Source organism: Steroidobacter cummioxidans, assembly GCF_003104955.1.
Genome location: NZ_LSRW01000005.1, coordinates 1 through 57054 on the forward strand (window position 1 = coordinate 1; position 57054 = coordinate 57054).

General features: G+C 62.6%; 54 protein-coding genes and 1 pseudogene (1 of these 55 only partly in view). 32 read left to right on the plus strand and 23 right to left on the minus strand.

The window, feature by feature from the left end; all coding sequences use genetic code 11:
* The 5 genes from D0550_RS36750 to D0550_RS03755 form a co-directional block, all read right to left on the minus strand.
* Window positions 1-99, minus strand: a 99-nt coding sequence (locus D0550_RS36750) for a DUF4342 domain-containing protein (protein ID WP_116807897.1), incomplete at its 3' end; no start/stop codon positions are given.
* 98 nt (window positions 100-197) lie between these two features.
* Window positions 198-938 carry a LytR/AlgR family response regulator transcription factor gene (locus D0550_RS03740; RefSeq protein ID WP_116807771.1) on the minus strand — a complete coding sequence of 247 codons (741 nt, stop codon included), beginning with the start codon at window positions 936-938 and terminating at the stop codon, window positions 198-200.
* 12 nt (window positions 939-950) lie between these two features.
* Window positions 951-2015, minus strand: coding sequence for a sensor histidine kinase (locus D0550_RS03745; protein ID WP_116807772.1), 1065 nt, complete (start codon window positions 2013-2015; stop codon window positions 951-953).
* Complete coding sequence (locus D0550_RS03750) at window positions 2015-2911, minus strand: LiaF transmembrane domain-containing protein (RefSeq protein ID WP_116807773.1); 897 nt, start codon at window positions 2909-2911, stop codon at window positions 2015-2017. Before D0550_RS03750 ends, D0550_RS03745 begins: the two co-directional genes overlap by 1 nt.
* A complete protein-coding gene (locus tag D0550_RS03755; RefSeq protein ID WP_153067021.1) occupies window positions 2908-3294 on the minus strand; it encodes a LiaF transmembrane domain-containing protein in 387 nt (128 codons plus the stop codon). The genes D0550_RS03750 and D0550_RS03755 overlap by 4 nt, the downstream gene beginning before the upstream one ends.
* A 181-nt stretch (window positions 3295-3475) precedes the next feature.
* Here D0550_RS03755 and D0550_RS03760 point away from each other — a divergent pair, with 181 nt between their 5' ends.
* Entirely contained in the window at window positions 3476-4420 is a 945-nt protein-coding gene (locus D0550_RS03760) for a hypothetical protein (RefSeq protein WP_116807775.1), read from the plus strand.
* Between the two features lie 12 nt (window positions 4421-4432).
* On the opposite strand, the gene D0550_RS03765 is transcribed toward D0550_RS03760, so the two are convergent.
* The 3 genes from D0550_RS03765 to D0550_RS03775 form a co-directional block, all read right to left on the minus strand.
* Window positions 4433-5350 carry a recombination-associated protein RdgC gene (locus D0550_RS03765; protein WP_116807776.1) on the minus strand — a complete coding sequence of 306 codons (918 nt, stop codon included), beginning with the start codon at window positions 5348-5350 and terminating at the stop codon, window positions 4433-4435.
* A 132-nt stretch (window positions 5351-5482) separates the two neighbouring features.
* Entirely contained in the window at window positions 5483-6502 is a 1020-nt protein-coding gene (locus D0550_RS03770) for an S-adenosylmethionine:tRNA ribosyltransferase-isomerase (protein ID WP_206606074.1), read from the minus strand.
* A complete protein-coding gene (locus D0550_RS03775) occupies window positions 6499-7233 on the minus strand; it encodes an SDR family oxidoreductase (protein ID WP_116807777.1) in 735 nt (244 codons plus the stop codon). The genes D0550_RS03770 and D0550_RS03775 overlap by 4 nt, the downstream gene beginning before the upstream one ends.
* 330 nt (window positions 7234-7563) lie before the next feature.
* Here D0550_RS03775 and D0550_RS03780 point away from each other — a divergent pair, with 330 nt between their 5' ends.
* On the plus strand, window positions 7564-8133 hold the full coding sequence (locus tag D0550_RS03780) for a helix-turn-helix domain-containing protein (protein ID WP_116807778.1): 570 nt from the start codon (window positions 7564-7566) through the stop codon (window positions 8131-8133).
* 94 nt (window positions 8134-8227) lie between these two features.
* Here the strand turns inward: D0550_RS03780 and D0550_RS03785 are convergent, their stop codons facing one another.
* Window positions 8228-9238 carry an NADP-dependent oxidoreductase gene (locus tag D0550_RS03785; protein WP_116807779.1) on the minus strand — a complete coding sequence of 337 codons (1011 nt, stop codon included), beginning with the start codon at window positions 9236-9238 and terminating at the stop codon, window positions 8228-8230.
* Window positions 9239-9322: 84 nt separating this feature from the next.
* Window positions 9323-9889: a DUF3617 domain-containing protein gene (locus D0550_RS03790; protein ID WP_116807780.1), complete on the minus strand. Its 567-nt coding sequence runs from the start codon at window positions 9887-9889 to the stop codon at window positions 9323-9325.
* A gap of 115 nt (window positions 9890-10004) precedes the next feature.
* Here D0550_RS03790 and ligD point away from each other — a divergent pair, with 115 nt between their 5' ends.
* Genes ligD through D0550_RS36755 form a run of 3 tightly spaced genes read left to right on the plus strand, consistent with a single transcriptional unit; the run spans window position 10005 to window position 13837 of the window.
* On the plus strand, window positions 10005-12797 hold the full coding sequence (ligD, locus tag D0550_RS03795; RefSeq protein ID WP_116807781.1) for a DNA ligase D: 2793 nt from the start codon (window positions 10005-10007) through the stop codon (window positions 12795-12797).
* Between the two features lie 9 nt (window positions 12798-12806).
* Window positions 12807-13640 carry a CAP domain-containing protein gene (locus tag D0550_RS03800; RefSeq protein WP_116807782.1) on the plus strand — a complete coding sequence of 278 codons (834 nt, stop codon included), beginning with the start codon at window positions 12807-12809 and terminating at the stop codon, window positions 13638-13640.
* Window positions 13637-13837 (plus strand): DUF3565 domain-containing protein, encoded by a 201-nt coding sequence (locus D0550_RS36755; protein WP_116807783.1) that lies wholly within the window; start codon window positions 13637-13639, stop codon window positions 13835-13837. The genes D0550_RS03800 and D0550_RS36755 overlap by 4 nt, the downstream gene beginning before the upstream one ends.
* 37 nt (window positions 13838-13874) lie before the next feature.
* On the opposite strand, the gene D0550_RS03810 is transcribed toward D0550_RS36755, so the two are convergent.
* Together D0550_RS03810 and D0550_RS03815 are read right to left on the minus strand one after the other, a co-directional pair.
* Window positions 13875-14516: a hypothetical protein gene (locus D0550_RS03810; RefSeq protein ID WP_116807784.1), complete on the minus strand. Its 642-nt coding sequence runs from the start codon at window positions 14514-14516 to the stop codon at window positions 13875-13877.
* Window positions 14517-14633: 117 nt separating this feature from the next.
* The gene (locus D0550_RS03815; RefSeq protein ID WP_116807785.1) at window positions 14634-15941 is read right to left on the minus strand and encodes a S8 family serine peptidase; all 1308 of its coding nucleotides are present in this window, start codon (window positions 15939-15941) and stop codon (window positions 14634-14636) included.
* A 129-nt stretch (window positions 15942-16070) separates the two neighbouring features.
* Between D0550_RS03815 and D0550_RS03820 the strand changes: the two genes are divergently transcribed.
* The 3 genes from D0550_RS03820 (at window position 16071) to D0550_RS03830 (ending at window position 18929) form a co-directional block, all read left to right on the plus strand.
* The gene (locus D0550_RS03820; protein ID WP_116807898.1) at window positions 16071-16577 is read left to right on the plus strand and encodes an RNA polymerase sigma factor; all 507 of its coding nucleotides are present in this window, start codon (window positions 16071-16073) and stop codon (window positions 16575-16577) included.
* A 9-nt stretch (window positions 16578-16586) separates the two neighbouring features.
* A complete protein-coding gene (locus D0550_RS03825; protein ID WP_116807786.1) occupies window positions 16587-17330 on the plus strand; it encodes an anti-sigma factor family protein in 744 nt (247 codons plus the stop codon).
* A gap of 93 nt (window positions 17331-17423) precedes the next feature.
* Window positions 17424-18929 (plus strand): phospholipase D-like domain-containing protein, encoded by a 1506-nt coding sequence (locus D0550_RS03830; RefSeq protein ID WP_116807787.1) that lies wholly within the window; start codon window positions 17424-17426, stop codon window positions 18927-18929.
* Between the two features lie 90 nt (window positions 18930-19019).
* Here the strand turns inward: D0550_RS03830 and D0550_RS35825 are convergent.
* The 5 genes and pseudogenes from D0550_RS35825 to D0550_RS03855 form a co-directional block, all read right to left on the minus strand.
* Window positions 19020-19454: pseudogene (locus tag D0550_RS35825) on the minus strand (thermonuclease family protein); the annotation flags it as partial.
* Window positions 19455-19490: 36 nt separating this feature from the next.
* Window positions 19491-20153 carry an ABC-type transport auxiliary lipoprotein family protein gene (locus D0550_RS03840; RefSeq protein WP_161965624.1) on the minus strand — a complete coding sequence of 221 codons (663 nt, stop codon included), beginning with the start codon at window positions 20151-20153 and terminating at the stop codon, window positions 19491-19493.
* Window positions 20154-20161: 8 nt separating this feature from the next.
* Window positions 20162-21097 carry an MlaD family protein gene (locus tag D0550_RS03845; RefSeq protein WP_116807790.1) on the minus strand — a complete coding sequence of 312 codons (936 nt, stop codon included), beginning with the start codon at window positions 21095-21097 and terminating at the stop codon, window positions 20162-20164.
* A gap of 6 nt (window positions 21098-21103) precedes the next feature.
* Window positions 21104-21877: an ABC transporter ATP-binding protein gene (locus D0550_RS03850; RefSeq protein ID WP_116807791.1), complete on the minus strand. Its 774-nt coding sequence runs from the start codon at window positions 21875-21877 to the stop codon at window positions 21104-21106.
* On the minus strand, window positions 21877-23079 hold the full coding sequence (locus tag D0550_RS03855; protein WP_116807792.1) for an ABC transporter permease: 1203 nt from the start codon (window positions 23077-23079) through the stop codon (window positions 21877-21879). Before D0550_RS03855 ends, D0550_RS03850 begins: the two co-directional genes overlap by 1 nt.
* A gap of 177 nt (window positions 23080-23256) precedes the next feature.
* Between D0550_RS03855 and D0550_RS03860 the strand changes: the two genes are divergently transcribed.
* Window positions 23257-24300, plus strand: coding sequence for a mechanosensitive ion channel family protein (locus tag D0550_RS03860; RefSeq protein WP_161965625.1), 1044 nt, complete (start codon window positions 23257-23259; stop codon window positions 24298-24300).
* A 1-nt stretch (window position 24301) separates the two neighbouring features.
* On the opposite strand, the gene otsA is transcribed toward D0550_RS03860, so the two are convergent.
* Window positions 24302-25714 (minus strand): alpha,alpha-trehalose-phosphate synthase (UDP-forming), encoded by a 1413-nt coding sequence (gene otsA / locus D0550_RS03865; protein WP_116807794.1) that lies wholly within the window; start codon window positions 25712-25714, stop codon window positions 24302-24304.
* A 335-nt stretch (window positions 25715-26049) separates the two neighbouring features.
* On the opposite strand from otsA, the gene D0550_RS03870 reads away from it, so the two are divergent.
* The 4 genes from D0550_RS03870 to D0550_RS03885 all read left to right on the plus strand — a co-directional run bounded on the left by D0550_RS03870 (window position 26050) and on the right by D0550_RS03885 (window position 31535).
* The gene (locus D0550_RS03870; protein ID WP_116807795.1) at window positions 26050-27027 is read left to right on the plus strand and encodes a malate dehydrogenase; all 978 of its coding nucleotides are present in this window, start codon (window positions 26050-26052) and stop codon (window positions 27025-27027) included.
* 249 nt (window positions 27028-27276) lie between these two features.
* The gene (locus tag D0550_RS03875; protein ID WP_116807796.1) at window positions 27277-29754 is read left to right on the plus strand and encodes an acyl-CoA dehydrogenase; all 2478 of its coding nucleotides are present in this window, start codon (window positions 27277-27279) and stop codon (window positions 29752-29754) included.
* A 168-nt stretch (window positions 29755-29922) separates the two neighbouring features.
* Window positions 29923-30366: a DUF4399 domain-containing protein gene (locus D0550_RS03880; RefSeq protein ID WP_116807797.1), complete on the plus strand. Its 444-nt coding sequence runs from the start codon at window positions 29923-29925 to the stop codon at window positions 30364-30366.
* The gene (locus D0550_RS03885; RefSeq protein ID WP_153067022.1) at window positions 30363-31535 is read left to right on the plus strand and encodes a DNA polymerase IV; all 1173 of its coding nucleotides are present in this window, start codon (window positions 30363-30365) and stop codon (window positions 31533-31535) included. The genes D0550_RS03880 and D0550_RS03885 overlap by 4 nt, the downstream gene beginning before the upstream one ends.
* Window positions 31536-31560: 25 nt before the next feature.
* Here D0550_RS03885 and D0550_RS03890 read toward each other — a convergent pair whose 3' ends face one another.
* The 3 genes from D0550_RS03890 to D0550_RS03900 all read right to left on the minus strand — a co-directional run bounded on the left by D0550_RS03890 (window position 31561) and on the right by D0550_RS03900 (window position 33244).
* The gene (locus D0550_RS03890; protein ID WP_116807799.1) at window positions 31561-31884 is read right to left on the minus strand and encodes a helix-turn-helix domain-containing protein; all 324 of its coding nucleotides are present in this window, start codon (window positions 31882-31884) and stop codon (window positions 31561-31563) included.
* Window positions 31881-32246 (minus strand): type II toxin-antitoxin system RelE/ParE family toxin, encoded by a 366-nt coding sequence (locus D0550_RS03895; RefSeq protein WP_116807800.1) that lies wholly within the window; start codon window positions 32244-32246, stop codon window positions 31881-31883. Before D0550_RS03895 ends, D0550_RS03890 begins: the two co-directional genes overlap by 4 nt.
* Window positions 32247-32413: 167 nt before the next feature.
* Window positions 32414-33244, minus strand: coding sequence for a hypothetical protein (locus D0550_RS03900; protein ID WP_116807801.1), 831 nt, complete (start codon window positions 33242-33244; stop codon window positions 32414-32416).
* A gap of 167 nt (window positions 33245-33411) precedes the next feature.
* On the opposite strand from D0550_RS03900, the gene D0550_RS03905 reads away from it, so the two are divergent.
* The 5 genes from D0550_RS03905 (at window position 33412) to D0550_RS03925 (ending at window position 41452) form a co-directional block, all read left to right on the plus strand.
* The gene (locus tag D0550_RS03905; protein WP_116807802.1) at window positions 33412-34032 is read left to right on the plus strand and encodes a FlhC family transcriptional regulator; all 621 of its coding nucleotides are present in this window, start codon (window positions 33412-33414) and stop codon (window positions 34030-34032) included.
* A 12-nt stretch (window positions 34033-34044) separates the two neighbouring features.
* Entirely contained in the window at window positions 34045-34998 is a 954-nt protein-coding gene (gene nudC, locus D0550_RS03910; RefSeq protein WP_116807803.1) for an NAD(+) diphosphatase, read from the plus strand.
* A 73-nt stretch (window positions 34999-35071) separates the two neighbouring features.
* On the plus strand, window positions 35072-35917 hold the full coding sequence (locus D0550_RS03915; RefSeq protein ID WP_116807899.1) for an NRDE family protein: 846 nt from the start codon (window positions 35072-35074) through the stop codon (window positions 35915-35917).
* Between the two features lie 31 nt (window positions 35918-35948).
* Window positions 35949-37682, plus strand: a complete 1734-nt coding sequence (locus D0550_RS03920) for an autotransporter assembly complex protein TamA (RefSeq protein ID WP_206606075.1) — start codon at window positions 35949-35951, stop codon at window positions 37680-37682.
* Complete coding sequence (locus tag D0550_RS03925) at window positions 37682-41452, plus strand: translocation/assembly module TamB domain-containing protein (protein ID WP_116807805.1); 3771 nt, start codon at window positions 37682-37684, stop codon at window positions 41450-41452. The genes D0550_RS03920 and D0550_RS03925 overlap by 1 nt, the downstream gene beginning before the upstream one ends.
* A 3-nt stretch (window positions 41453-41455) precedes the next feature.
* On the opposite strand, the gene D0550_RS03930 is transcribed toward D0550_RS03925, so the two are convergent.
* A complete protein-coding gene (locus D0550_RS03930; RefSeq protein WP_206606076.1) occupies window positions 41456-42145 on the minus strand; it encodes an NUDIX hydrolase in 690 nt (229 codons plus the stop codon).
* 53 nt (window positions 42146-42198) lie between these two features.
* Here D0550_RS03930 and rarD point away from each other — a divergent pair, with 53 nt between their 5' ends.
* The 14 genes from rarD to D0550_RS04000 all read left to right on the plus strand — a co-directional run bounded on the left by rarD (window position 42199) and on the right by D0550_RS04000 (window position 56412).
* Window positions 42199-43119 carry an EamA family transporter RarD gene (rarD, locus tag D0550_RS03935; RefSeq protein ID WP_116807806.1) on the plus strand — a complete coding sequence of 307 codons (921 nt, stop codon included), beginning with the start codon at window positions 42199-42201 and terminating at the stop codon, window positions 43117-43119.
* Window positions 43120-43224: 105 nt separating this feature from the next.
* Complete coding sequence (locus D0550_RS03940) at window positions 43225-43680, plus strand: arginine repressor (RefSeq protein WP_153067023.1); 456 nt, start codon at window positions 43225-43227, stop codon at window positions 43678-43680.
* A gap of 63 nt (window positions 43681-43743) precedes the next feature.
* Window positions 43744-44967, plus strand: coding sequence for an argininosuccinate synthase (argG, locus tag D0550_RS03945; RefSeq protein WP_116807808.1), 1224 nt, complete (start codon window positions 43744-43746; stop codon window positions 44965-44967).
* A 41-nt stretch (window positions 44968-45008) separates the two neighbouring features.
* On the plus strand, window positions 45009-46091 hold the full coding sequence (locus D0550_RS03950) for a hypothetical protein (RefSeq protein ID WP_116807809.1): 1083 nt from the start codon (window positions 45009-45011) through the stop codon (window positions 46089-46091).
* The gene (gene argC / locus D0550_RS03955) at window positions 46088-47152 is read left to right on the plus strand and encodes an N-acetyl-gamma-glutamyl-phosphate reductase (RefSeq protein ID WP_116807810.1); all 1065 of its coding nucleotides are present in this window, start codon (window positions 46088-46090) and stop codon (window positions 47150-47152) included. The genes D0550_RS03950 and argC overlap by 4 nt, the downstream gene beginning before the upstream one ends.
* A 22-nt stretch (window positions 47153-47174) precedes the next feature.
* The gene (locus D0550_RS03960) at window positions 47175-48344 is read left to right on the plus strand and encodes an aspartate aminotransferase family protein (protein WP_116807811.1); all 1170 of its coding nucleotides are present in this window, start codon (window positions 47175-47177) and stop codon (window positions 48342-48344) included.
* Between the two features lie 37 nt (window positions 48345-48381).
* Window positions 48382-49380: an N-acetylornithine carbamoyltransferase gene (locus tag D0550_RS03965; RefSeq protein WP_116807812.1), complete on the plus strand. Its 999-nt coding sequence runs from the start codon at window positions 48382-48384 to the stop codon at window positions 49378-49380.
* A 57-nt stretch (window positions 49381-49437) separates the two neighbouring features.
* Window positions 49438-50358, plus strand: coding sequence for an acetylglutamate kinase (gene argB, locus D0550_RS03970; protein ID WP_116807813.1), 921 nt, complete (start codon window positions 49438-49440; stop codon window positions 50356-50358).
* Window positions 50355-51542 (plus strand): argininosuccinate lyase, encoded by a 1188-nt coding sequence (argH, locus tag D0550_RS03975; protein WP_116807814.1) that lies wholly within the window; start codon window positions 50355-50357, stop codon window positions 51540-51542. Before argB ends, argH begins: the two co-directional genes overlap by 4 nt.
* A gap of 23 nt (window positions 51543-51565) precedes the next feature.
* Window positions 51566-51994: a hotdog fold thioesterase gene (locus tag D0550_RS03980; protein WP_116807815.1), complete on the plus strand. Its 429-nt coding sequence runs from the start codon at window positions 51566-51568 to the stop codon at window positions 51992-51994.
* Between the two features lie 31 nt (window positions 51995-52025).
* The gene (gene lptM / locus D0550_RS03985) at window positions 52026-52343 is read left to right on the plus strand and encodes an LPS translocon maturation chaperone LptM (protein ID WP_116807816.1); all 318 of its coding nucleotides are present in this window, start codon (window positions 52026-52028) and stop codon (window positions 52341-52343) included.
* Window positions 52343-55087: a DNA polymerase I gene (polA, locus tag D0550_RS03990; RefSeq protein WP_116807817.1), complete on the plus strand. Its 2745-nt coding sequence runs from the start codon at window positions 52343-52345 to the stop codon at window positions 55085-55087. Before lptM ends, polA begins: the two co-directional genes overlap by 1 nt.
* A 146-nt stretch (window positions 55088-55233) precedes the next feature.
* Entirely contained in the window at window positions 55234-55752 is a 519-nt protein-coding gene (locus D0550_RS03995) for an outer membrane beta-barrel protein (RefSeq protein WP_116807818.1), read from the plus strand.
* 39 nt (window positions 55753-55791) lie between these two features.
* The gene (locus D0550_RS04000) at window positions 55792-56412 is read left to right on the plus strand and encodes an outer membrane beta-barrel protein (protein WP_116807819.1); all 621 of its coding nucleotides are present in this window, start codon (window positions 55792-55794) and stop codon (window positions 56410-56412) included.
* 375 nt (window positions 56413-56787) lie between these two features.
* On the opposite strand, the gene yihA is transcribed toward D0550_RS04000, so the two are convergent.
* On the minus strand, window positions 56788-57054 hold the end of the coding sequence (yihA, locus tag D0550_RS04005) for a ribosome biogenesis GTP-binding protein YihA/YsxC (RefSeq protein ID WP_116807820.1). The gene runs 327 nt beyond the window's last position; only the last 267 of its 594 coding nucleotides appear in the window; the start codon falls outside the window, past its right edge — the gene reads right to left on this strand; the stop codon is at window positions 56788-56790.

Below are 57054 nucleotides of genomic sequence, written 5' to 3' on the forward strand. Positions count from 1 at the left end.
GGTCAGGGGGATGTCGATCAATACGCGCCCCTCCTCGTTCTTGATGATCACGCGGCGGACGTTGCCGGCGCGGATGATCTCATTGATCTTGCTGAGCAGCGTATCGCCGCTTGAAACTTGAAAAAATTTCTTTCTGAACGTGGCGGCTCGTTACGGGTGGAAATGCGTTTCGGTCATGGCAGTGCCTCCGGGTGAGTTCATCCGATCAGCTCCTTCAACTTGGTATGCCCGGTACGCGACATGGGCAGCTTGGTGCCGTCCGACAGGATGGCCAGCCAGCTGTCCTTGCCGTACAGGTCGATACGCGCCAGGCGCTCCACGTTCAGGATGAACGAGCGGTGGATACGCACGAAACGCGTGGGGTCCAACTGAGTTTCCAGGTCGCTCATGGTCTGCTGTTTGCGCAGCCGCTTACCGGCGGCGGCGAACGACAGGTAATCGTCCTGAGCTTCGATGAAGTCGATCCGTTCCAGGGGCAACACGTGCACGCGCCCCTCGTGACGAATCAGAATGCGCTCCAACGTGCGCCCGGGCGGTCGAGCCGATGCTGACAGCTCCTCCGGCGACGGCGCGGGAGTCTTGTTTCGCAACCGCTCCGCGGCACGTTCCACGGCAGCGGCCAAACGCGGCGGCTCCACGGGCTTCAACAAATAATCCACGGCGTGCACTTCGAAGGCGCGCAGCGCGAACTCATCGAATGCCGTTGTAAATATGACCGCCGGCGCCCGCTCGCCCAACAATTCCAGCACTTCGAAGCCGGACAGCTTCGGCATCTGGATATCCAGAAACATCAGATCGGGAGCGAGCTCCTCGGCCAGCTTCACCGCCTCGAAGCCGTTTGCCGCCTGACCGACGATCTCGATCTCCGACAGCGTGCTCAGATGTTCGGCCAGGATGGAGCGGGCCAGCGTTTCATCGTCGACGATCAGGACACGCACAAGACTCTTCCTTTAAGACGTTGCATGACTGCTGACAGCTGGCAGCAGGATCGAAACTCGGAACGCGGTTTCGCTGGCATCGACATCGACGCTGGCACGATGACCGCACAATGTTTCCACGCGCGTGCGCACGTTGACCAGACCGACGCCGGTACTGCGCGAAGGCGGCCGGTCGGGATCGCAAGGGTTCGCGACCACCAGCTCCAGGAACCCCTCCCGCCGCCGTGCCTGCACGCACACTTCGCCACCTTCGAGCATATGCGCCACGCCGTGATGGACTGCGTTCTCCACCAGAGGTTGCAACATCAGCGGCGGCACGGCTACCTCCTTCACGTCATCGGCGATATCGAAACTGGCGCGCAATCGATCGCCGAAACGCACCTTCTCGATGGCAAGAAAAGTTTCGGCCAGCGACACCTCCTCGGCCAGCGGAATCGCCTGCTGTCTGGCCAAGGTCAGGCTCTTGCGAAAAAACGTCGCCATCAGAAAACACATTTGCCGCGCGGCCTGAGTGTCATTGCCGATCAGCGCGGCCACTGAATTCAAGCTGTTGAACAGGAAATGCGGATCGAGCTGCGCGCGTAGCGATTTCAACTCCGCCTCGCGCGCCAGCACCTGCAACTCGAGTGCACGACGCTCTGCATTGCGCGAACGTTGAAACGCGCCGACAAGGTAATGACCGAGCACCGCGAGTGACATCCCAATCGCGCCCGCGAACACCAGCAACGGCAGCAACCCGGCCGCCGATTCTGGGTACACCTCGCCTTCGGGCACCAACCACATCGCCCATGCATATGCGATCGCGATCCACACGATCAGCGACACCAGCCCCGCGATCGACCATGTCGTGACCAGGCGTGGCAGCGGCGTGTCGTCGGGCGGCATGGCCTGCACGACGTACCAGAACGACAACGATTGCAGGCCGAGCACGATCGCCACCGGCACCGCGAACTCCAGCGACCAGGCCACCGGCGCGTTGCCGCCGAACACGAACACGACGGTCAGCAGCAGACCAAACACCACCCACACGCCGAGATACGTCAGCAGGCGGCCGCGGTGTTTGAAGATCGGATGCATTAATTTTTGATCTCGACGCCGGCCATCACGACCATGCCCTTGATGACCAGATGCTTGGTCGGCACGACGCTGGTGGGACGCCGCTTGTCGATGAAGCCCGCCAGCAGCGTCGTGACTTCGCTGGTCACGGTCCAGTCCGGCGGCACATAGATCTCCACGCCGCCCCAGAATGCAAACACTTCGATGACGGCGTTGTCGCCTTCCATGCGCGCACTGGTCAGATCCAGTTTGATACCGCCCATGATGGCATTCAGATCGGCGCCCCGAAACGGCCGCGACACCGGCCGCAACTCGTGACCTGAAAGCATCGCGAACGAGCGCACGAACTCAGCCGTGTCGCCCGACTGCGTGCTACCGAAGCTGGTGAAGCCCTGACTCGTGCCGTTGGTCTGAGTGCTGCCGTTGGCGTTGGTGTGAGGTGTGCTCGTTGCCGAAGTCGTGGTGCCGCTCGGTGGGCCGCTCAGCGAACGGAACACCAGCACGCCGCCGACGAACAACAGGATGCCCGGCAAGATCAGCTGGCCGAGACTCACATGAATCCAGCCGATCTTGTCGGCAAAAATCCAGAAGCCCACCGTGACTAAAACCCAGCCCCACGCGCGACCGCGCTTGTGCTGAGGATGGCGGATCATCGCTACGCCGACGGCGACCAGCGCCAGCGGCCACAGACTGCGCAATACATGACGCGCTTCGATCCAGCCGAGGTTGTCGGCGAGCAGCGTGCCGCCGAGCAGGATGATGAGCAACCCGACGATCAGCCGGGTCGAGAACATGTCGTGACGGCCGTGCTGAGCAGGGCCCGGGCGCGAATGTAACGGCCAATCGTGATCCCGGTTACGGTTCGGATCCAGATTGGGATCGAACCCGTGATCGTCTCCCGGCGGCATCTGGCTCATGACGCACCATTGCCCGTCGGCCCCTGATCGGGGGGAGGCAGCCGATCGTCATGCCGATGCAGAATGAACCCCAGGCCCGCGGCGATCACGAAGATCGGCCACGCGCCGACCCAGCCCAGTCCCCACCAGTTGTTGAAGCCGATCAGCAAATACAGGCCGAGGGTCAGCATCCAGACGCCGCCGACGCGATCCATGTGGCGGGTCGGCAGGATCAGACCCAGCACGCCCACCGCAACCAATGCCCACGGCAGGAATTGCCACCAGCCGACCGGTAGCCCGTAGCCCAGGTTGACTGCCAGCAGCAGCCCGCCCAGTACGAGCAGGAAAATGCCCACCACCAGCCGGGAACGGCGCGGCCGGTGCTGTGCGGATTCAGCGTTCATCAAAAGACTCCAGCCGCCAGTTGCGTGCTGAGCGGCCCGGGAACGGGCGCGAGCACAAGGGACTGACGGACTAACGACCATGGGCTGTGAAGCTAAGGGCTGCCGGACAGCCTTACCAGCAACTACCGGTAAACGGCGGATTCGTGCCGGCGAGCTGCCGGCATTGATAAAATCCGCGCCCATGAAACGCACCTCATGGAATGGTTGGACCCGCTCGTGGCCCCTGCTGATGGTGTTGCTGCTGTCGGCATGCGCCAGTTCGCCGCCCAAACCGGGCGCCCCCAGCGTCAAACCCGCCCCTGAAAGCGCGGACGTGGACGAGATGGCTGCGGCGGCGCTGGCGCTCTGGGGCACGAACTCCGCCACCAACGGCTCACGCGCGCTGACGCAGATTCAGAAAGCGGCGCAGGCTGCTCCGCAGCGGCCGGAGATCCTGTGGTTGCATTTACGACTGTGCATGGAAGTGCAGGGATGCGAGCCCGAACCGATCGAAGCCCGCTTGCGCAAGCTCGACCCGGACAACGGCGCCGCCTGGCTCGGAGCGCTGGCGCGGGCCCAGGCGCGGCGGGATGCTCGGGCCTCGGCGCAGATCGTGGAAATGATGAGCAAGGCGGCCAACTTCAATGTTTATTGGACGACGCTGGTCGCGAAGCTCGCGCCGCCCATCAGCCGGATGCCGGTTGCGACGTCCGTGCCCCAGCCCGTGCCGACGCCGTTGACCAATGCGATGAATTCAACCGTCAACTGGTTGTCCATGCTGGTTGCACCCGCATTTCGCCCCGTCAGCGCGGCTTGCGACGATCAACAGATTCGCGACCCGGAAACTCGCGTGCGCTGCGGGCAAGTGGCGCAGGCGTTACAGAACAGCGATACGACGCTGGTCGAAGGCCTGGGCCTGGGCATTGCACAACGCCTCGCCCCAGCCAACTCGGCGGCGTTGATGCAAATCACGGAAAAGATCCAGACGCTGCGCCATCAGAGCCAGGCCGCCGGCGCCATCGTCACGGCGCAAGTGGAGAAAGAAAGGTTCTCCCAGCAGATGCTCAAGCTGATGCAACAGCTGAAGAAGGAACAGGACGTCTCGCGGGCGATCTTGCGGTGGGCAGGTAAGTCGCTGACGCCGTGAGCCGGGGGCCGCTCAGGCGGCCGCCGCTTGTTTCTGTTCCGGCTCGCCGAGCGCTTTGGCCAGATCGCTCAACAGTGCCGCGAGCTCGCCAGTCATCAGCGTGAAGTCGATGTCGAACTGCTCGCCCGGGTTGGCCGATTCGCCTTCGGCGGGCTGGTCCTTGTCCATCAGCAGGAACTCCACCTTCTTCACGTGCAGCTTCTCGTTCAGCACGAACGAGATGCGATCCTTCCACGTGAGTCCGAGGCGCGTTGCGAACATGCCGCCAGTGATCTGCGCGCGGATTTCTTTGCCGTCGAGCGGGTGGCGCACGTAGCGAACCACCGGCTTGCTCTGATCCGCCGCCTGCAATTCGCAATCGTCATCGATGGTGAACGTGACCGGCGCATCGCCCAGCGCCAGCCAGGCAGTCATCGAGGAGGACGGCGAGCGCTCGGTCTCGAGCAGCGTGACCTGCAAGCTGCCCAGCGTATCTCGCAACGTCTCGACCAGCTCTTCGGCCTTGCCTTCGCTGGACGCATTGACGACCAGCCAACCGTGCTCCGGATCGATCCACGCATGCGTGATGCGTTTGCGAGTCAACGCGCGGCCGCGCAGCTCCTCGGTGACGCGCATCTTCAGCTCGCGCATCTGACGGCGACCGACGGGATAGCCCTGTTCCTTGGCGATCTCCTTGGCGCGATCGGTGGCCACCTGGCGGATGATCGAGCCGGGCAATAACTTCTGATCCACGCCGAGCGCGATCAGCTGCTGGCCGTTAACCGTGTGGACGTAGCGCTCCAGGTCGCTGGAGAACACCCAACCCTTGCTCTGCATGTCGAAGCTGCCGCACGGCATGAGCGAGCGCGCAGCCAGCTTCTCCTCCAGCTCAGTCGCGGAGACAGAGTAGTCGTCGGGCAGGCGATAGACGATGAGATTCTTGAACCACATGGGCGGACGCCGGCGCAAAACGGCGGAGTATACGTGGCGCGCGCCGTCCCACCAGTCCTTGCATTTCCGGAAAATCTTCGACCTCGATCCGGGGTCCGGTGGCTCGCGAATAGCGGCGGCTATCGCGTTCAATCAACACGGAATCGCCGAATTCGTGGGTCCGATAGCCGGCGCTCTGCAGGGCGTCATCCGCGCGGCGCAGTGTGGGTTTGTCGGCGAACGCATGCAGCAGCTCGTAATGGCTGGCGCGGGCTCGTGCGTACCGGACAGAATTACATCGACCACCTGCAACTGGGTGTCCGCCCCGATCCGGTTGGTCGCGACGCCCTCGCCGGCAGCTACCGAGCCGAACGTCGCAGCGCTGTGCTCCAGCGCCCGCACGACGGTGGTCCCGATCGCAACGATTCGCCGCCCGTCGCACAGCGCGGCCGCGATCGCCGCTTCGGTCGCGACCGGAATCCGGTATGGCTCGTCGAGCGGCAGCATGCGATCCAGCTCCGGATCGCCGGTGGAGGAAATGCCCGCGGCATGCGTGAGTGTCGCGAACTCGATGCCTCGCGCCTCGAAGTCCGCGAGCATCTGCCAATCCAGCGCGAAGCCAGCGGACGGCGGCTCATACGCCGCCGGTGTTCCCGCAATCGAAGTCCAGACATCCCACAACGCGAGCGGCTCCTTCATGTGCGCGTATTGAATGGGTCGACCGTGCGTCGCCAGCCCGCGCCACAGCTCATCGAGCTCGGCTTCAAAACGCAGCGCTAGCAAGCGCGGATGATCGAGCACGCGCTCGACCCGTGCGACCAATGAGCCCAGCTCGAGCTCGTCGCCTGCCTCGAATGCAGGTGGCAACGGTCGATCTTCCGTGCGGGTGAGATAGTCGCCCGGCCCGAACGCCACCGCGATGAAGCGCTGCGCATCGCGATGAGAGAGCGACGGTTTGCCCGCAAGCCGCACTTCGATGCTTCGCCCGGTGCGCGCATGCACGCCCTGCAAGCTCGCCGGCAGCGTTGCGGCATCGTTCGCAATCACCAGATCGCCAGGACGCAAAAGCTCCACCAGCTGCGAGCGCGATGCGTGACGGATCGCGCCGTGCTCGTCGATATATAACAAACGCGCAGTAGCTGGACGTTGAGCGGGACGATCGGCTGGAATCATGAGGCATGTCTCAGCGCCGGGCGCGCCGGCAGCAAGTCACAAATGGTTTCTGCAAGCTCGTACGCAGACTGCGCCGGTGGCTTGAGCGTTGACGGATCTGCATCGGGCAGCGCAGCCGCGTGCATGGGCGTATCCATATCGCCCGGATCCAGCGCGATGAATCGCACCCCTTGCGAGGACAGCTCTTCGTTCCAGACCCTTGTCATGTGAGCGAGCGCCGCTTTGCTGGCGCCGTACGCGCCCCACTGCGGATACGCATTGACCGCCGCGTCGCTGGAAATGTTCAGCACCAGCGAGCCCTTGCCTTCACGCGCCGACGCCGCCAGCGAACCAAGCAGCGCTTTGGTCAAGCGAAACGGCCCGAGCACATTCGTTACGAGCGCGCGCTCGAAGTCCTCGCATTGCGTGTCACCGAGCAATGCCAGCGGCACGGGACCGAGATCGGACGCGTTGTTGACGAGCACATCGAGCCCGCCGAGCCGACCGGTGATTTGTAACGCGATGCGGTGAATGTCGTGCTTGTTCGAAACATCGCCGACGATGCCCTGTGCGGATTCTTCCGCGGCCACCGCAGAGACGCGTGCTTGAGTGCGAGCGATCAGAGCAACCTGCGCTCCACGTTGCGTCAGCTCTCTCACCAGCGCGAGGCCAAGCCCCGATGTGCCGCCAGTGATCGCCACTCGCACGCCATGCAAATGGCGCGGAGTTTCGGACTGTCGTTGAGTTTGCATAAGGTCTCCTTCGATGACAGCATCTTAGAGACCCACCGCGAACAGCCAATGGCAGTGTCCAATATATTGGCAAACAGTCGCGAGGTCGGACACGCGCTGCGATTTTGTAGGTGCCACCCGGGTATAGGGACGTACCCCGCCGCTGCAGGCGGCGGCGAGGCGGCAAAAGTCGCGCCTTTTGCCAAACTCGCACGAGGGTCGTGGCAGGGCTCGGCGGTGCATTTCAGCGAAGCACTGCTTCGCTCCGCCGAGCGGGTGGCCAAGGATGGACACCCTGGGCTTACGCGCAGCAGGATAGCGCAGCGTAATGCCCGATCCCGAGTAATAGATATGCATAAACCAGAACTCGTTGCCGAGCATCTTGCTCGCAACCTCGTTGCCTTTCGTCAGGTGCGCAATCTCACGCAGGGCGCGCTCGCGAAGAGTGCCGATGTGCCCCGCTCGACGATCGCCAACCTGGAATCGAGCAATGGCAACCCCTCGCTCACCGTGTTGGTCAAAGTTGCCAATGCGTTGGACGTGCCGCTCGATGAGCTGCTCGCCTCGCCGCGAGCGAAAGTTCGGAAATGGTCGCGTGATGAGTTGGCATCGCAAAGTGCCGGACGCGGCATCACGATTCGCTCACTGATTCCCGAGCGCGTGCCGGAGGAAGTGCTCAACGTGATGGATTTCGCGCCCGGCGGGTCGATGCGCGGCTCGCCGCACTTACCGGGGACGCGCGAGTTCTTCACATGCCTGTCGGGCCACGTGACCATCTTCGTTGCCGGCGATCGCTTCGATCTCGCGGCCGGCGATGTATTGGCGTTTCCGGGCAATGTGCCGCATTCGTATCGGAACACGGACTCGAACAAGACCGCGCAAGGCGTGTCGGCTGTGCTGCTAGCAAGAGCAGATCTGTAACAGTGGCGTGGCGCCGCAGCCTGATTGCGCGGCGCGCTCAATCAGAGCGAATGTTCATGCTTCCGCAGCGTTGAGCACGCGCACGATCTCGTGCTCAAGCGTCCGCGACTTTCAGCACCAGTTTGCCGAAGTTCTCACCGCTGAACAGTTTCAGCAGCGTCTCCGGGAATGTTTCCAAGCCGTGGACGATGTCCTCGCGGGTCTTGAGCTGGCCGCTCTTCAGCCAGCCCGCCATCTCACGCCCTGCTTCGCCATAACGATCGGCGTAGTCGAACACGACCATGCCCGTCATGCTGGCGCGATTCACCAGCAGCGACATGTAGTTCGACGGTCCTTTCATCGCGGTGGTGTTGTTGTACTGTGAGATCGCGCCGCAGATGATGATGCGCGCTTTGCGCGCCAGCTGGGTGAGCACGGTGTCGATGATGTCGCCGCCGACATTGTCGAAATAGACATCGACGCCCTTGGGACAATGCTGCCGCAACGCCTTCTTCACGTCCTCGGACTTGTAATCGATAGCCGCATCGAAGCCGAGCGTCTGCGTGAGGTAATCGCACTTCTGCTTGCCGCCTGCAATACCCACCACGCGACACCCTTTGATCTTCGCGATCTGCCCGACGACCGTGCCGACCGCGCCCGCTGCGCCTGAAACGACGACCGTCTCGCCGGGCTGCGGCTTGCCGATCTCGAGCAGGCCGAAATACGCGGTCATACCCGGCATGCCGAGCGTGCCCAGATAAACCGGCAGCGGTGCAATCGCAGGATCGACTTTGCTGAGCGCCTTGCCATCGAGCGTCGCGTATTCCTGCACGCCGAGCGTGCCGTACACGAACTCGCCGGGACTGAACTTGGGATGGTTGGACTCGATGACTTTGCCGACACCGCCGGCGCGCATGACCTCGCCGAGCGCCACCGGTGCGATGTATGACTTGCCCTCGTTCATCCAGCCACGCATGGCCGGATCGAGCGACAGATACAACGTCTTCACCAGCACTTCATTGTCGCCGGGGGCACGTGCCGGCTCTTCTATGTAGTTGAAGTCGGTGCGCTTGACTGCGCCCACCGGGCGAACTGCCAGACGGAACTGATGATTGTTAAGCGTCATGCTCGTCTCCAGGCGTCATTGCTGGCGACAAGCATACGGGATGCGGCCGCTAAAAATCGCGGCCGCCGCCCAGATCGTTAGCGATTATTGATCCGCGTTGTCCTCATCCTCGTCATTGTTGTCGTCATTATCCTCATCGCCGCAATCCGCGCCGAGCCAGCGACCTTTGATCGTGCCCTTGATGACGAATGCATCGGGCCCGTCGCCCGCCTTCAGATCCAGCGTGCCGTTCATGGTTTCCGGCGTCGGCGTGTTCACCTTGAACGTGCCCGAGCCCTTGGTCTTGCCGGTGCACACCATGCGGATCTCCTGCGTGGTGCGCGTGGTGCGGACGATGGTCGAGGTGCAGTCCTCGGAGTTCGAGGACTTGAAGGGGTTATCCAGATCCGCCTGCGTGACGCACTCGCTGCTGGTTTCCGGTTCCGGCTCTTCCGCGGCGGCGGCCTTGAGATCCGCAATCATTTTGGCGCGCTGCTGCGGTGTCATCTTGTCCAGCACTTCTTTGGGCAGCGGCGGCACGCCGCTGAAGCGCATGGTGGAAGTCATTTCCCACAAGCCAAGCTTGACGTTGAGCCGCTCGGGCGCGGCGGCGGCCACGCTCAGTGCTGTCAGTGTCAGCGCCGCCATCGCGGTGATTTTCAGGATTTTCATGGCTATCTCAGGTTAAGGAACGTGGTCCGCTCTCACAGCGTTTGCGCTTACCACCGACGGCAAATGCGAAAGGTACCCCGTCGGGCTGCGCGATTTTTCACCGCAGAGGTGTGATGTGGCAACTCGCAAACTTTCACGTTATCGCTCCATGCGCGATTTCACCCAAACCGCCGAGCCCAGCGGCCGGCAACGGGTCGACAAGTCGCCGGAATTGCGTTTCGTGATCCAGAAGCATGCGGCTACCCGCTTGCACTTCGATCTGCGGCTGGAACTCGACGGCGTCTTCAAGTCCTGGGCCGTTACCCGCGGCCCATCCCTCGATCCCAAGGACAAACGCCTCGCCGTGGAAGTGGAAGATCATCCGCTCGACTACGGCGACTTTGAAGGCACCATCCCGAAAGGCCAATACGGCGGAGGTACAGTACAACTTTGGGATCGCGGCTTCTGGCGGCCCGAAGGCAAGCTGTCCGCGCAAGCGCAGTTGCAAAAGGGCGAGTTGAAATTTCAAGTCGCCGGCGAGCGCCTGAAGGGTAGCTTCGTACTGGTTCGGATGAAGGGCGATCGCTACGGCGGCAAGCGCACCAATTGGCTGCTGATCAAACATCGCGATGCCTATGCGAAGGACGCCAAGGGTGTCGATGCCATGATGAGCGAGGATCGCTCGGTCGCGTCGGGTCGACCGATGGCTTCGATCGCTGCGGGCAAGGGACGCGCGCCCAAACCGTTCATGATGAGCGGCAAGGCCTCGGCGGCGAATGCAGTGTGGAACTCCAATCGCGACTCGGTCGAAGCGGCGCCCGGCACGACGGCCGTGGCTCGCAAGACAGCTCGCCCGGGCAAACGCGCACGTCTTCCCGCATTCATCGAGCCCGAGCTATGTAAACCTCTCGACCGTCCACCCAGCGGCGCGGGCTGGGGCCACGAAGTGAAGTTCGACGGCTATCGTCTGCAATTGCGCATCGCGAACGGCGAGGTCACGTTGAAGACTCGCAAAGGGCTCGACTGGACACCCAAGTTTCGAGCCATCGCCGACGCCGCAGCGGATTTCCCCAATGCCATCATCGATGGCGAAGTCGCCGCGCTCGACGACAATGGCTCACCGGACTTCGCGGCTCTGCAAGCCGCACTGTCCGAGGAGCGCACCGACAATTTGATCTTTTTCGCTTTCGATCTCATGTACAGCGACGACGGCGATCTGCGGTCGCAGTCATTGCGGAAGCGCAAGGCCGCGCTCAAGGACTATCTGGACCAGCAAGGACAGGATTCGAGCTCGCTGATCCGCTACGTCGATCATTTCGAGACCGCCGGCGATGCGGTGTTGCAGTCCGCCTGTCGCATGAATCTCGAAGGCATCATTTCCAAGCGCCTCGACGCGCCCTATCGCGCTGGCCGCGGCGGCGACTGGACCAAATCGAAGTGTCGCGCCGGCCAGGAAGTCGTGATCGGTGGCTGGACGCAAACCGGTGCGAACTTCCGCTCGCTGCTGGTCGGTGTGAATCGCGACGGTCATCTCGTCCATGTCGGCCGGGTGGGCACCGGCTTCGGCGGCGACAAAGTTAGCCAGCTATGGCCCAAGTTGAAGAAGTTGGCAACGGACGAAAATCCCTTCGGCGGCAAGACCGCGCCCCGCAAAAAGCCCGAGGTGCATTGGGTGAAACCCAAACTCGTCGCGGAGATCGAATTCGCCGGGTGGACCGGTGGCGGCAATATTCGTCAAGCCGCTTTCAAAGGTCTGCGCACGGACAAGCCAGCGAGCGAGATCGTCGCGGAGCGGGCGGCAGAGCCCCAGGAGGTCGATGTGGCCGAGCCCGCACCGAAGGCGGCGCGCGGCAAGACCAAAGTTGCAGCGAAGACGGCCACTCGCAGCAAAGCGGCGAAGAAACATTCGGCAACCGCGAAGTCTCGCAAGTCAGCGAGCGGCGCCGGCTCGAATGTCGTCATGGGCGTGCCGATCTCCAGTCCCGACAAGGTGCTGTGGCCGCATCCGCACGACAGCAAGCCCATCACCAAACTGGATCTCGCCCGCTACTACGAAAGCATGGGCGAATGGATTCTGCCGCACATCAAAGGCCGGCCTTGCTCCTTGATCCGCGCGCCGGACGGCATCGGCAAGGAGCAATTCTTCCAGCGCCACGCCATGCAGGGTACGTCGAGCCTGTTGTCGCTGGTGAAGGTCTTCGGCGATCACAAACCGTATCTGCAAATCGATCGGGTCGAAGCGCTGGCGGCGATCGCGCAAATCGCCGGCATCGAGTTGCATCCCTGGAACTGTCAGCCGGACAAGCCGGAAACACCCGGCCGGTTGGTGTTCGATCTGGATCCCGGGCCGGACCTCGACTTCGGCGACGTCATCGCCGCGGCCAAAGAGATCAAAGAGCGACTGGAAGCCCTGGGCCTGGTGGCCTTCTGCAAGACCACCGGCGGCAAAGGTCTGCATGTCGTCACGCCGCTGGCCGACTCGAAGAACAATCGCTTGAAGTGGCCGGAGGCGAAGGCGTTCGCGCAGGGCGTGTGCACGCGCATGGCGCAGGACAATCCCGATCGTTACCTGGTGAACATGTCGAAGAAGCTGCGCGGCGGCAAGATCTTCCTCGACTATCTACGCAACGATCGCATGTCGACGGCCGTCGCTCCCTATTCGCCACGCGTTCGCGAAGCCGCGACGGTGTCCATGCCGTTGAACTGGTCGCAGGTGAAGGCTGGCCTCGATCCAACGCGCTACACACTGCGGACTGCGGCGAACTACGCCGCTAAAGCCACCGAGTGGCAGAACTACTGTGACGCCGAGCGGCCTTTGGAAGACGCCATCCGGAAGTTCGTTCAGGAGGGTCGCTCCAAGGTCACGGCAGCGAGCAAGCCGACGACCGGTCGTCGGCGCCACTCGAACCATGCGCACGCCATGACGTAACATCTGTACATGAGAAAGCTTGCGGGCACCTTGTTAGTACTATGCGGTGCGTGGACTGCACTGCCTGCACTCGCAAGCATCAGCGACGATGTGAATCAGATTCGACGCCAGGGGTGCGCCAATCGGCCCGGCGTTTCGCAGCCACTGCGCGCCAGTAAAGATCTCGATGTGGTCGCGCGCGAATGGTCCAAGGGCGGTCGCTTGAGCACTGCAATAGCCCGCAGCGCTTATCGAGCCACGAACTCCGCGTCCATACAGGCGGAAGGATCGAGCGATCGAAAAGCCCTGCTCGATGTCCTGCAAGCCAACTACTGCGACACCATCACCAACGCGGCGTTCAAAGAGATTGGCGTTTATCAAAAGCGCGATGGCATCTGGATCGTCGTAGCAACGCCGTTTGCCGCGCCTGCCGTGAAAGACACGGCGCAAGTCAGTCGCAAGGTTTTGTCGCTCGTGAATGCGGCTCGCGCCACAGCCCGCAAATGCGGTCCGAGACAACTTGAGGCCGCACCGCCATTGACGTTGTCCGCGACCTTGAGTCGAGCCGCGTTGAATCACAGCCAGGACATGGCGAACAAAAATTTCTTCGAGCACCAGGGGTCGGACGGCAGCACGGTTGGCGTCCGCACGGCGCGCGCCGGTTACAAGTGGCGCACCGTCGGAGAGAACATTGCCGTCGGCGTCGAGACGCCCGAAGCCGTCGTGCAAGGGTGGCTCAACAGTCCGGGTCATTGCGTGAACATCATGACACCAGGATTCACCGAGATGGGCATTGCCTTCGTGGTCGATCGCAAGAGCGAGGCGGGCATCTACTGGACCCAGGTGTTCGCCGCGCCCCGATGAATCGCAGGATCGTCTCGTTTCATCAGGACCTCGAGCAGCACTGGGTCGCGCGCCTGGACTGCGGGCACAACCAACACGTTCGCCACAATCCACCCTGGACCAACCGGCCCTGGGTTGTTACCCCCGAAGGGCGTCAAGCGGCACTGGGAATGGAGTTGGATTGCAAGAAGTGCGATGAGGGACGGCCACCAGATTGAGAGGCGCCGAGGATTCCCGACGCCTCTCTGATCATCGTTACTTACGTGACGCGCTCGCCGAGCCGTCGCCCTGCGCAGAGACACCACTGCGCGATGCAGTGGCCGAGCCGTTCGCATCGCCGGCGATATTGAGCGCACTCGTCGGCTGCGATGGTTCAGCGGCATCGCTCGCCGGGGCGGCGACCCGTTGCCCCTCGTTAGAAATGATGCTCGCCCCTTCAGCGGCACCAGCAAAGTTCACACCATCGCGGCTTACGGTTGAGGTCGCGGAGCCTGCCATATCCGCCGTGCCGTCGATCTGCACATCTTTGACGGCACCGACGGTAGCCGCTGCGGCCGAGCTCGTGGCTGCAGTCGCTTGCCGCGTCTCGGCCACCTTCTCTCGCGTCTGATCGACCTTTGCACTCGTGCGATCACGCACAGCGCCGGTCGTGTTGCGTGCACGGTTTGTCGCACGCTCAGCGGTGTTGCGAGTCGTCTGGCGCAGTGCGCTCGAATCCATCTCGGCCCCAAGCGATCCATTCAGCGTGCCCCGTGCAGTCATGGTCGTATCACGCAGCCCACCCGAGAGCCCGCCGCCCAAGCCACCGCCCAGTCCGCCCAGCGCCTGAGCACTCACAGAAGTGCAATTCAACGCGGCAGCCATCGCAACACCGATCAGCATGGAACGAGTTTTCATCTGTCTCTCCTCCGGCCCGCAGCCAATCTGCAGCCTTTGATAGGAGTACGAGGGGGATGAGCGATTTCTTCCGTCGGTCCGAGATTTTTTTGATTTGACGTAACGATGGGATTGGGATCAGCGCGTGGTCGAGGACAATTGCTCCGACGGGCGCAGCTCGTCGCCTACCAACCCGTGGCCATAGATCTTGTCGACGCCAGGTGCACCCAGGTCCGTTGCTTGAGCGACAAGATTCGCGAGCGCCGCATCCGCTTGCTTCTTGTCGATGGCACTCAGCTGTCGTGCCAACAAGCCTGCAACGATTGGCGCCGCGAACGACGTCCCCCGCACAATGCCGAAGGGCGCGTCGATACCTGCGGCCGACATGTTTGCTCCCGGCGCGGAGAAATCGACGTGCTTGCCTCGACAAGCTTCGACGAGCACGCGCTGTTTCGCATCGACACCCGTTACAGCGACGACCTCCGGATACGCAGCAGGAAACAAAGGCGGCGCGCTTGGACCGTCGTTACCCACAGCCGCCACGACGATGTGTCCCCGTGTCGTGACTACGCGAACGATCTGTTCGAGCAGCGCATTTGCCGGCCCCACCAGGCTTATATTGATGACGGGGACCCGTTCGCGCGACATCCAGGCGAACGCTTCGGCCAGTGAATCGAGAGCGCCGCCAGTGGCCAGGCCGCAATAAACATCGGCCGCAAACAATTCCGCGCCCGGCGCGGCGCCACGAAACACATTGCCCTGGCCGACCAACAACGAAGCGACGGCCGTGCCATGCGCGCTCGGAATCGCACCACCAGTGCAGCCGTGTTCATGCACGGTGACGCCATTGAAAACAGGATGTGAGCGCTGCACGCCGCCGTCGATCAAGCCGACCTTGGTTGCAATCGCAGTCGTCCCCACAGGCGCTGTGCCCAACCCTTCCGGCGCGCCAACGCCAACCTCTCCGCTATCCAAATAGACATGGTTGTAATCGTACGTTCCCTCTGGATCTGCTCTGCGCAGACGCTCCAGCGCGCGACGCGTCGACATTCCGGGCGGTGCTTGCAGGACAACGATAGAAACATCGAGCCCTTCCAAGCTCCGCGTGCGTCCAATCCCAAATCCCGCCGCACGCGCGCGATCCAGCGCAGTTTCTGTCGGCGACAACGCCACGATCTGCGCTCGGACAATGGGCGCGCCACGGGGATCCGCTTCCAGAACTGCCCGATTCGTCCGCAGCAGATTACGAATCCGCACCTGCCGCAGCTCGCGCAGCTGCTGCGGATCGGCCCGGTCGAGCACGCCGTTGACGGTCCGGTTCAGCGGCTCTGTCGGCAACCTGCGCAGATCGGGCACTTGTACCTGAGGCAGCGCGACCTGCGCACGCGCCCACCCGCTGGCTGCGAGCAACAGGATAGCGAAAGCGATGGATTTAGTCGGGAACATGAGTACTCTCGGCCATATTGAGAATATACGCGCCACCCCCCGAAATCCTTCCCCAGTCGCTCACCGGCGTCAGCTGAGGCACAATTATTTTGACCGTTCGGGAATAAACCCAGCCTCGGACTCGTATTGATGAGCGAGACATCGGCAAGTACGGAGCCTTCCTTGCAGCAAGTGCGCGAGCAGATCGTGGCGCTGTTGCCCAGGCTGCGGCGTTTTGGCCGCGCGATCACTCGTCATCCGGCGGACGCAGACGATCTGGTGCAGATTTCGATCGAACGCGCACTGTCGCGCTATCAGCAGTGGCGGCCCGAAGCGCCGTTTCACAGCTGGATGTTCGGCATCATGCGCAATGCCTGGATCGATGAGGCGCGCGCTCGCGGCCGGCAAGGCAAGGTCCTCGCGCCGGAGGAAGCGGGTTTCGACGTACCCGACCACGCGAGCGAAGCGCAGTTGCGACTGTTGTCGGTGCAAAAAGCGCTGGCCACATTGCCGGAAGAGCAGCGGCTGGCGGTTGCGCTGGTACTGGTCGAAGGGCTCTCGTACAAGGAAGCCGCCGAGGCGCTGGCTGTGCCGATCGGAACGTTGACGAGCCGGCTGGCACGCGGCCGCGAGGCGCTGCAGAAGCAGCTGGAGTGAAGGTGGACCATGCAGTTCCCGGATGAAGTCCTGATGGCGTATGCCGACGACGAAGTCGACGCCGACCTGCGCCGCCAGATCGAAGCTGCGATGGCGCTCGATCCCTCCATCGCCGAGCGGGTCGCGCAGCATCGCCGTTTGCGACTCGATCTCGGCGCCGCCTTCGATGGCGTGCTCGACGAGCGCATTCCCGATCGTCTGCTCGACGCCACCGCCTCATCGCCTGCCAGGCCCGCGACCGTGACGGATCTCAACGCCGTTCGTACCGCCAAGGAGCGGGCCGCGCATCCGCGACGCTGGTCCTGGGTGGAATGGACTTCGATTGCCGCCAGCCTGGTGATTGGCATTCTTGCCGGACGCACGGCGGTACAGCCTGCGAGCTCCGCTTTGTTTGCAACCAACGCTGGCGGCATCATCGCCCGCGGTGAATTGGCGGCCGCGCTCACCGATCAGGTGGGTGAGGCCGACAAAGACGCAAAGGTTCGGATCGGCCTGGCGTTTCGCGCAACGAGCGGAGAATACTGCCGCACATTCGTCACAACCTCGACCGCCGGCTTCGCCTGCCGTGAGCCGAATGCCTGGCAGGTTCGCGCCCTGAGCGAAGGCGTCGACGCTGCCAAGGGCGGCGAGTACCGCATGGCCGGTACCGACCTGCCTCCGGCGATTCTCGCTGCCGTGGAACAAAGCATGGCCGGCGAGGCTCTGGATCGCGAACAGGAACGAGCCGCACGATCGCGCGACTGGCAAAAGTAACGCGACTGGCAAAAGTAACCCGCCGCGCGACGCAGGTCCGGAAACAAACACTGGTTTGCAGCGCTGTGGGCCCGGGCCTACTACAATTCAGACATGGAGTCTTTGCTCGAAGAAGAACCGTCGCCGCGTCGGCGCTTCCAGAAACGGTGGCTGTGGTGGGCGTTCCTCGCGTGGTGGGCCGCGGTCGCGGGCTGGAATGTCACCAAGCCCATGCCACCGGGAACCAATGTGAGCGCGCAGCAGGTCAGCGCCGAGGCGGGTGACGTCCAGTTTGTTTACGATCTCACCACCTCCTCGCCGGACGGCAAGACGGTCCGCGAGCAACGCATCTTCGATGAAGTGTTCGACATCATCGATCAGGCGCAGTCGTTCGTAGTCACCGACTTCTTTTTGCTCAATGACATGATGGGCGCGGACGACGGCGTCTATCGGCCGCTCAGCCGACAACTCGCCGACCGCCTGCTCGCGCGCAAAGCGGCCAAGCCCGACCTGGCCATTCTGCTGATTACGGATCCGATCAATGACGTCTACGGCGGCATGCCGTCACCACTGTTGAACGAGCTGCGCGCCGCCGGCATCGACGTCATCAACACGGATCTCAACCCATTGCGGGATTCCAACGCTCTGTATTCAGCGCTGTGGCGCATGTTCCTGCAATGGTGGGGCAACTCGCCCGAGGGTGGCTCGATGACGAATCCGTTCGCGCCGCCGGGCAGTCCGCCGATTACCTTCCGGAGCTGGCTGGCGTTGGCGAACTTCAAAGCCAATCACCGCAAGGTCATCGTCGCCGATCGCGCCGATGGCACGCTGACCGGCATGGTCACGTCGGCGAATCCGCACGATGGCAGCAGCTCACATTCGAATGTGGGATTGCGCTTCAGCGGCCCGCTGGCACAAGAGGTCGTCAACAGCGAAATGGCGGTGGCGCGCTTCTCCGGCTGGAAAGGTCACATCTACGCTCCGTCGCCCACCGAGTCGGCGACGACTCAGCCTGCCGATCCGGTCCAGCTGCAATTCCTCACCGAGCAGGCCATTCGCGATCATCTGATCGAAGCGATCGACACGACGCGCAACGGTGACGCAGTCAGCCTCGCGACGTTTTATCTTGCCGATCGCAAGGTCGTGCAGTCGCTGCTGAACGCCGCGTCGCGTGGCGTGAAGGTGCGGCTGATCCTCGATCCGAACAAAGATGCGTTCGGACGCCAGAAAGACGGCGTGCCGAATCGCCCGGTCGCAGCCGAGCTGGTGCGCAGGAGCAATGAAAAGATCCAGGTGCGGTGGTACCGCACGCATGGCGAGCAATTCCACACCAAGCTGGCACTCGTCACCCACGGCGACCGGCTGATCGCATCGCTGGGCTCGGCGAACCTCACTCGCCGCAACCTCGGCAATTACAATCTGGAAGCGAATGTCGCGATCGAGTTGCGGGCCGCTTCACCGCTGGGCATCGAGCTGGTCGGCTATTTCGACCGGCTGTGGCACAACGACGGTCCACCGGGCACCAGTTTCACCGCCGCTTTCGGCGCCTGGAAAGATGACGACAGCGGGCGTTACTGGCGCTATCGCTTGATGGAAGCGACCGGCTTGAGCACGTTCTAAGTCGAGTGACGCGCGCTTGGATTTCTGGCGCTGCAGGTATCGATACTGCCACGGCGGCATACGATCTTTGGCCGGCAACGCCCACAAGCCACGGCGCGCGGCGCGTGCCTCATCTTCCAGCTCGATCAATGATCGATCGTGGATGGTGCGTCGATACACCCAGACGTGACCATCGCGCACCATTGCCTTCGCGACATCGAGCCGATCGGGCTCGCGATACACTCGAGCGATCTTGCGGCCGTAACGATCGGTCTCGATCACAGCGACGAACACCTTACGATCGCCGATCAGTTTGACGAGCGCGGCACGGGCAGTGTCGCCGTAGGGCTGAGTTTTTTCCGGCGCGTCGATGTCCTGCAGGCGCACGTCGATGTCGCGCCCCTTCGCTGGCCGCACCAGGAAGCTGTCGCCATCGAAGATCTTGCCCACTGTGCCTGAGAAATCCTGCTGGTCCGCACACGCCGCCGCCGACAGCACGCACACGCTGACAAAGCACAACCAACCTTTGATGAACTCAGCAAACATCGGAATTGAGCGCGCCGGGAGTCCGGCGCGTGGCGACTATTCGGGGCGGGGCTCGTTGCCCCCGCCGCGCAGCTTGCGCAATGTTGGCTGATCGTCGGCGACCAGCACCGCGGTCTGTTTCGTCAGATCCAGCGCGACTTTCTGGGCAGCAGATTCAAACGCCGCCGCGACCGCGCTCATGCGGTCTTCGGTCGCGCTCACTCGTGAATCGCTGCTGACAGTGCCCACCAGTCTGCGATCGGCTACACGGATCAAGCGACCGATGATCATCACATGCGCATCGGGCGTCTGGCTCTGCCCGTATTCGGCTTCGAAGTTGCGCACCTCGACATCGAGCGTGTAGTCGTTGGCCACCCGCGACTGCTCGGCGGTGACACTGCGAAACAAGTGCTGATCGTTCATGGTCGCAACCAACATGGTCTGCACCACTTCGACAGTCCGTCCGCCCCAACGCACGCGCCGGAAGTAATCCAGCTCTCGCCCCTTGAGCACGGCAATCCGCTCCGTATCGAGACCCGGCGCGAAGTCCGGGCGACCGATGGAAACATCCACCGGCGTGCTCGGTGCGCCAGTCAACGCGCCAGTACGCGCCGACGCAATCACATACGCGCTCGGCACCGGCACATCGCTGTCGAACAGCGAGTTGGTGCATGCGGTACAAGACAACGCGGCAACAGCGGCGACCCACCCGGTTCTCATGCGCGTGCTCATTTCCTGATTTCGACGCCGCTCTCCGGCGGCTCATACAGAATTTGCGACGGGTTCTGCTGCAGGCTGCGCGACAGGTCGCGGAATTCGCGTGCCGCCTGACGCGTTTCGCGCATCAGCCGTTCCAGCTCGAACAAGCCCTGTTCGGTGAAGTTGCCAAGCTGAACTTCGCTCTTTTGCGTGAAGGTGTCGACGCGCGCGGACGCCTCGGCGAGGTGGCTCGCGATCTCGTTCATGCGAGCCAGCGCCGTCTGCACTTCCGGCCGGGCATCGGCCGTCATGCCACGCAACGATTCCGAAGCACTGTGAATCTCGACGACCGTGGCACGCAACTCAGCGACCAGCGACTGCACATCCTTCGCCGTCTGCGGCATGGTCGTCATCGTGTCGCGCATCCCTTTGATCGTGTCGGCAATGCCGGCGAGATTCTCGTCGGAGACCACCCGTGATATGCGCTCGAGCAGCGTGTTCGCACGACCCATCATTTCCGGCAGGCTGGCGAGGAATGCATCGAAGTCGGACTCGACCGCCTCGATCACGGGATATTGTTCGCCCTGCGCCAGCGGTGCGTTGCGGTCCACATCGGAGGCTTCTTTCAGATTCACATACAGCAGCCCGGTCACGCCCTGCAGACCGAGGCTGGCACGAGTGGCCGCCGAAACCGGCGCGGACTGGTCGATTTCGACCACCACGTGGACGCGGGTCGCATTGCTGGAATCGATCGAGAGCCGGCGCACCCGCCCGACATCCACGCCGAGGAAACGAACCGGGCTGCCGCGGTCCAGGCCGCTGACCGAGCCGGTGAAGTAAATCTCGTAGCGCTTGTACTCGCGGCCGTCGTTCGCGTCCGTGTACCAGAGCACGAAGCCCACCGCCATGGCGATGACCAGCAGGATGAAGGCGCCGACGGCGACGTAATGAGCGTCTCTTTCCATGCTGACTTACAAAGCCGCCTGTGCCGCGCGGGCACGGGGGCCGTGGAAGTACTCCTGAATCCAGGGATGCGGGTTTTTCATGATGCCGTCGAGCGTATCGACCACGATTTTCCTGTCAACCAGCACCGCCACGCGGCTGCAGGTGGCCAGCAGCGTATCCAGGTCGTGGGTAATCATGACGATGGTCAGCTTCAGACTGCGATGCAGATAGGTCACCAGCTCGTCGAAACCGGCAGCCGAGATCGGATCGAGGCCGGCGGTCGGCTCATCGAGAAACAACAAAGCCGGGTCCAATGCCAGCGCCCGGGCCAGCGCGGCGCGCTTGACCATGCCGCCGGACAGCTGTGACGGCAGTTTGCCGCCCGCGTCCACCGGCAGCCCGACCATGCGCAGCCGCAGTTCGGTCAACGACTCCAGCGCCTCCGGCGAGGCATCGAAATACTCGCGAATGGGCAATTGGATGTTTTCCGCCACGGACAGCGAGCTGAACAGAGCACCGTGCTGAAAGGTCACGCCGTAACGCCGCTTGACCGACAGCAGTTCCGACTCGCTCATCTGAGTGATGTCCCGGCCCTCGATCAACACTTGCCCGGACGAGGGTCGCTGCAGACCGAGCATGGTCCTGAGCAGCACCGACTTGCCGCTGCCCGAGCCGCCGACGATGCCGAGCACTTCCCCGGCCATTACGTCCAGGCTCACGCCGTCGTGCACGACCTGGGTGCCGAAGCGGTTGACCAGGTTGCGCACCGAAATGATCGGGGTTGGCTCGCTGGCACTCATCAGAAGTCCAGCTCCACGAACACCACGGCGAAGATCGCGTCGGCGAAGATCACCAGGAAGATCGACTGCACGACCGCCACCGTCGTCAGCCGGCCCAGCTCCCGCGAGGAGTCGCGCACCTGCATGCCGCGATAAGTGCCGACCAGCGCGATCACCATCGCGAACACCGGCGCCTTGATCAGACCGGCCCAGAATGTGGTCGGCGCAAGCGCGGACTGCACGCGAGGAATGAATTGTGACAACGAGATGTCGAGCAACAGCGACGACAGCAGCGCGCCACCCAACAAGCCCATGGCATCGGCAATGATGGTCAGCAAGGGCAACGCGATCAGCAGACCGATCAGGCGCGGCACCACCAGCACTTCGTAAAAATCCACGCCCATGGACTGCAAAGCGTCGATCTCATCGTTCAGCCGCATGACGCCGAGCTCGGCGGCAAACGCGCTGCCGGAACGGCCGGCGACGATGATCGAAGTCAGCAGCACGCCCAGCTCACGCAATACCGAGATCGCCACCAGATCGACGGTGAAGATCTCCGCACCGAACGAGCGCAACTGCTGTGCACCGAGATAGGCCACGATGACGCTGATCAGGAACGCGATCAGCGAGACGATGGGAATGGCCTGAATGCCTGTCTCATATACATGCCGCGCGATGGACGGCAGACGCAGGTTATGCGCGCTGCGCATGGCGCGAACCATGGTCGCCGCGATCCGCCCGAAGAAGCCCACGGCATCGCGGGTCTGTTTGACCTGCTGAACCGTGCCCCGCCCGATCCAGACCACAGCATCCCGCAGCGACGACTTGCCCGTCACCGCCTCGCCCGGTTGAGCCTTCTTCTGTTCGAGCAGCTCGTCGAGGAACGCGAAATGCGCCGGCCGCTCGCCCACCACTTCGATCCGCCCGCCGGCGGATCTGGCGCGCTCCAGCCAATTGCGTAACAGCCAGGCGCCGGACAGATCCAATGTTTCGATGCCGCTGAAGTCGAGCTGCACGCGCTGGCTCTGGTCGCTGAGTTGCGCGAGCGAGCTTTCGATCTCACGGAGATTGTCGATGCACCAGCCGCCGCGCAGCCGCAGCGTCAGTCCATCGCCAGATCGTTCCGATTCGAATAGCACCGGGTTGAGTACCGTCACACCGTGGAAGACGCGCGCAAGATTAGCAGATGTGCACAGTCGTATTATTGAGGCGGTCGACCACAACGCGCCGGCCCGCTCCCTGTTCCGCCGCCGCCGGAAAGTCCCGCGGCGCCTTCAGACTGCCAACACATCGCGATATCCTGCTGGATTCCGCCAGTCCACACCGGGATCCGAACGATGACCGAAGTCGAGCACCTGGTCGAAGCGACCTACCTGGGCAACACGCTATGGCGCTGGACCGTGGCCGCCGGCATCGCCATCGCCGCCTTTCTGCTTCTGCTGCTGATCCGCAGCGCCGTCCAATCCCGCTACCAGAAGCTGGCCGCGACGCCCGAGGTCGAGTTCCTGGAGCTGCCGTTCAAGGTCATCAGTCGCACCACCCTCCTCACCGTGCTGGTGACGTCGCTGTTCATCGGCTCGCAGTGGCTGAAGCTGCCGGATGCGGTCACCAAGGGGCTGCTGACCGTGTTCACCATCGCGGTGTTCTGGCAGATCGGCCTGTGGGTCAGCATCGCAGTGCTGGCGGCACTGGAGAGAAAGCGCCAGGCCTCGGATCCGGCGGCCGCCAGCTCCATGGGCATCATCGGCTTCCTGGCGCGCGCGACCATCTGGTCGTTCGTCGTGCTGTTGACGCTGGACAACCTGGGGGTTCAGATCAAGCCGCTGCTGGCCGGTCTGGGTATCGGCGGTATCGCCGTCGCGCTGGCGGCCCAGAATATTCTTGGCGACCTGTTCGCGTCCCTGTCGATCACGCTCGACCGGCCGTTCGTGGTCGGCGATTCGCTGCAGGTGGATGATTTCAACGGCACGGTCGAATACATCGGCGTGAAGAGCACGCGGCTGCGCAGCCTCAACGGCGAGCAGATCATCATGCCGAACTCGAACCTGCTCAGCAGCCGCATACGTAACAACTCGCGGATGAATACGCGGCGCGTGGTGATCAGTATCAGCGTCGACCAGCAGACCCCGGTGGAAAAATTGCAGCAGATCCCCGGCAAGATCCGCGAGCTGATCGAGTCGCACCAGCCGATCCGCTTCGACCGCTCGAACTTCTCCAAGATCAGCACGACATCCTTCGACTTCGAAGCGGTGTACATCGTGCTCACGCCGGACTTTGCCAAGCACATGACCATCCTGCAGGACATCAACCTGCGGCTGGTGGAGTGGCTCGACAAAGAGCGCATCATGCTCTGGTCGCCGCAGCGGCTGTACTACGTGGACTCGAAGCCCGGCGCGCGCCCTTCTCTGGAAGAAAAGGCGCTGCCGACGTCGCGGGACAGCTGAGTTATTTGATACTGCCGATGGCGCGGACGCGGCTCTCCGGAGCCTGCGTCTGCTCGAGCGCTTCCATGAAGCGACGCGTCCAGGCCGCAATGTCGTTGCGACGGAGCACTTTCATCATATCGGCGTGACGTTCACGTCGTTCGCTCAGCGGCATGGATAAAGCCGCCTGCATCGCATGGCTCACACCGCGAACGTCGTAAGGATTCACGAGCAGCGACGACGCCAGCTCACGCGCGGCGCCCGCGAGATTGGAAAGAATCAGCACGCCTGGATCGGCCGGATCCTGGGCCGCGACGAACTCCTTCGCGACCAGATTCATGCCATCACGCAACGGCGTCACCAGGCCGACCTTGGCGGCGCGCAGAAATCCCATCAGCGTGGCATGCGGGAAGTTGCGGTTGAGATAACGAATCGGCGTCCAGTCAGTGTCGGCGAAACGGCCATTGGTACGACCCGCCGCTTGCTCCAGCGCCTGCCGAATCTCCGCGTACGCACGCACGTCGGTGCGCGATAGCGGCGCGATCTGAATGTATGTAATGCGCCCGAGGTTCTCGGGATGAGTTTCCAGAAACTGCTGGTAGGCGGAGAAACGCTCCACCAGACCTTTGCTGTAATCGAGCCGGTCCACGCCCATCATCAGCGAGCGTCCCATCAAGCTGTCGGTCATGCGCCGGACCACATCGGTGGTGCTCGCTTCGAGCGCTTCATTCTCGACTGCGGCAACATCGATACCGATCGGGAACACTTCCGCGCGGATCACACGATCGCCGATCCGAATGCGGCCATCGGGCCGCACTGCTTCGGCACCAAACAAATGCTCGATGCCGCTATGGAACGAGCGCAGGTCGTTCTGTGTCTGGAACCCGACCACGTCGTAGCTGGTGAGATCGCGCAGCAGCTCCGCGTAGCACGGCAACACGCGCAGCATCTCGATGTTGGGAAACGGAATGTGCAGAAAGAAACCCATCGGGCGCTGCACGCCCAGCTCGCGCAGCCGACGGCCCAGCGGAATCAGGTGATAGTCGTGCACCCAGATGAGATCCCGCGGCTGCAACAGCGGCAGTAGTTTCTGCGCGAAGATGCGATTGACGTTCTCATAGGCTTCGCGCTGCTCGTTCGAGTAGCGCATGCCCTTGGAGAAATAATGGAACAAGGGCCACAACACGTCGTTGGAGTAGCCGTTGTAATAGAGCTCGAATTCGGCTTTGCGCAGCTCGATGGTGGCGTAGGTGACGCCGTCGCGGATGTGCAGATCGGGATCGCCGGGCTCACCCTCGCTGGTTTCTCCGCCCCAGCCGAACCATAGCCCGCCCGTGCGCTTGAGCGCGCTGAGAATGCCCACCGCAAGTCCACCGGGCGCGGCCGATTTGCGTGGCAGGGAGATCCGGTTGGAAACGCAGACAAGTCGTGTCATCTAGCGGGTGTACTCGATAGCGACCTACGAGAAAAAGCTGCGGCGCACAGCTGGCTACAACTTGACCCAACGTCCCAAGGACCGAAATAGTTTCACAAAACCCCTACTGCCGTTTCGCGAATTTCATGACCAGCGTTGTCGTCGGACCTCGTTCCTGCGCGACCTGAGGGGAAATTACCAGACGATTCAATCAATTGATAAAAACCCCACAGCCGACGCGCGGCGCGAAGGCTGCATTCACCGGATGAATAGCCGCGTTGCTGCCTGCAGCGGTGCTGGAAACGCTAGAATCCGCGCCCCTATCGATGCAGTTGTCGTTTGGAGTGCTGCGGCCCATGAAAAAGCCCATCAACGTTGCCATCACCGGCGCCGCCGGTCAGATCGGCTATGCCCTCGCCTTCCGTGTCGCCTCCGGCGCCATGCTGGGCCCCGATCAACCGATCAACCTGCACCTGCTGGAAATCACGCCGGCACTGGGTGCGCTCCAGGGTGTGGTGATGGAGCTCAACGACTGCGCGTTCCCGACGCTCAACAAGATCGTCGCCTCCGATGACGCGAAGGTCGCCTTCAAGGATTGCGATGTGGCGCTGCTGGTCGGCGCGCGTCCGCGTGGCCCGGGCATGGAACGTAAGGACCTGCTGCTCGCCAACGCGCAGATCTTCTCGGCACAGGGCAAGGCCCTCGATGCGGTCGCAAATCGCAACGTGCGCGTGCTGGTCGTCGGCAACCCGGCGAACACCAACGCGCTGATCGCTCAGCGCAACGCGCCTGGCCTGAATCCTCGCAATTTCACCGCGATGGTTCGTCTGGATCACAACCGCGCGCTGTCGCAGCTCGCCGAGAAGACCGGCAGTCACAACACGCAGATCAAGAAAGCCATCATCTGGGGCAATCACTCGGCCACTCAGTATCCGGATCTGCATCAGACCACCGTCGACGGCAAGCCGGCGCTGTCGCTGGTCGATCAGCAGTGGTACGCCGAAACGTTCATTCCGGTCGTGCAGCAGCGCGGCGCGGCCATCATCAAGGCTCGTGGCCAGTCGTCGGCGGCTTCGGCGGCTTCCGCTGCCATCGACCACATCCGCGACTGGGTGCTGGGCACGCCGGAAGGCGATTGGACCAGCATGGCGGTCCCTTCGGACGGCAGCTATGGCATTCCGGAAGGTGTCATCTATGGCTATCCGGTGACCTGCAAGAACGGCGACTACCAGATCGTGCAGGGCCTGTCGGTCAACGACTTCAGCCGCGCGCGCATGGATGCCACTCACAAGGAACTGCTGGAAGAGAAGGACGGCGTGAAAGAGCTGATCTGAGTCTCTGACTGCCGCAGGGCCTGGCCCCGGCAATAAAACAGGACGGCGAACGTGTCACCCGATGCGTTCGCCGTTTTCTTTTATGCGTCCTTTAGCGCCATGCCCGACTTGCCGGTGTACGCCGCGCAAGTTACTGTCGTCGGCACCGCGCGACACAGCATGCCGTGACTACACTGTCGGACATTCCGACCGAAGCTTTCGCTACCTCTTCCGGCTTGTCTCGCGCACAGCTTTCAAGAGGTTCACATCGTGAGCAGCGTGATTTGGTTCCTGGTGTTCGTGCTTGGCGCACTGACGCTCGCTTATAACCGCGCTTCGTTACTGACCACGACGCTGGTGTATGGCGGCGGTTTGCTGGCCTATGGCTGGTTTGGCGATCCCTCGTTCGCCTGGCTGGTCGTGCTGTGGGCGGTGCTCGCAGTGCTGGTATTCCTGAACATCGACGCACTGCGCATTCGTTTCATCTCGCGCCCGTTCCTGCGCACCTATCGACGCATGCTGCCGTCGATGTCACAAACCGAAAAAGACGCACTCGAAGCCGGCACCGTGTGGTGGGACGGCGAGCTGTTCACCGGCGGTCCGGATTGGGAAAAGCTGCTGTCCGCCGCCGCGCCGAAGCTGACCGCCGAAGAGCAGGCCTTCATCGACGGTCCGTGCGAAGAGCTGTGCCGCATGATCGACGATTGGGACATCACGCATCGTCGCGCCGATCTGCCGCCGCACATTTGGGAATACGTGAAGAACAAAGGCTTCTTCGCGATGATCATCCCGAAGAAATATGGCGGCCTGGAATTCTCCGCCTACGCTCACTCGTGCGTGCTCGTGAAGCTGTCGAGCCGCTCCGGCGTGGTGGCATCGACGGTCGCCGTGCCCAATTCGCTCGGCCCCGGCGAACTGCTGCTCCACTACGGCACGCAGGAGCAACGTGATTACTACCTGCCGCGACTGGCTCGCGGCGAAGAGGTGCCTTGCTTCGCACTGACCGGCCCGCGCGCTGGCTCCGATGCCGCGTCGATTCCGGATTTCGGCGTGATCTGCAAAGGAACGTTCGAGGGCCGCGAGATCCTCGGCGTGAAGTTGAACTTCAGCAAACGCTACATCACGCTGGCACCGGTCGCGACTGTCATCGGCCTCGCATTCAAGCTGTTCGACCCGGACAAATTGCTGGGCGAAGACAAGACCGATTACGGCATCACGTGTGCCCTGATCCCACGCAATACCGCAGGCATCACCATCGGCCGTCGTCACTTCCCGCTGAACGCGCCGTTCCAGAACGGCCCCATCCAGGGCAAGGACGTGTTCGTGCCGCTCGATTATCTGATCGGCGGGATGAAGATGGCCGGCCAGGGCTGGCGCATGCTGGTCGAGCAGCTGTCGGTTGGCCGCTGTATCTCGTTGCCATCGAGCGCGACGGGTGCCGCGAAGGCCGCAGTGTTCGGGACTGGCGCTTACGCTCGCATCCGCCGGCAGTTCAATGTTTCAGTCGGCCAGTTCGAAGGCGTGATGGAAGTGCTGGCGCGCATGACCGGCACTACCTACATCATGGACGCCGCGCGGTCCGTCACCGCCGGCGCGATCGATGGCGGTGAGAAGCCATCGGTGCCGTCGGCGATGTTGAAGTATCACCTCACCGAATACGGCCGCGTGATCGCGAACGATGCGATGGACATTCACGGCGGCAAAGGCATCTGCCTGGGCCCGAAGAACTACCTGGGTCGCGGTTACCAACTGGTTCCCGTCGCCATTACGGTGGAAGGCGCGAACCTGCTGACACGCAGCCTGATCATCTTCGGTCAGGGCGCAATTCGCTGTCATCCGTTCGTGTTGCGTGAAATGAACGCCGCCAAGGACAAGGACAAGCGCAAGGGCACCCTCGAATTCGACAAGGCGCTGTTCGGCCACATCGGCTTCACGATCAGCAATGCCGTGCGCTCGATGGTGATGGCGCTGACGCTCGCGCGCTTCTCGAAGGTGCCGGACACGGGCCCGACGCAACGTTTCTATCAGCACATCAATCGTTTCAGCGCCTCGTTCGCGTTCGCCACCGACGTAGCGATGCTGACGCTCGGCGGCTATCTCAAGAAGAAGGAAAGCCTGTCGGCACGCCTCGGCGATGTGCTGTCGTGCATGTATCTGGCCTCGATGGTGCTGAAGCACTACGAGAACCAGGGCCGTCAGGAAGCGGATCTGCCGATGGTCGAATGGGCCTGCCGCACACTGCTGTACAAGGCTCAAGAGCAGCTGCACAGCTTCTTGCGCAACTTCCCGAATCGGTTCCTCGCGGGCTTCATGCGGCTCTTCATCTTCCCGCGCGGCCAGACGTATCACGCGCCGTCGGATCCGCTCAGCCATCGGCTGGTCGAGCAAATCATGCACCCGACCATCACGCGCGATCGGTTGACCGACGGCGTCTATCGCACGGTCGAACCGACCAATGCGCTGGGCCTGTTGCATGAAGCGATGGTGTTGAGCGAAACCGCCGAGCCGTTGGAAAAGCGCATTCGTGTCGATGGCGTGAAGACCGGCAAGGTCACGGCGCTCGATCTGCCCGGACAGATTCAGCAGGCGCTGGCGGCGGGCATCCTGTCCGAGACCGAAGCGGCGATGTTGCGCGACTATGATCGGCGCGTGATGGACCTCGTCAATGTCGACGACTTCAGCACTGAAGAGCTGGCGGCCGGCCATCAGCCGGTGGAGATGCGTCAGGCTCGCGTCAGCAACGCGTAACTCTCTTCTAGGCGGTGGAGCTTCCACCGCCTTCCTGCCGCGAGTACATTACCGACGTACACCTCACGTGTACGCTCTCCGTTTGCGTGGGATTCATCATCCGACCCGCCGGTTGACGCGAACCAGGAGCGTACCTGTCAACGCTCATCCCCTCGGAGTCCTTCAAGAATGAAACATCAACTCAAGGCTCGATTCGTGCTCGCCGCGGCGGCTGCTCTTTCCATCGGCGCGGGCCTCGCTTTCGCCGAGGACGTGAAGCGCACGCCTTCGCCCGCCGGCGCCGAGGTGTATTTCATCGCACCCGCGGATGGCGCGACGGTCACCAGCCCGGTGACGGTGAAGTTCGGCTTGAAGGGCATGGGCGTCGCCCCGGCCGGCATCGCCTTCGACGGCACCGGCCATCATCACCTCATCATCGATGCGGACCTGCCGGCCGCCGGCGCACCGATTCCGACCGACGCGAATCACGTGCACTTCGGCAAAGGCCAGACCGAAACGACGCTCGAGCTCAAGCCCGGCAAGCACACGCTGCAGCTGCTGCTCGGTGACTTCACCCACGTACCGCACGATCCGATCGTGACATCCAAGAAAATCACGATCACGGTGAAGTGACGCGGTCCATCCTGCATGTAGACATGGACGCGTTCTACGCGTCCGTGGAGATGCGCGACAATCCTGAGTTGCGCGGTAAGCCAGTGATCGTAGGCGGCCTCGGCGGACGTGGCGTCGTCGCGGCCGCTTCCTATGAAGTGCGCAAATACGGCGTGCATTCCGCCATGCCGATGCGCGAAGCATTGAAACGCTGCCCGCACGCGGTATGCGTGAAGCCCCGTTTCGAACAATACAAAGCGGTTTCCGCCACTGTCTTCGAGATCTTCCATCGCTTCACGCCGCTCGTCCAGGGACTGTCGCTGGATGAGGCTTTCCTCGACGTGACTCACAGCCAGCGCGCACTGGGGCCGGCGGAATCGATTGCGCGGCAGATCAAGGAACTCATTCTTCAGCAGACTCAGCTGACGGCGTCGGTTGGCGTCGCGCCGAATAAACTGGTTGCGAAAATTGCCTCCGATTTGCGCAAGCCGGATGGTTTGGTGGTCGTGCCACTGGAACAAGTGACGTCGATTCTCGACCCGCTTCCGATCCGACGGCTGCATGGGCTTGGCAACAAGACGGCCCCGCTACTCGAGCGACTCGGCATCGTTACTTTGCGTGACCTGCGGCTCGCGCCCGATGCGACGCTACGATCGGTGTTCGGGAAATACACGTCGCAGATGAAGGCGCGCGCAGCGGGAGAAGATGATCGCCCGGTAATTCCAGATTACGACGAGAAGCAGATCTCTTCGGAAACGACGTTCGATAAAGACATCGTCGATCCCTCGCAACTCCATGCCGTGCTCGCGCAGCTGGCTGATCGAACGGCCGCCCGCTTGCGAGCGCAGGGCTGGTTGTCCGAGCGCGTGACGGTGAAGATCCGGCGTCACGACTTCAAGACGTACACTCGTCAATGCGCCATTCGCCCCGCCACCCAGGAAACCAGGCCTCTGGCTGTCGCGGCGGCGAAACTACTCGACGAATGGATCAAGGCGCAGCCTCGCACGCCGATTCGCCTGCTCGGCGTTGGGGCGGGGGATCTCACTGCGCAGCCACAGCTGGAATTGTTCGCTGCGCAGGAGTCGAAAAAGAACCAGCATCTGGATGCGGCGTTGGATGGCATTCGAGCCAAGTTCGGGAACACGGCGGTGTCGCGCGCGAGCTCGCTGAAGAATCGCGATCCGCGCTGACGAGCGTGTTCGGCACCGTAACCGGCTAGGCTGCAACAGTAATTCCCGCCGCGTGTGATCGACGAGCAGGCTGCACAACGATCTCGACGTGCTGATCCAACGACACCAGCGCCTGCATCAAGCGCTCCAGTGAAATGTTCTGAAGTTTGTAACGCCTGACCTGAGACACCTTCGGCTGACTCATGCCGATGATGGTAGCAGCCTGCGTTTGGCTCAAGTCGCGCTGATCGATCAATTGGTTGAGCTTCATCGCGAGGATTGCCTTCACCGACAGCTCCTCCGCGTCCTCGAAACCGAGGTCTACCAAGACGTTGCCGGTACCCTTGGCATGCTTTCGCTTGTGACTCACAACGTTCTCCCGCTCGCCTGATAGCGGGCGAGCACCGACTTCAATCGCTTTTCAATCAGCTCCACGTCCGGCCGTGGCGTTGCAATGCCGGACTTGGACTTCTTCTGAAACGCATGGAGCACATGTACGGCATCGCCGACCCGCACCGTATAGACCGCGCGGAACGTATTGCCCCGATGATCTCCAATCAGCTCGTACACCCCCGAGCCAACGCCCTTCCACGGCTTGGCCGTTTCCGGCGTACCGCCCAACTGGACGACAAACAGCGCGACGCCCATATCCTTCTGGATGGGAACGGGAAACTCCTTGAAGTCCTTCTTCGAGGAGCCTTCCCAGTAAAGCAGCTTCCGTTGCTCCAGCATCGAGTATACCTGTTCGGATATAGATTTCAAATTGGCGGTCTGACCGCCAGGGCCCCAGGCTCTGGCGTCCCGCAACAACGACATAACATCCGAGATTTCCACTTGGAGTGCTGGTGCAGTAGAGAGTCGTTACATTTGCCTGCGGCTCGACACAGAGTTATCGGGAGTCATCGCCATAGATTCGGCCGCTGTTTGTTTGAGGCTACGCGAGGTGACATCTGTAGTTTCTTCGCGCGCAGCCGAGGCGATGCCAGCGCCGCGGCGCGTGGATCGCGGCGGCTCACTTCACAGGCCACTTCCAATTCTGCCGCGATCAACTGTGTTCCCAGCAGGCGCGTGGTGTGCAGGCGCCGTTTGTCGTTGCTGGCGGCGAAGCGAATCAGATCTGGCCAGAACGCTGGGTTCGTTGGCCAGCGAGGCATCATCAGCTCGCCGTAGCTCGCAGCGATGTATCTGAGTTGCCACAGCGGTGTACCCGCGAGGCGCTGCGCTGTCGCATAAGGCATCGCATACACAACCCGAGCCGCCATCGTATTCGCCGCTACGACATGCCACGCGTGGATCAGCGCCAGCTCACAGAACGCATACTGGGGCGAGGAATCGCCCATGACACCGTAGCGATCAAACACTGACGTCGATGTCGACGCCGTGGCGTTTGCGCACACCGCGTCCCAGAAGTGTTCGCTCTCAAAACCCAGCGAATATAGGGTGTACGGCAACTCCGCGAGCGCGCGTATCGCGCGCGGAGATAACGACGCTAAAGCCGCGCGCTCTCGCAGCGGAATGTGCTGCAGCTGTGTCCCGCCTCCCGCGGCATCGCACTCGGCTACGAGCAATTCCAAATAGTCGACGTTGAGTTGATGAATGCGCGCGAGCAGCGCGGGCTCGAGCACCGGCGGGCGGGCTTCGCCTTCGCGATCGAGCGAGTCGCTCTCGACCTCGATCCGATGTGCACCTGCATCGTTAACTAAAGATCCTTCCGTGTGACTTTGTGACATGTCGCTTCCTGCGAATTCGATGGGCCCGCGATTTAATCGGGGCTTTACGGGAACGTCAATGGCGGAGCACACTATACGCGCCGTTTCGTCGCGATCGATGCAAACAAACTGCGACGATCGGCAGACAAGTCAACAACCACGGATGGATCGCGCAACAAGGAGTTCGCATGGACACCAGCAACGAGTCGTATCGACACGAGCGCCACCGCCAGGAATTGGCGCTCCGCATGATTCGTCACGAGGCACGCACGTGCACGATTCGCGAATGCACCGGCCTCACTGACGATCGTATTCGCCGCCTCTACCGCTCCTATGCACACGAGCTGAGCGAGTCGCCCGTGCGTCGACGGCGCGGCAAATCACCACGGCAAGTCACGTACTTCGTACGAAACACGCGCGCGCAGTTCGAGTCGTCACTGCTAGCAAGCGCCTTCGCGGCCTTCGGCCTGTTACATGCGCAACGGAATATCGGAGCGAAAGAAAATGCACTGACTGAGGTCGACTCAGTCGAGTACGGCCGGCTGTTCTGCGACGCCTACGAAACACACCAACAGCTGCTCAACGCGCAAACTTTCTCGTTCGAGCACGCGTGGTTCTTGCTCCGACTGCTGAATTGCAGCGGCGACCTGCGCGCCGTGCGCTGTCGACATTGCGACAGTTACTACCTCCGCGACAAATTCAACCTGTGCAGGCACACCTGTCCGACATGCAGACTGAAGCAGACGCGCGGCCACCGTGCCTCGCCTACACGACCCTGCTCCAGTTCACGCGCTGTAACGCGCGGCTGATAAACTGCAGGCATGCCGTCGCGCTTGCCGAACATACTCGCCGGGCCCTACCTGGAACGTGCCGCGCACCGTCGTAAGGACGAGGCGCATGTGCGGGCCGCGCTAGCCGACCCGCTGACGTGGTTCGTGCCGGTCTGGCAAACGCGTAACTTCATTATTCGACAAGGCGATCTGATGGCCGCTCACTTCGTGACCGGCATGCAGACACTCTGCCTGACCGAGGCCAACGACTACGTGCTCCTCGGCGAGTTTCGCGGCCACTCGGTTTTTGCTGTCGGGCTGTCGGGCGAACGCCCGCAACTGGCCGACCCGACCGTGGACTTCCAGGATCTGCGCATGCTCGCCGGCGCGCTCCCGCCCGAAGAGGCCGGCTTGCTGGCGTATGCGCGGGCGATGATCCACTGGCGCGAGACCCACCGATTCTGCGGTCGCTGTGGCTCGCCGACCGCCGCGGTCGACGGCGGTCATGTGCTCAGATGCAGTAACGAAGGCTGCCGTTCGCAGCAGTTTCCCCGCATCGACCCGGCAGTCATTGTGCTGGTCACGGACGGCGAGCGCGCCTTGCTCGGCCGTCAGGCCAGCTGGCCGGCGGGCCGCTACTCGACGATTGCCGGCTTCGTCGAGCCGGGCGAGAGCCTGGAGGACGCCGTCGTGCGCGAAGTGCACGAGGAAACCGGCGTGGACGTGGGCGCGGTGGACTACCATTCGTCGCAGCCCTGGCCGTTCCCGTCATCGCTCATGTTGGGGTTCACGGCATACGCCCGTAGCACGGATATCTCGCGAGTCGATGACGAGCTAGAGGACGTACGCTGGTGGACCCGCGAGGAGATCGCGGGAGGGGCGGTCGCGCTGCCGATCACCCATTCGATCTCCTTCCGGCTGGTCGAGGACTGGTACGACTCAGGCGCGGAGCGCCCACTGCGCGAGGAGCCCGGCGTACGGATGTGGCAACTCCCACGCCGCTGACCGCGCCACCCATGCGCCTATTTTCAGCGCGCATTCATCCACCGTTGGAACTGCTGCACTACAATCCCTCGCCATGTGCCTGCTCGTCCTCGCTTGGAAACACCACCCTCGTTACCGCTTGATCCTCGCCGGCAACCGCGACGAGTTTCATGACCGTCCGGCCGCGCCGCTGAATTGGTGGCAGGACGACGCGCGCATTCTCGGCGGGCGGGACCTGAAAGCTGGCGGCACCTGGCTCGGCGTGGCCCGCTCGGGACGGTTCGGCGTCGTAACGAACTATCGCGACCTGCAGGCGCCGGTGGAAAACGCGCCATCGCGCGGCCAGCTGATCCCGCGCTTCCTCACGGGCGCCACCTCCCCAAAGGAATTCCTGGACGACCTGCGCGGCGCGGCGCCTCGCTACTCGGGCTTCAACCTGCTGGTCGGCGGTACCCGCGCGCTCTACTACTTCTCCAATCGTGGCCCGAACCCCACGGCGCTGGCGCCGGGCGTGTACGGGTTGAGCAATCATCTGCTCGACACACCGTGGCCCAAGCTGGCGCGCACGCGCGCGCGGTTCGACGCCTTGCTGTCCCAGCCGGAAATCTCGCCGGAAGATCTGTTCACCATGCTCGGCGATCGCGAGCAGGCCAGCGGCTCCGACCTGCCATCCACAGGCTTGCCCGAGGATTGGGAACGCGTGGTGTCCGCGCCATTCATCGTGAACGAGCGCTACGGCACGCGCTGCTCCAGCGTACTGCTGGTGGAGCGCACCGGCCGCACGATCCTTCAGGAACGCCGCTTCGATGCCGCCGGCATCCAAAGCGGCAACTCACGTTTCGAGTTCACTAGTGCCGAGGTGCCCGAGGTGTGGTTCGAAGCCGAGGATCCCGACGAGACCGTGGCGACCGACACTTCGTTCGATTCCTCGCCGGAATAGCTTACCGAGCGGCGCTCTCGTGACAGCGAGGATGCGTGCGATAGCGACTGGAATGCTGGCGACGGCATTGCTGTTGCCATTGCAAGCGGCTGCCAAAATCGATGTCGCCATTCCCGAAGTCAGCGACGCGATCGAGACCAACGTTCGCGCCTTCCTGAGTCTCACGCGCTACGCCGATCGGGACGACGTCACCCCCGAAGTCATGAGCCGTTTGCAACGGCGCATCGTCACCGAGACGCGGCAGGCCCTCGAGCCTCTCGGCTTCTACGAGCCCGAGGTCACCTACGAGGTGAAGCAGGAAGGCGACCTCTGGAGGGTGACCATTCACATCCAGCCTGGCCGGCCGGTGCGTCTGTCGGAAGTGAACATCAATGTAGTCGGACCTGGCGCGAACGACCGCGCGATTCGCGAACTGCTCGCCGAGCAGGAGATCAAGCCCGGCCTGCGCCTGAATCACGGCACTTACGACCGAGTCAAAGGCAACCTGGTGCGCGTGGCCAAGCAGGAGGGCTATCTCGAAGCCAGAATCACGCGGCATGACCTGGTGATCGATCGCGCCGAGCGACGTGCCAATGTGGACCTCGAAGCCGACACGGGCGAGCGCTATTTGTTCGGCGAGATCAACATCGCTCAGGATGTGATCACCGACGAAGCCATGCGCCGCCTGTTACGCATGCATCCCGGCGATCCATACACACTCGACACGCTGCTCAGAACGCAGTACGTGCTCGACGACACACAGTACTTCTCGGTGGTCGACATCGAGAGCGGCGATCCCGATCCGGTCACGCGCACCGTACCCATGACGGTCACGGCGGAACCGAGCAGGAAACATCGTTACGCAGCCGCCGTCGGTTATGGCACCGATACCAAAGCGCGGGGCAAGTTCACCTGGGACAATCGACGCGTCAACCAGGACGGCCACAAGTTCAAGCTCGAGCTGCTGGGCTCGTCGATCGTCACCGACCTCACCGGTCGTTACATCGTGCCGGTCATGGACATCGCGCTGGAAAAACTGGAGTTCACCGGCACGCTGCGCGACGAGGAGCTCGGCGACACTCGCTCCAAACGAGCTGAAGTCAGTGCCGGTCTCACGCAGGTGCTGGGCCGCTGGCAGCGCGTGCTGAGAGTCGCGGTCGCCGAAGAAGAGAGTATCGAAGCCGACGGCACCTCGAGCACGAACTTTTATATCGTGCCCAGCGTCGGTTTCTCGACGCTGCCCAGTTACATCATCGGCAGCCGCAGGCGTCCTTACTCCTTTGCGGCCGAATTGCGCGGCTCGCCTGAAACATTGGGCTCGGATGCCTCGTTCTTGCAGCTGCGCATGAAGGGCGAGCGCATCTTCGACATAACCGAGCTGTGGCATCTGCATCTACGCGGCGAGCTCGGCATCAGCCGCATCGCCGCCACGTCCGACCTGCCGACCTCGCAACGTTTCTTCGCGGGCGGTGAGAACAGCGTGCGCGGCTTCGCCCTCAACGAGCTGTCACCCAAGGACGACCAGGGCCGCACCGTCGGCGGACGCAATCTTGCGACCGGCACGTTCGAGGTGGTTCGCGATCTGCCGCGCAATTTCGGAATCGCAGCGTTCTACGACTTCGGCAACGCCTTCGACGAGTTCCGCAAGCCGGAGCTGCAATATTCAGCCGGCCTGGGGGCCCGCTACAACATCGCCGTCGCCAGCTTCGGCGTGGACGTGGCGCAGGCATTGTCCGAACCCGGGCGCAGCCCGCGGGTTCATCTTTACATCGCGACCCAGTTTTGATGCGTACTACGCGCCTCATCCTGATCATTGTCGCGATCATCCTGCTGGTACCGGTGGCATTCGTCGCCATGCTGATGTACTCGGAGGCGGGCCTGCAGATCATTGCAGGTCAACTGTGGCGTCTGGAGCGCTACGACGTAAAGATCGAAGGCGTGTCGGGCACGCTGTCCGGACCGCTGCGCGTCGCTCGCTTCGAGCTGAATCATCCCCGCGTGCACGTGCTGGTGAACGACATCGTCATCGACCCGCAGTTTCGGGGTCTATTGATTCAGACATTGCGGGCCGGGTCGGTGACTGCCCGAGAGTCGCTGGTCGAGCTGCACGATGTCGACCTGCCGCCAAGCACGAAGCCGACACGCTTCCTGCCGGCGTGGCTACGCGTCGACGCGCACAACGTCGAGCTCACCAACGTGCGCTATGTACATATGAACGGCACCGCCATCGAGGCGAAAACCGTCCGTGGCCGCGCGACGATCACCTCGACTCGCTTGCGGGCCAGAGATGTCGCCGTCGATTCCGACCTCTTCGATGCCACGGGTAACGTGCTGCTGCGGGCCGGGGCTACAGTGGCTGTCCCCCTGAGCCTGGCAGGCAACGTCAGCGGCCTGCTGCACCTGCCAGATGTGGACCTCGACCTGAAAGGCTCAGTCGACGGCAACATCGATGTGCTGAATATCCAGGGCGAAATGCTCAAGCCCAGCGCGGCCGTCGCCACCGCCGTGATGACCCGCCCTGAGGACAGCTGGAACATTGCAGGCAAGGTGACTTCCGCGCAGTTCCTGCTCGATCCCTGGTTGAGCAATCCGCCGCTGTCGCTTCGGAATATCGCCCTGGACTTCGAGTTCAACCCGCAAGGTGTGCATGCCAAAGGCCTGGTCGGCGTGCCGGAGATCGACGAGCAGGAACTGCTGGTCGATGCGCGCGGCCACTACGCGGATCGCACGCTGTTTCTCACTGACTCAAACATCAAGCTGCAGGACTCGCCAGCCGCGCTGCAAACGGAAGGCAAGCTGATCTTCGACGGCGCGGCCCCTACGCTCGATCTGTCCGCTCAATGGCAAAGCCTGCAGTGGCCCTTGCGAGGCGAAGCGATCGTCACGAGCTCCAGCGGTGACGGCACATTGCGCGGCCCGTTGCCGTATGACTTTGCCGTCACGACGAGCCTGGCCGGGCCGAACCTTCCGTCCGGTGCAGGCTCGGCCACCGGCGTGATCTCCAAAGAGCAGGTCACGGTGGCGAGCTATTCCGTGAATGCATTGGGAGGATCTCTGACCGGCAACGGCCAGCTGCAATTCGACCAGCCGCGCGCCTGGCGACTCGCGACGCAAACAACGAATGTGAATCCAGCCGGCCTGTTCAAAGATTTTCCCGGCAGCGTGAACATGACGGCCAACGCCTCGGGCGAAGGCTTCGATAAGCAAGCGTCGTTCATCGCCGATGTCAGCGAGCTGCACGGCACGTTGCGAGGCGAACCGCTGCGTGGCCGGGGCTATGTGCAAAGAGATCGTCGAGGCTGGACCGTGAGACACGCCAGCGTCGGCCTCGCCGATGCACGCCTGTCTCTGGATGGCATCTGGAAAGAAACGATCGAAGCGCGCTGGTCGTTGGATGCGCCGTCGTTGGATCGGCTGCTGCCGCGAGCCAAAGGCAGGATTGTCTCCAAAGGCAGCGCCAGTGGACCGTTGAAGTCTCTGCACATCACCGGCGAGCTGACTGCTAACGACATCCGCTATGAGCAATGGCAGGCGGGTCAGCTCACGATCAACGGCGACATCGACGCGAGCGGCCAGTCGCCGTCGCGATTGGTCGCGTCCGCCCGCCGGCTCGGCGCCGGCGAACCGATCGTCGAGAGCCTGCAGCTCAGCGGCGAAGGCACGGCGCTCGATCATCGCCTCAATATGAATGTCACCGGGGCCGCAGCGACACCTCGCGATACACCACCGAGCGCGGAGATGCAGATCGCCGGCACTTACGATCAAAAGGTGTGGAATGCGACGGTCACGACTACGAAGCTCGTGACCGGCAAAGCCGATGACAAGCTGGCCATCGCCGAGCCGGCGACGATCATGGCATCGGGCGACCAGGCGCAGCTCGACAACTTCTGTTTGATTGCAGGCGCCGGTCGCATCTGCGCCAGCGGCAAGTGGCGACGTGCCGGGTCGTGGGAAGGCACGGTGTCTGGTTATGAGATTCCGTTGGCGCTGCTGTTGCCGCCTGCGGGTGAAGAGGCGGAGTACGGCGGGCGCATCGAAGGCCGTGTGCATGCGTTCGGCGCGCCCAATCAGCCGTGGCAGGGCGAAGCGGGTATGCGCATCATCGATGCTGCCATCGTCTATCGCCCGAAGGGCGCCGAGCCCGAAACATTGAACCTGGGCACGGGCGGTCTGGCCGCCACCGCCAAGCCGGAGCGCATCGACTTCTCGTTCGGCGTGCAGGCGTTCACCGATACCTATGTGTTCGCCAATGCGCATCTGGATCGAAACGAGCGCAACGACCTGCTGCATCTGCCGCTGACCGGTGACGTGCGCGCACGCGCGGCTGACGCGAACATTCTGCCGCTGCTGTTCTCCGAAGTAGATAACGCGGCGGGTCTACTGACCGCGAATGCCAACATTCACGGCACGCTCGCCGAGCCCGAAATCAACGGCCGCCTCGAGCTGGCGAATGGCGAGCTGGATTCGTATCGCGTGAACTTCGCGTTACGCAATCTGAATGTGGTCGCCGACCTGGCGAGCAACGGCCTGGATTTTCGCGGCACCGGTCGCGCCGGCGAAGGCGAGCTGGAGGCGGACGGAAGATTCACCTGGAGCGGAGGAAAGTCGCGCGGCAACCTGCATCTGCGAGGCAGTAATTTGCTCGTGGCCGATCTGCCCGAGTATCGGGTAGTCGCTTCGCCCGACCTGCGCTTCGCCATCGACGGCAATCAGGTCAATGTCGCCGGCGACGTACTGATTCCGAGCGCACGCGTGCAGCCCAACCAGATTTCCGGCGCGGTGCGCGCATCGGACGATGCTCGGTACGTTCACGAGACCGAAGCGGAGCGCGCCGGCCGCACTGTCGTGCGCAGCGAAATCAAAGTCACGATCGGCGACGACGTGCGCGTCGACGCCTTCGGCCTGCAAGGCAGGCTGACTGGCGGCGTGGGCACGACCGTGGTCACGGGCGAGATTCCGACCGGTCGCGGCGAGCTCAGCGTCGTCGACGGACGTTACGAGGCGTACGGCCAGAAGCTCGATATCAACAAGGGCGAGTTGCTGTTCGAAGCCTCACCGCTCGACGATCCGGGATTGGACATCGAAGCCCGCCGCAAGATCGAGACCGTGACCGTGGGCTTGAATGTGCGCGGCACGCTGCAACAGCCGCGGCTATCGTTCTTCTCCGATCCGACCATGCCGCAGACTCAGATCGTCACTTATCTATTGACCGGCAAGGCGCCCGATTCGATGAGCCGCAGCGACACTGCGACCATGACTTCGGCTCGCGATACTTTGACCATGCAGGGCGGCGGCCTGCTCGCTTCGCAGATCGGCCGCCGACTCGGTTTGGAAGAGGTGGGCGTCGAAAGCTCGCTCGGCACCGACGGCACTTCGAATACGGCGCTGGTGCTCGGCAAGTTCCTCTCGCCCCGGCTGTTCATCAGCTACGGCATCTCGCTGACAGAATCGATCAACACCCTGAAGCTACGCTATACGATCAGCGACAAGTGGGTGTTCAAGACCGAGTCCGGTCTGAATCAGAGCGCAGATCTCGAATACACGATCGAGCAGTAGCGTTCAATCGAACTGGGTGGGCAGCGAGCGATCGAGGTGGTGCCGATACGCGCACTGGATCTGCGCCACCGTGGTGCGGCCGGTCGACAGCTCCGGCAGCTGGTCGAGCGGAAAAAACTTCACATCGGTGGTTTCGTAGCTGGTCCGGAAATCGCCGCCGGTGATTTCGCAGATGAAGAACAATTTCCAGATGTGGAACAGAAACTTCGGATAATTGTGCTTGTTGCGGTCGTGGACTGCGGCCAGCTTGACGGCTCGTGCGGTGAAACCCGACTCCTGCTCGATCTCTTTTTCAACGGCCTGCGACGGCGTGTCGTTCACATCCGCCCAGCCGCCGGGCAACGTCCACTTGCCATCGACGCGCTCTTTGACCAGCAACACTTGATCGCCACGAAACACGGCGCCGCGCACGTCGACCTTGGGTGTCGAGTAGCCGTCTTCGACCATCCAGGTGGCGCGCACCTGGTCCGGCGTCAGCTCCGACTCGAGCGCCAGCAGCTCGCCGGCGATCTGTGCCATCTCGCGGTAACGCTCGCGATCATATTCTTCCTGTGAGAAATGCAGACCGGTCTGCGACAGCGCCAGCAGGCGTCGTGAAAGATCGAGCACGGACATAGTGACAACTTGGACTTGTTGGCGGATCGGAAGCTTCTCGCGCCAGCGCGGCTCGCGCAACTTCAGAAAGACCGACATGCCAGGGCGTGCTGCACTATCATTTTGCCGCCGAAGCTGACTGTCCCCCGTCCATGAACGCTCCCGCACAGCCCGAGGCTGTTTCCGCCGCTCAACGCATCGACGGCCGCGGCCTCTCCGCCGCTATTTCCGCCTTCCTGATGTGGGGGCTGATGCCGTTATATATGAAGCTGCTGCAGACCATCCCGGTGCTGCAGATCACGGCCCATCGCATGTTGTGGGGCTGTCTGGTCGGCTTGGGCTGGCTGGCGGTGCGCAGCGACACCTACCAGACGTGGAATGCGCTCGGCGATCCGCAAGTTCGCCTCAGACTGTGTGCGTCGGCGACGTTCATTGCCATCAATTGGTTCATTTTCATGTGGGGCATCGCCACTGCCCATGTGGTGGAAATCAGCCTCGGCTATTTCATCGGACCGCTGGTCAACGTAGCGCTCGGCGTGGTGTGTTTTCGCGAGCGACTCAATCGTCTGCAATGGCTATCCGTAGCGATCGCTGCCGCCGGCGTGCTGTATCTGACATGGGCGGCGGGCAAACCGCCGTACGTGTCGATCGCGTTGGCATTGAGCTTTGCGCTCTACGGGTTGGTGCGAAAGACCGCCAACGTCGAAGCGCTGCCCGGCTTCACAGGCGAAACGCTGTTGCTGCTGCCGTTCGCAGCCGGTTATGTGCTGTGGTGTGAGCTCACAGGCGGCGGCGCGATGAGCACCGGGTCGCTCGGGACCACTCTCCTTCTATTACTGGGCGGGCCGCTGACCGCCGTGCCGCTGGTGTTGTTCGCGGTGGGTGCGCGTCGCATCCCGCTGTTCACCGTCGGACTTTTGCAATACATCGCGCCCAGCCTGCAGCTGGCATGTGCGGTGCTGATCTTCGGCGAGCCGTTCACCGGGCCTCGAGTGATCGGGTTCGCAATGATCTGGACGGCGCTCGCGGTGTTCGCCCTGGACGGATTGTTGGCTGCGCGCCGCCGGGACTGACCCAACCGTCATTGACAGCCCGTGCATAATTATGCACCATGCGCGCCTTTTTATGCATCGGCGCGTTGAGCGCCGTTGCGCCTCGAAGAGGGCGTTCGGAACGACATGGCTGCAGAGATTCATCAATCCGTCGCGCGCCGCGCCGCGATTCTCCGGATCATCGGAGAGTCGACCGTGCGCAACCAGGACGAATTGGTAAAAGTCCTGCGCAAACAAGGCTTTGACGCGACCCAATCGAGCGTCAGCCGCGACCTGCGCGAACTCGGTGTCGCCAAAGCCGGCGACCGATACATCCTTCCCGCCCAGGATGCGGCCGTCACCAACAATCCGTTCGCAGCCGTCGCCAAGTTCGTGCTCGAGATCAAGACCGCGGGCCCCTCGCTGACGGTCCTGAAGACCATGACCGGCGCGGCCCAGAGCGTGGCCGTCGCCATCGACAGCTCGGACTGGCCCGAAGTGGTCGGGACCATTTCCGGCGATGACACGATCTTTATCGCGACCGACGAGCCGAAGGATCAGAAGCAGCTGCGCGAACGACTCCGCGGCATCTTCGGCATCTGAGCAGCACGCGGCTGCGCGCCTACCCCCAACACCGACGGCTATTGTTTTGATACGGAAACGAGCATGAGCACACTTCCTCCTGGCAACGAACCGATTCTGCTGGCCTTCTCCGGCGGCCTCGACACGTCATTCCTGGTGCCGTGGCTCTCGGAAAACTACCAGCGGCCCATCATTACGGTGACCGTCGACACGGGTGGCATCGACGCCGAGGCCGCGAAGGTGCTGGATCAGCGCGCACGTGCGTTGGGCGCGAAGGATCACATCCTGGTCGAATCGAAGAAGGATTACTTCGAGCAGGTAATCAAGTACCTGATCATGGGCAACGTGAAGCGCGGCCAGATGTATCCGCTGTGCGTCGGCGCCGAGCGCGTCATGCAGGCGCAGACGATTGCCGAATACGCGAAGAAGCTCGGCACGAAGGTCATCGCTCACGGCTGCACTGCTGCCGGCAACGATCAAGTGCGCTTCGAAGTCGCGCTGCGCACGCTCGCGCCCGAGCTGACCATTCTCGCGCCAGTGCGCGATCAGGCGTTCAAGCGCCCCGATCAGTTGAAGTATCTGCAGGATCGCAATCTCACCATCCCGCCGTACGGTGCCGCCTATTCGGTGAATCGCGGCCTGTGGGGCGTGACGATCGGCGGCAAAGAGACGTTGACGTCCGAAGGCAGCATTCCGGATCACGCGTGGGTGCTGTCGAAGGATGCGTTCTCGAATCCGCAGGCGCCGGAAACGCACACTATCGGCTTCGAGCAGGGCATTCCTTCGAGCCTCGATGGCGTCAAGCTCGATCCGGTCAGCGTGATCGAGAAGGTCGAGGCGATCGGCGCGAAGTTCGGCGTTGGCCGCGGCATTCACCTGGGCGACACCATCATCGGCACCAAGGGCCGCGTGGCGTTCGAAGCGCCCGCCGCCGAAGTGCTGCTCAGCGCGCATCGCGAGCTGGAAAAGCTGGTGATGACTGGCCGTCAGCAGCGCGTGAAAGAAATGTTGTCCGGCCCGTACGGCGATCTGGTGCACGAAGGCCAGCATCTGGATCCGGTGTGCCGTGACATGGAAGCACTGTTCGTGAATTCGCAGGCGCGCGTCACCGGTGAAGTGAAGGTGCAGTTCCACCCGGGCAACGCGTTTGTCGCCGGCGTGACATCCCCGTACTCCATCATGGCCGCCTCGAAGGGCGTTTATGGTGAAGCGGCCGGCGAATGGACCGCTGCCGATGCGCTGGGCTTCTCGAAGATGGTCGGCCTGCCCGGCATGTTCTGGACCCGTGCTGGGCAGGACAAAGCTTGATTGTTTCTTTCAACGTCTGAATAGGTGCAACGAACACAGCCATGAAAACCGTAGTCGTCGACAAGATCGCGTCCATTACCCAGGCATTGGAGCTGGGGCATGAGTTGCGTGTCGCCACGGACAACATTCCTTGCGAGGAAGGCGTGGTGCTGGTTGTCGAGATCCTCAACAACAAGTCGAACTACAACACGCTCGAGCTGACCAGCGGTCGCATGGCCAAGGTCTCCAAGGGCGATGTAATCGTCGGCGCGCTCGGTCATCGCCAGGCGCTGTTCGGCTACTCGGGTCATCTGCCGACCTCGGTGAAGGAAGGCGACATCATCCAGGTGCTGAACATCGGCGGCGTGCTCGGCGTGGTTGAATCGGTGAACCCGGAAAAGGGCACGCCGTTCAATGCGAAGGTCATCGGCGTGGTGCTGCAGTTCCCGTATCTGGGCGAGCGCATCGGCGTGCCGGCGCGCATCGGCTATCGCCGCCTGGACTACAACGTCGCTGTGAACACGCGGAATGTGCCTGTCGTGGCGCTCGCGGGCACATGTATGGAAGCGGGCAAAACGGCAGCGGCGTGCGCCATCGTTGCTCGCATGCGGCACCGTGGCTTGAACGTGCATGCGTTCAAGGCCACCGGCGTTTCTTTGCGTCGTGACATTCTCGCGATGGAAGACGCCGGCGCTCGCAAGAGCATGATCTTCACCGATCTCGGCGTCGTCACGACCACGGCGAAGACGGGCCCGGCGATCACGCGTGCGCTGCTGACCGAAATGGCGCAAGGCGAACCCGATGTGATCGTGTTCGAGCTGGGTGACGGCATCCTCGGCGCGTACGGCGTCGAAGCGATCTTGTCGTCGCCAGACATTCGCACTGCGCTCACGTCCGTCGTGTTGTCGGCGAACGATCCGGTCGCGGCGTGGGGCGGCGTGAAGCTGCTGCGCGAACAGTTCGGCATCGAGCCGTCGGTCGTCACGGGCCCGGCGACGGATAACGCGGTCGGCGTGAACATCATCAAAGACAAGTTCGGCGTGCCGGCCTTCAACGCCATTACCGATGGCGCCAAGCTCGGCGACTGTGTGATCGATTCGTTGCAGCTGCAGCCGAAGGCCAAAGTGGAAGTGACCGAAGAATGAGCGACGCGAAGATTCCAGTCATTGTTCTGGGCGGCACCGGCTATGTGTCGGGTGAGCTGCTGCGTCTGATCGCCGGTCATCCGCGCCTGGAGCTGAAAGCCATTCTTTCGGACAGCCAGCCCGGCGAGTCGGTGGCGAAGTTCTTTGCGCACCTCGCTCCGGTCTATCCCGAGCTGAAGTTCTCCAGCCTGGAAGCGGTCAAGCAATTGGTGGGCACACTGCCGACATCGGCGATCGTGTCGGCTGCGCCGCATGGTGTGGCGGCCAAGCTCATCGATGACATCCTCACCGCCGCCGAAGCGAAAGGCACGAAGCCGCGAGTCATCGATATTTCCGCGGACTACCGCTACAGCTCGGCGGCGGCATATGAAGCGGTGTACAAACATGCTCACGGTGCGCCGAATCGAATCGCGCAGTTCAGCTGCGCCGTGCCGGAGCACATGAACAAGCTCACGACGCCACATGTGGCGCACCCAGGCTGCTTTGCGACGGCGCTGTTGCTGTCGAGTGTGCCGCTGTTGTCGCTCGGCCTGGTCGAGCCGCGTCTGTTTGCTAGTGGCATCACTGGCAGCACGGGCTCGGGTCGCACGCCCGGCGCGGGCACGCATCATCCGCAGCGGCACAGCGATCTGTACGCGTACAACCCGCTGGCGCATCGACATACGCCAGAAGTCGCGGCGCTGGCACAAGTCGCCTCGCAGGTGCAGGCCGAGTTCAACTTCGTCCCGCACTCCGGCCCGTTCGCTCGTGGCATTCATGTAACGATGCAGGCGAAGGCCGTGAAGCCGATCAAGACCCCTGAATTGATCGAAGCGCTGCAAGGCTTCTACGCCGGCAAGACCTTCGTGCGTGTCGTCGGCGAGATGCCTCATGTAAAAGACGTGGCAGCGAGCAACTACGCGTTCCTGAGCGCGGCGGCCCATGGGGATTCCATCGCCGTGATGTGCGCCATCGACAACCTGGTGAAGGGCGCTGCCGGCGGCGCGATGCAATGGTTGAATCGTGTGTTCGGCCTGGACGAAACGACTGGCTTGCTGACGCCGGCGGCCGGCTGGACCTGACGCTTAGAAGAGTGCCAACACCTTGAACGCAGCTACTACGACTTCGAACGCACCTGCCGATCATCTCGCGCCTGTTTACGCGCAGTTCCCATTGCAGATCACGGACGCGCGCGGCGTGTTCTTGCACAAGCCGGACGGCGGCAAAGTGCTGGACCTGTATGGCGGTCACGCCGTGGCGGCGCTGGGATATGGCCATCCGCGCTGGGTCGAAGCGCTGACCGAGCAGGCGAAGTCGCTTTGTTTCCAGAGCAATGCCGTTGCGCTCGACGTGCGTCGTCGCGCGGCCACCCGGCTGGCGAACTTCTGCGGGCTCGGTCTGGACACCGTGTTCTTTGTGAACTCGGGCGCGGAAGCGAACGAGAACGCACTCAAGCTCGCCTGCAAAATGACCGGCGGCACGCAGGTGATCGCGGTCGAAGGCAGCTTCCACGGCCGCACCGCCGCTGCTGGCGCCGTGACCTGGGGCGCGGACAAGAAATGGTATGGCTTCCCGAACACGCCGTTCGAAGTGAAGTTCATCAAGCCGACGACCACCGCGGCCGAGCTCAGCACACTGATCAACGATCAAACGGCGGCGGTCATCGTCGAGCCGGTGCAAGGCGTGGCTGGCGCAGTCGACATGCCCAAGGAGTTTCTGCAGGCACTGCGTTTCCGCTGCAGCGAGAACGGCTCCGTGCTGATCTTCGATGAAGTCCAGTGCGGCTTCGGGCGCACGGGCCATCCGTTCGCGGCCAACATGTATGAAGTGACGCCGGACATCATCACGACCGCGAAGGCGCTCGGCGGCGGCTTCCCGGTGTCGGCGATGCTCGTGGCGGATCATGTTGCGCCCTATTTGAAAATGGACTCGCTGGGCACGACATTCGGCGGCGGCCCGATGGCCTGCGCCATCGTCGAGACCGTGGTCGACATCATCGAATCGGAAGGGTTGCTGAAGAACGTCCAGCAGCGCTCGGCGGAGATCCGCCAGAACTGCATGGTCGGCCCGGTCATCGGCTCGCAGGGCGCCGGCTTGCTGCTGGGCCTGCGCACCTCGCGTCCCGCGAAGGACGTGCAGGCGGAGCTGTTGAAGCTCGACATCCTCACGGGCACCAGCGCCGATCCGAACGTCCTGCGAATCCTGGCCCCGTTCGTATTGGAAAGTGAGCACGTCGAGTTGCTGCGCACGGCACTGGCCCGACTGCCGAAATGACTCATCGCATGAGTCGCAAACTCATCGAGCAATAACCATGAATCGTTTTCTCGACCTGAGCGATCTGCCGCGCGAGCACGTGAAGGACCTGCTGAGCCTCGCCGCTCGGCTGCAAACGACACCGCAGCCGCAGGCACTGGCGGGCAAGGTGCTCGGTTTGCTGTTCTTGAATCCCTCGCTGCGCACGCTGGCTTCGTTCCAGAGCGCGATGATGCGTCTGGGCGGCACCGCCGTCGTCATCACGCCGGGCCAGGGCACGTGGCAGATGGAAACGCGCTCGGGCGCGATCATGAATGGCGCCGCTGCCGAACACGTGCGAGAAGCGGTGCCGGTGCTCGCTTCGTACTGCGACGCTATCGGCATTCGCATGTTTGCCGAACATCGCAACCTCGCCAGCGATCTGGCCGAGACCGGCTTCCGCATGATGGCGGACCTTTGTGACAAGCCGCTGGTGAACATGGAGTCGGCGATGGCCCATCCCTGCCAGGCGCTGGCCGACTGGCACACGATGGATGAACTGCGCGTGCCCGAGCGAGGCAAGTTCGTGTTGAGCTGGGCCAATCATCCTCGCGCGCTGCCTTTGGCGGTGCCGTCATCGACGGTGCACATGGCGGCGATGCGCGGCATGGAAGTCGTGGTGTTGCGTCCGGAAGGTTTCGCGTTGCCCGGGCCCATCATGGAGAAAGCACGACAGGCCGCGCAGTCGTCGGGCGGTTCCGTACGTGAAACGGACAATCGCGCCGAAGCGCTCGACGGCGCGCACGTGATCTACGCCAAAGAATGGGGTTCGCCACAGCACTACGGCGACGACGAGGCCGACAAGCGCTTGCGCGAACCTTTGAGCGACTGGTGCGTCAAGGAAAGCTGGTTCCGGGCGGCGGATCCTGGCTGTCATTTCATGCATTGCCTTCCAGTTCGGCGTAATGTCGCGGTCGCCGACGAAGTTCTGGACGGCCCGCGCAGCGTGGTCATCCGTGAAGCGTTCAACCGCATGGTCGTGCAGATGGCAGTCCTTTATCGGCTGCTGCGCGGCTGATCCTGTTCTGCTCGCTCGTCAGTCCCCCATCATCAGTCATTTCCAAGGAAAATTGCCGTGGTGCTTCGCTCTGATCCCTCCGTTGCCGTTCGCGCTCTGCGCAGCGCCGCACCGTACATTCGCATGTACAAGGGCAAGGTGTTCGTCATCAAGGCCAGCGGCGGTGTGTTCGGCGACATCGAATCCACCCGCACGCTGATCGAACAAGTCGCGATCCTGCATCAGGTCGGCATCCGCGTCGTGCTCGTGCACGGCGGCGGTCCGCAGCTGTCGCAGATTCAAGAATCCTTGGGCATCACGCCGCGCATGGTCGCGGGCCGTCGCGTCACCGACGAGAAGTCCATGGAAGTCACCAGCATGGTGCTCAATGGCCTGGTGAACACACAGATTCTCGGCATCTGCCGCGAGCTGGATATCGCCGCGGTCGGCGTGAGTGGCGTCGATGCGGGCCTGGTGCGCGCTCACAAGCGTCCGCCTGTGCAGGTCGAAGGCCAGATCGTCGATTACGGCCTGGTCGGCGACATCGATCTGATCGACGCGAAGGTGCTGCAGCAGTTGCTGGACGATGGCTTGATGCCGGTCGTCAGCCCGGTGTCCGCCGACGACAAGGGCACGCTGCTCAACATCAACGCCGACACGGTGGCCGCCGGCATTGGCGCCGCGCTGAAGGCGGAGAAGCTGATGCTGGTCACCGGCGCGCCCGGCATTCTCGAGTCGCTGGAAGATGCGCGCTCCATCATTTCGTACACCGATCTGGCGGGCCTGAAGAAGCTCAAGGATCAGGGCAGCCTGAAAGAAGGCATGCTGCCGAAGGCCAAAGCCATCGAAGAGGCGATTCGCGGCGGCGTGCGTCGCGTGCACGTGATTTCGTACAAGACCACCGACAGCATTCTCGCGGAAGTGTTCACGAATGAAGGCACGGGCACGCTGGTGGTCGAGAACGTCAGCGCGTTGAGCGCAGCCGAACAGCACGCATGAGCCGCCTTTGGGACAAGGGCGCGCCGCTCGACGAGCGTGTACTGAGGTACACGGCGGGCGAGGATCACGCGCTCGACAATCGCCTGGTTGAATACGACGTGCGCGCTTCGATCGCGCACGCCGAGATGCTCAATGCCCAGGGCTTCCTGCCAGCGGCGGATCTGGAAGCAATCCGTCGCGGCCTGACCGACATCGCGGCTGAGCACGCGGCCGGCCAATGGCAAGTGCTGCTCGAGCATGAAGACGGTCAGACAGCGCTGGAGAATCTGCTGACCGAGCGCATCGGCGAGGCCGGCAAGCGCGTCCATCTCGGTCGCTCGCGTAACGACCAGGTGCTCACCGCACTCCGCCTCTACCTGCGCGATGCGGTCGATGAATTGAAACAACGCGTCGACGGCGCAGCGCAAGCGCTCGATGACCTGGCGGCTCGCGAAGGCGAGATCGCGTTGCCCGGCTACACTCACATGCAGCAGGCGATGCCGAGCTCGGTGCAATTGTGGGCCGGCGGCTTTGCTGCCGAGTTGCGCGATGACGCCGAAGGATTGCAGCAGGTACATCGTCGTCTGCAGAAGAGCCCGCTCGGCTCCGCGGCCGGCTATGGCTCACCGAACCTGCCGATCGATCGCGAAGCAACCGCACAGAAGCTGGCGTTCGCGTCAGTTCAACAGCCGGTGACAGCAGTGCAGTTGTCGCGCGGTAAGGCCGAAGCGCAGCTGTTGTTCGAGATCTCGCTGGTCATGCAGGACGTCGCGCGCCTCGCTTCCGATCTGCTGCTGTTCTACACGCAGGAGTTCTCGTTCGTCGCGTTGCCGGATGCATTCACCACCGGCTCCTCGATCATGCCGCAGAAGCGCAACCCGGACGTTTTCGAGCTGATCCGCGGCCGCAGCGCGAGCGCGCAGGCTTGTCTGCTCGAAGTGATGGGCATCGTCGCCAAGTTGCCGTCGGGTTATCAGCGCGATCTGCAGCTGATCAAAGTGCCGCTGTTCCGTGGCATCGACCTGTGCCTGGACACGCTGAGCATTCTGCCGTCGGCCCTGGCCGGCGTGACCTTCCGCAAGGATCGCATCCGACTCGATCCGTCGATCCACGCGGCGGCGCAAGCCAATGAACTGGTCGTCAAGGAAGGAATCTCTTTCCGCGAAGCCTATAGACGCATCGGTGACCAGCTGCGTAAAAAGTAGCTGTCCCGATTCAGAGAAGTTGCATGTCCATCTGGTTCAAACCCTACACGCTTGCGGATCTCACCGTGCGCATCGGCATGGCCGAGCATCTGGGCATCGAGTTCACCGAAATCGGCCCGGATTATCTGCGCGGCCGCATGCCAGTCGATCACCGTACTCATCAGCCCTACGGCATCCTGCACGGCGGCGCATCGGTGGCGCTGGCTGAAACACTGGGCAGCTACGCGGCCATGCTGACCACCGACCCCAGCAAGTACCGCTGCCTCGGCCAGGAGATCAACGCCAATCACATCCGTGGCGTCTCCAGCGGTTTCGTCATTGGCACCGCACGTCCGGTGCATGTCGGCCGCCGCAGTCACGTCTGGGAAATTCGCATCACCGACGAGCGCGACAAGCTGGTGTGCATTTCGCGCCTGACCATGGCGGTGATCGAGGTCGAGGCCAACAACTGACCCGGACCGGACGGTCATTTATACTGCGCCGATGAAATCATCCGCGCGCAGAGTCGGGTTGGCCATGCTGCTGTTCAGCCTGGCGGGATGCGGGCTGAAAGGTCCGCTGTATTTACCTGACGACCACCAGCAGCAAGTGCCGCCGCCGGCTTCCACGCCGCCCCAGCCGGCGCTCGAGGGCAGCAAAGTTCTCATGCCGCCACCGGCCCCTCAGGCGCAAAAGAAAGATCGCGACCGCACCGATCAGTCGACTCCCAGCCCATCGACGCCAGGTCAGCAGCAGCTGCCGCCGGTCTCTCCGCCCGATCCCGACAGTCCCGCCACCACTTCGCCACCGCTGGGTATCTAATGGCTGCACAACGCAAGCTCGTCCTGGTGGACGGCTCAGGTTACTTGTATCGCGCATTTCATGCGTTGCCGCCGCTGACCAACTCGCGTGGCGAGCCGACGGGCGCAGTGCTCGGCGTGCTCAACATGCTGCAGAAACTGCGCAAGGAAGAGTCGCCGGATCTGATCGCCGTCGTGTTCGACGCGCCCGGCAAAACATTCCGCGATGAGCTGTTCGAAGCGTACAAAGCGACGCGCACGCCCATGCCCGACGAGTTGCGCTCGCAATTGCAGCCGTTGCTCGACAGCGTGCGCTCCATGGGCCTGCCGTTACTGCGCATCGAGGGTGTCGAAGCCGATGACGTGATCGGTACCTTGGCCTGCGAGGCCGCGGCACAAGGCTACGATGTGATCATCTCCACCGGCGACAAGGACATGGCGCAGCTGGTGAACGAGCGCATTACGCTGGTCAACACCATGACCGGCTCGCGCTTGAATCGCGAGGGTGTCAAAACCAAGTTCGATGTGTATCCCGAACAGATCATCGATTATCTGGCGCTGGTCGGCGACACATCGGACAACATTCCCGGCATTCCCAAAGTCGGCCCGAAGACCGCGGCGAAGTGGCTCGGCGAATACGGCACGCTCGACAAGCTGGTCGAGAACGCCGCTGCCATCACCGGCAAGGTCGGCGAGAATCTGCGCAACGGCATGAAAGAGCTGGAGCTATCGCGCAAGCTCGCGACGATCGACCTGAAAGTGAAATTGGACCAGCCGTTCGAAACATTGCGGGTCGGCGAGCCCGACCGCGATCGTTTGAGAGAGCTGTTCACGCGAATGGAATTTCGCGCACTGCTGAAGCAGATCGTCGGCGATGAAGGCACCAGCGCCTCGGCGCCGGCGGCTGCCGTTTCCGCCGAGGCAGCCGCTGCTGAGGGCGCGCCGCCCCCACCTGTGCCGCGCAACTATGAAACAGTCCTCACGGCTGCTGCGCTGGAAACATGGGTCGCACAGCTGAAATCGGCGAATGTGATGTCGCTGAATGTGGCGACAACGTCCAGCGGCTACATGCAGGCCGACATCGTCGGCATCGCCATCAGCGTCGAGCCCGGCACCGTCGCTTACGTGCCGATCAGTCACGACTATCCAGGCGCTCCAGAGCAATTGTCGCGTGACGCAGTGTTGAACGCGCTGCGCCCCGTGCTCGAAGCCGAGCAGCCACTCAAAGTCGGTTACGACCTGAAGTTCAAAGGCCACGTGCTGAAGCGTGCCGGCATCGAGTTGCGCGGCGATAAGTTCGACATCATGCTCGAGTCGTACGTGTTGAACAGCACCGCGACCAAGCACGAGCTGGGGCCGATCTCGCGCCGCTATCTCGGCGTCGATCCCATTCCGTACGAAAGCGTCGCGGGCAAGGGCGCGAAACAGATCGGGTTCAATCAAGTCGCCATCGACACCGCGACGAGCTACGCGTCCGAGGAAGCGGACCTCGCCCTGCAATTGCATCGTCTGCTGTGGCCGCGGCTCGAAGCGCTGCCGCCGCTGCAAGAGCTTTACGACAACATCGAGCAGCCACTCCTGCCCGTACTGCTGAAGATGGAACAGGCGGGCGTGCTGCTCGACGGCGACCTGCTTCGCAAACAAAGCAGCGAGCTGGCCACGCGCATGCGCGAGATTGAAGCACAAGCGTACGCGGCCGCCGGCCAGCAGTTTTCGCTGGAATCGCCCAAGCAGCTGCAGGAAGTGCTGTTCGGCAAGCTGGGCCTGCCAGTCATTCGTAAGACACCGACGGGTCAACCCTCGACGGCGGAAGACGTGCTGGAAGAACTGGCGGTGAGTTACGAGCTGCCCAAGCTCATCATGGACTACCGCGCATTCGCGAAGTTGAAATCGACTTACACGGACAAGCTGCCGCTGCAGATCAATCGTTCCACGCAGCGCGTGCACACTTGTTACCAACAGGCGATCGCTGCGACCGGTCGCTTGTCATCCGCCGATCCAAATCTGCAGAACATTCCGATCCGCACGCCGGAAGGCCGGCGCATCCGCCAGGCATTCGTAGCACCGAAAGACATGTGCATCGTTGCGGCCGATTACTCGCAGATCGAGCTGCGCATCATGGCGCACTTGTCGGGCGATGAAGGCCTGCTGAAAGCTTTCAGCGAAGACCGTGACATCCATCTGGCGACAGCGGCCGAAGTGTTCGGCATGACTCTCGACACCGTGACCGCGGATCAGCGCCGCACGGCGAAAATGATCAACTTCGGTTTGATCTATGGCATGTCGGCGTTTGGCCTGGCGTCGCGACTCGGCATCGAGCGCGGCACCGCTGCACGTTACGTTGAGCTGTATTTCCAGCGTTATCCGGGCGTGCGCCGTTACATGGACGAAACACGTCAACTCGCGCACGAGCGTGGTTACGTGGAGACGGTGTTCGGTCGTCGTCTGTATCTAAACGATATCAACGCACGCAACGCGGGCTTGCGACAGGCCGCCGAACGCGCCGCAATCAATGCACCGATGCAAGGCACGGCAGCTGATATCATCAAGCGCGCAATGATTCATGTGGATCACTGGTTGACGCAATCCAAGCTCCAGGCGCGACTGCTCCTGCAGGTGCATGACGAACTTGTCTTCGAAGTGCGACGCGACCTGGCAGAGGAGTTGATCGCTCGGGTGCGTGAACTGATGAGCGGGGCCGCCGAGTTGCGCGTGCCGCTCAAAGTGGATGCCGGCATCGGCGCAAATTGGGACGAAGCGCACTGATCGGTCATCAGCGCCGTGCCACGCACGGCGCCCTCGCCAACATTTCATATCCGATTCAGGTTGGTCATGCATCCTGATGCAACCTGATGCCCTGCCCGACTATTTATTAGTCACATGTCATTGGTTATCTCAAAGGACTTCTAAGCATGCGCAAAGCAATTCTGGCCACCGCACTGTTGCTGGCGAGCACGGCCAGCATGGCCGCCGACAACGGCATCTATCTCGGTGCCAGCCTCGGCAGTGCCAATGTCGACATCAATCAAGGCCCACTACAGGTAGATGGCGACGACACCGGTTTCAAGATCATCGCCGGCATCCGTCCGCTGGATTGGTTCGGCATCGAGGCGAACTACGTGAATTTCGGCGAGCCCAAGCAGGGCCGGGTGTCGGCGGAAGCCAACGGTATCAGCGGCTTCGGTGTGTTCTTCCTGCCAGTCGGACCCCTAGACCTTTTCGCCAAGGGTGGCGTCATCAGTTACGACAGTAACATCAGGCTCAGAGACGTCGGCAGCATTCGCGACGATGGTACCGACTTCGCCTACGGCGTCGGCGTGCAATTCCGCCTGCTCAGCCTGAGCGTGCGCGCCGAGTATGAAAAATTTGAGATCGACAACGTGAGAGACGCCAACATGCTCTCGCTCGGCGTGACCTACACGTTCCTTTAAAAACATCCGCTACACGGATTACAACGGAGCAAAGAAGAAATGCGTTTGCGTTTGCCTTTCCGCTGGCTAGCACTGCCAATTGCGCTGTGCGCGGCGAGCCCCGCCGCCTTGGCGCGGGACCCTGCCCTCGCAGGGCCCTACATTGGCGGTTCGATCGGCGATTCGACCTTGGAACTCAAGGATGACGACACGGGCCAGAAGTTCGACGCCGACGACACCGGCTACAAGCTGACGGCTGGCTATCGGATCATCGATTGGGTCGCGGTCGAACTGAACTACACCGATTTCGGCAAGCCCGTGGATCGTATCTTCGGCGTCGACCTGGAAGCTGATTACTCAGCCGTCTCGGTCAGCGCGCTGGGCATGCTGCCGCTGGGTCGTAACTTCGACCTGTTCGGCCGACTGGGCGTGGCCCGCGTCGACGCGAAATTCCGTGCGCGCGGCTTCGACAACTCGGTGAGCGACAAGAGCACGGAGCCGCTGTTCGGTATTGGCGCACAGTTCCGCGCGAACAATTTCGCGGTGCGGATCGAGTACGAGGGCATCCTGCTGGACGCCGGTCGCCAGTCCCGGGACTGGTGGGACGATGACGACTGGGACGACCGCGATAGCGGCGATTGGCTGAGCATGCTGTCGCTGGGGTTCACCTATAAGTTCTAGGTTGAATTGGTCAGACCACTTTGTTGTGTGTGTGCTACAGAAGCCACGGAAGTGGCGCCACACAACGCTTCCGAATGTGGTTCGCGAGTCGCAATCGGATTACGGTTAACCACCTGAAACCATGAAGATTTTTTCACACGAATCCGGTGAAAAAGTCGCGGAACTTTAGCCCGTCGCGGGCGTCATAACTCCCGAGCGTCGGCCAGGACGCTCCCGTCCGCTGACCTCCCTGAGTGGACGGTAACCCGGTCCATCCCCATGCCGGGTAATACTGCCCCGGTGGCTCCAGAAGTCGCCGGGGTTCTTTTTTTCTGGAGACCGCCGAAGGCGGCGGGCACATCCCTGTGCCTGGGGTGGCACGAGGTAAGTGATGTGCTAGCCCTTCGCGGCCGCCAGCATTCCCAGGACCTCTTTGCGGGCCTCATCGACGCCGGTCTTGGCCACGGCCGAGAACAGCTGGGCGGTTACGCCCTCGCCCACTTCGGCGCGCACTTTCTTCAGGGTCGCCATGGACTCGCTGCGGCTGAGCTTGTCCGCTTTGGTGAGTAGTAAATGCACCGGCAAATTCTGCGCACCGGTCCATTCGAGCATTTGCCAGTCGAAATCCGTGAGCGGACGGCGCGAGTCCATCACGATGACCAC

Excerpts from the sequence above, each read along its gene's own strand:
- D0550_RS03745 (WP_116807772.1), bottom strand. The coding sequence starts at position 2,015 with ATGCATCCGATCTTCAAACACCGCGGCCGCCTGCTGACGTATCTCGGC.
- D0550_RS03750 (WP_116807773.1), bottom strand. The coding sequence starts at position 2,911 with ATGAGCCAGATGCCGCCGGGAGACGATCACGGGTTCGATCCCAATCTG.
- D0550_RS03755 (WP_153067021.1), bottom strand. The coding sequence starts at position 3,294 with ATGAACGCTGAATCCGCACAGCACCGGCCGCGCCGTTCCCGGCTGGTG.
- D0550_RS03760 (WP_116807775.1), top strand. The coding sequence starts at position 3,476 with ATGAAACGCACCTCATGGAATGGTTGGACCCGCTCGTGGCCCCTGCTG.
- D0550_RS03765 (WP_116807776.1), bottom strand. The coding sequence starts at position 5,350 with ATGTGGTTCAAGAATCTCATCGTCTATCGCCTGCCCGACGACTACTCT.
- D0550_RS03770 (WP_206606074.1), bottom strand. The coding sequence starts at position 6,502 with ATGATTCCAGCCGATCGTCCCGCTCAACGTCCAGCTACTGCGCGTTTG.
- D0550_RS03775 (WP_116807777.1), bottom strand. The coding sequence starts at position 7,233 with ATGCAAACTCAACGACAGTCCGAAACTCCGCGCCATTTGCATGGCGTG.
- D0550_RS03780 (WP_116807778.1), top strand. The coding sequence starts at position 7,564 with ATGCATAAACCAGAACTCGTTGCCGAGCATCTTGCTCGCAACCTCGTT.
- D0550_RS03785 (WP_116807779.1), bottom strand. The coding sequence starts at position 9,238 with ATGACGCTTAACAATCATCAGTTCCGTCTGGCAGTTCGCCCGGTGGGC.
- D0550_RS03790 (WP_116807780.1), bottom strand. The coding sequence starts at position 9,889 with ATGAAAATCCTGAAAATCACCGCGATGGCGGCGCTGACACTGACAGCA.
- D0550_RS03800 (WP_116807782.1), top strand. The coding sequence starts at position 12,807 with ATGAGAAAGCTTGCGGGCACCTTGTTAGTACTATGCGGTGCGTGGACT.
- D0550_RS36755 (WP_116807783.1), top strand. The coding sequence starts at position 13,637 with ATGAATCGCAGGATCGTCTCGTTTCATCAGGACCTCGAGCAGCACTGG.
- D0550_RS03810 (WP_116807784.1), bottom strand. The coding sequence starts at position 14,516 with ATGAAAACTCGTTCCATGCTGATCGGTGTTGCGATGGCTGCCGCGTTG.
- D0550_RS03815 (WP_116807785.1), bottom strand. The coding sequence starts at position 15,941 with ATGTTCCCGACTAAATCCATCGCTTTCGCTATCCTGTTGCTCGCAGCC.
- D0550_RS03820 (WP_116807898.1), top strand. The coding sequence starts at position 16,071 with ATGAGCGAGACATCGGCAAGTACGGAGCCTTCCTTGCAGCAAGTGCGC.
- D0550_RS03825 (WP_116807786.1), top strand. The coding sequence starts at position 16,587 with ATGCAGTTCCCGGATGAAGTCCTGATGGCGTATGCCGACGACGAAGTC.
- D0550_RS03830 (WP_116807787.1), top strand. The coding sequence starts at position 17,424 with ATGGAGTCTTTGCTCGAAGAAGAACCGTCGCCGCGTCGGCGCTTCCAG.
- D0550_RS03840 (WP_161965624.1), bottom strand. The coding sequence starts at position 20,153 with ATGAGAACCGGGTGGGTCGCCGCTGTTGCCGCGTTGTCTTGTACCGCA.
- D0550_RS03845 (WP_116807790.1), bottom strand. The coding sequence starts at position 21,097 with ATGGAAAGAGACGCTCATTACGTCGCCGTCGGCGCCTTCATCCTGCTG.
- D0550_RS03850 (WP_116807791.1), bottom strand. The coding sequence starts at position 21,877 with ATGAGTGCCAGCGAGCCAACCCCGATCATTTCGGTGCGCAACCTGGTC.
- otsA (WP_116807794.1), bottom strand. The coding sequence starts at position 25,714 with ATGACACGACTTGTCTGCGTTTCCAACCGGATCTCCCTGCCACGCAAA.
- D0550_RS03870 (WP_116807795.1), top strand. The coding sequence starts at position 26,050 with ATGAAAAAGCCCATCAACGTTGCCATCACCGGCGCCGCCGGTCAGATC.
- D0550_RS03880 (WP_116807797.1), top strand. The coding sequence starts at position 29,923 with ATGAAACATCAACTCAAGGCTCGATTCGTGCTCGCCGCGGCGGCTGCT.
- D0550_RS03895 (WP_116807800.1), bottom strand. The coding sequence starts at position 32,246 with ATGCTGGAGCAACGGAAGCTGCTTTACTGGGAAGGCTCCTCGAAGAAG.
- D0550_RS03900 (WP_116807801.1), bottom strand. The coding sequence starts at position 33,244 with ATGTCACAAAGTCACACGGAAGGATCTTTAGTTAACGATGCAGGTGCA.
- D0550_RS03905 (WP_116807802.1), top strand. The coding sequence starts at position 33,412 with ATGGACACCAGCAACGAGTCGTATCGACACGAGCGCCACCGCCAGGAA.
- nudC (WP_116807803.1), top strand. The coding sequence starts at position 34,045 with ATGCCGTCGCGCTTGCCGAACATACTCGCCGGGCCCTACCTGGAACGT.
- D0550_RS03915 (WP_116807899.1), top strand. The coding sequence starts at position 35,072 with ATGTGCCTGCTCGTCCTCGCTTGGAAACACCACCCTCGTTACCGCTTG.
- D0550_RS03920 (WP_206606075.1), top strand. The coding sequence starts at position 35,949 with ATGCGTGCGATAGCGACTGGAATGCTGGCGACGGCATTGCTGTTGCCA.
- D0550_RS03925 (WP_116807805.1), top strand. The coding sequence starts at position 37,682 with ATGCGTACTACGCGCCTCATCCTGATCATTGTCGCGATCATCCTGCTG.
- D0550_RS03930 (WP_206606076.1), bottom strand. The coding sequence starts at position 42,145 with ATGTCGGTCTTTCTGAAGTTGCGCGAGCCGCGCTGGCGCGAGAAGCTT.
- rarD (WP_116807806.1), top strand. The coding sequence starts at position 42,199 with ATGAACGCTCCCGCACAGCCCGAGGCTGTTTCCGCCGCTCAACGCATC.
- D0550_RS03940 (WP_153067023.1), top strand. The coding sequence starts at position 43,225 with ATGGCTGCAGAGATTCATCAATCCGTCGCGCGCCGCGCCGCGATTCTC.
- argG (WP_116807808.1), top strand. The coding sequence starts at position 43,744 with ATGAGCACACTTCCTCCTGGCAACGAACCGATTCTGCTGGCCTTCTCC.
- D0550_RS03950 (WP_116807809.1), top strand. The coding sequence starts at position 45,009 with ATGAAAACCGTAGTCGTCGACAAGATCGCGTCCATTACCCAGGCATTG.
- argC (WP_116807810.1), top strand. The coding sequence starts at position 46,088 with ATGAGCGACGCGAAGATTCCAGTCATTGTTCTGGGCGGCACCGGCTAT.
- D0550_RS03965 (WP_116807812.1), top strand. The coding sequence starts at position 48,382 with ATGAATCGTTTTCTCGACCTGAGCGATCTGCCGCGCGAGCACGTGAAG.
- argH (WP_116807814.1), top strand. The coding sequence starts at position 50,355 with ATGAGCCGCCTTTGGGACAAGGGCGCGCCGCTCGACGAGCGTGTACTG.
- D0550_RS03980 (WP_116807815.1), top strand. The coding sequence starts at position 51,566 with ATGTCCATCTGGTTCAAACCCTACACGCTTGCGGATCTCACCGTGCGC.
- lptM (WP_116807816.1), top strand. The coding sequence starts at position 52,026 with ATGAAATCATCCGCGCGCAGAGTCGGGTTGGCCATGCTGCTGTTCAGC.
- polA (WP_116807817.1), top strand. The coding sequence starts at position 52,343 with ATGGCTGCACAACGCAAGCTCGTCCTGGTGGACGGCTCAGGTTACTTG.
- D0550_RS03995 (WP_116807818.1), top strand. The coding sequence starts at position 55,234 with ATGCGCAAAGCAATTCTGGCCACCGCACTGTTGCTGGCGAGCACGGCC.
- D0550_RS04000 (WP_116807819.1), top strand. The coding sequence starts at position 55,792 with ATGCGTTTGCGTTTGCCTTTCCGCTGGCTAGCACTGCCAATTGCGCTG.